The sequence below is a fragment of the Nostoc sp. DSM 114167 genome (genome assembly GCF_052692655.1).
This window is the reverse complement of record NZ_CP195116.1, coordinates 5,549,080-5,606,750: the sequence shown is the minus strand read 5'-3', so window position 1 is coordinate 5,606,750 and position 57,671 is coordinate 5,549,080. Positions and strand designations below refer to the sequence as shown.

General features: G+C 42.1%; 49 protein-coding genes (2 of these 49 only partly in view). 26 read left to right on the top strand and 23 right to left on the bottom strand.

What is annotated here, in order from left to right; translation table 11 throughout:
- The 4 genes from NSTC731_RS23885 to NSTC731_RS23870 form a co-directional block, all read right to left on the bottom strand.
- Positions 1–585, bottom strand: the 5' portion of a protein-coding gene (locus tag NSTC731_RS23885) for a M23 family metallopeptidase (protein WP_445627097.1). The gene continues 351 nt to the left of window position 1, outside the view; the window shows 585 of its 936 coding nt (coding positions 1–585); the start codon lies at positions 583–585; its stop codon lies off the left edge, out of view.
- A 522-nt stretch (positions 586–1,107) separates the two neighbouring features.
- Positions 1,108–1,806, bottom strand: coding sequence for a DevA family ABC transporter ATP-binding protein (locus NSTC731_RS23880; RefSeq protein ID WP_445627096.1), 699 nt, complete (start codon positions 1,804–1,806; stop codon positions 1,108–1,110).
- Positions 1,807–1,886: 80 nt separating this feature from the next.
- On the bottom strand, positions 1,887–3,059 hold the full coding sequence (gene devC, locus NSTC731_RS23875; RefSeq protein WP_445627095.1) for an ABC transporter permease DevC: 1,173 nt from the start codon (positions 3,057–3,059) through the stop codon (positions 1,887–1,889).
- Between the two features lie 120 nt (positions 3,060–3,179).
- Entirely contained in the window at positions 3,180–4,376 is a 1,197-nt protein-coding gene (locus NSTC731_RS23870) for an ABC exporter membrane fusion protein (protein ID WP_445632158.1), read from the bottom strand.
- A gap of 671 nt (positions 4,377–5,047) precedes the next feature.
- Between NSTC731_RS23870 and NSTC731_RS23865 the strand changes: the two genes are divergently transcribed.
- The 4 genes from NSTC731_RS23865 to NSTC731_RS23850 all read left to right on the top strand — a co-directional run bounded on the left by NSTC731_RS23865 (position 5,048) and on the right by NSTC731_RS23850 (position 10,490).
- Entirely contained in the window at positions 5,048–8,500 is a 3,453-nt protein-coding gene (locus tag NSTC731_RS23865) for a HEAT repeat domain-containing protein (RefSeq protein ID WP_445627094.1), read from the top strand.
- A 165-nt stretch (positions 8,501–8,665) separates the two neighbouring features.
- Positions 8,666–9,286 (top strand): hypothetical protein, encoded by a 621-nt coding sequence (locus NSTC731_RS23860; protein ID WP_445627093.1) that lies wholly within the window; start codon positions 8,666–8,668, stop codon positions 9,284–9,286.
- 82 nt (positions 9,287–9,368) lie between these two features.
- Entirely contained in the window at positions 9,369–10,307 is a 939-nt protein-coding gene (locus NSTC731_RS23855) for a hypothetical protein (RefSeq protein WP_445627092.1), read from the top strand.
- Between the two features lie 45 nt (positions 10,308–10,352).
- Entirely contained in the window at positions 10,353–10,490 is a 138-nt protein-coding gene (locus NSTC731_RS23850; RefSeq protein WP_445627091.1) for a hypothetical protein, read from the top strand.
- A 77-nt stretch (positions 10,491–10,567) separates the two neighbouring features.
- On the opposite strand, the gene NSTC731_RS23845 is transcribed toward NSTC731_RS23850, so the two are convergent.
- From NSTC731_RS23845 to NSTC731_RS23835, 3 genes are all read right to left on the bottom strand, one after another.
- Positions 10,568–11,272, bottom strand: coding sequence for a DevA family ABC transporter ATP-binding protein (locus NSTC731_RS23845; protein ID WP_445627090.1), 705 nt, complete (start codon positions 11,270–11,272; stop codon positions 10,568–10,570).
- An 81-nt stretch (positions 11,273–11,353) separates the two neighbouring features.
- Positions 11,354–12,526: an ABC transporter permease DevC gene (gene devC / locus NSTC731_RS23840; protein WP_445627089.1), complete on the bottom strand. Its 1,173-nt coding sequence runs from the start codon at positions 12,524–12,526 to the stop codon at positions 11,354–11,356.
- A 276-nt stretch (positions 12,527–12,802) separates the two neighbouring features.
- On the bottom strand, positions 12,803–14,113 hold the full coding sequence (locus NSTC731_RS23835; RefSeq protein WP_445627088.1) for an HlyD family efflux transporter periplasmic adaptor subunit: 1,311 nt from the start codon (positions 14,111–14,113) through the stop codon (positions 12,803–12,805).
- A gap of 272 nt (positions 14,114–14,385) precedes the next feature.
- Between NSTC731_RS23835 and NSTC731_RS23830 the strand changes: the two genes are divergently transcribed.
- Positions 14,386–15,000, top strand: coding sequence for a TetR/AcrR family transcriptional regulator (locus NSTC731_RS23830; protein WP_445627087.1), 615 nt, complete (start codon positions 14,386–14,388; stop codon positions 14,998–15,000).
- 157 nt (positions 15,001–15,157) lie between these two features.
- Here the strand turns inward: NSTC731_RS23830 and infC are convergent, their stop codons facing one another.
- A complete protein-coding gene (infC, locus tag NSTC731_RS23825) occupies positions 15,158–15,625 on the bottom strand; it encodes a translation initiation factor IF-3 (protein WP_445632157.1) in 468 nt (155 codons plus the stop codon).
- Positions 15,626–16,186: 561 nt separating this feature from the next.
- Between infC and NSTC731_RS23820 the strand changes: the two genes are divergently transcribed.
- Complete coding sequence (locus NSTC731_RS23820; protein ID WP_445627086.1) at positions 16,187–17,839, top strand: adenylate/guanylate cyclase domain-containing protein; 1,653 nt, start codon at positions 16,187–16,189, stop codon at positions 17,837–17,839.
- 213 nt (positions 17,840–18,052) lie between these two features.
- Here the strand turns inward: NSTC731_RS23820 and NSTC731_RS23815 are convergent, their stop codons facing one another.
- A complete protein-coding gene (locus NSTC731_RS23815; protein ID WP_445627085.1) occupies positions 18,053–18,682 on the bottom strand; it encodes a Uma2 family endonuclease in 630 nt (209 codons plus the stop codon).
- 226 nt (positions 18,683–18,908) lie between these two features.
- Between NSTC731_RS23815 and NSTC731_RS23810 the strand changes: the two genes are divergently transcribed.
- Both NSTC731_RS23810 and NSTC731_RS23805 read left to right on the top strand, forming a co-directional pair.
- The gene (locus NSTC731_RS23810; protein ID WP_445627084.1) at positions 18,909–20,276 is read left to right on the top strand and encodes an NAD-dependent succinate-semialdehyde dehydrogenase; all 1,368 of its coding nucleotides are present in this window, start codon (positions 18,909–18,911) and stop codon (positions 20,274–20,276) included.
- A 267-nt stretch (positions 20,277–20,543) separates the two neighbouring features.
- Positions 20,544–22,187: an acetolactate synthase large subunit gene (locus tag NSTC731_RS23805; RefSeq protein WP_445632156.1), complete on the top strand. Its 1,644-nt coding sequence runs from the start codon at positions 20,544–20,546 to the stop codon at positions 22,185–22,187.
- A 483-nt stretch (positions 22,188–22,670) separates the two neighbouring features.
- On the opposite strand, the gene NSTC731_RS23800 is transcribed toward NSTC731_RS23805, so the two are convergent.
- Complete coding sequence (locus NSTC731_RS23800; protein WP_445627083.1) at positions 22,671–23,162, bottom strand: orange carotenoid protein N-terminal domain-containing protein; 492 nt, start codon at positions 23,160–23,162, stop codon at positions 22,671–22,673.
- 622 nt (positions 23,163–23,784) lie between these two features.
- On the opposite strand from NSTC731_RS23800, the gene NSTC731_RS23795 reads away from it, so the two are divergent.
- Positions 23,785–24,162 (top strand): hypothetical protein, encoded by a 378-nt coding sequence (locus NSTC731_RS23795; protein WP_445627082.1) that lies wholly within the window; start codon positions 23,785–23,787, stop codon positions 24,160–24,162.
- A gap of 109 nt (positions 24,163–24,271) precedes the next feature.
- Here the strand turns inward: NSTC731_RS23795 and NSTC731_RS23790 are convergent, their stop codons facing one another.
- Both NSTC731_RS23790 and NSTC731_RS23785 read right to left on the bottom strand, forming a co-directional pair.
- Positions 24,272–25,720 carry an AAA-like domain-containing protein gene (locus NSTC731_RS23790; RefSeq protein WP_445627081.1) on the bottom strand — a complete coding sequence of 483 codons (1,449 nt, stop codon included), beginning with the start codon at positions 25,718–25,720 and terminating at the stop codon, positions 24,272–24,274.
- A gap of 895 nt (positions 25,721–26,615) precedes the next feature.
- Positions 26,616–26,999 carry a hypothetical protein gene (locus NSTC731_RS23785; RefSeq protein WP_445627080.1) on the bottom strand — a complete coding sequence of 128 codons (384 nt, stop codon included), beginning with the start codon at positions 26,997–26,999 and terminating at the stop codon, positions 26,616–26,618.
- A 142-nt stretch (positions 27,000–27,141) separates the two neighbouring features.
- On the opposite strand from NSTC731_RS23785, the gene NSTC731_RS23780 reads away from it, so the two are divergent.
- The 3 genes from NSTC731_RS23780 to NSTC731_RS23770 all read left to right on the top strand — a co-directional run bounded on the left by NSTC731_RS23780 (position 27,142) and on the right by NSTC731_RS23770 (position 30,735).
- Positions 27,142–27,342: a Coq4 family protein gene (locus NSTC731_RS23780; protein WP_445627079.1), complete on the top strand. Its 201-nt coding sequence runs from the start codon at positions 27,142–27,144 to the stop codon at positions 27,340–27,342.
- Between the two features lie 60 nt (positions 27,343–27,402).
- A complete protein-coding gene (locus NSTC731_RS23775) occupies positions 27,403–27,576 on the top strand; it encodes a hypothetical protein (RefSeq protein WP_445627078.1) in 174 nt (57 codons plus the stop codon).
- Between the two features lie 402 nt (positions 27,577–27,978).
- Positions 27,979–30,735, top strand: a complete 2,757-nt coding sequence (locus tag NSTC731_RS23770; protein ID WP_445627077.1) for a zinc-dependent metalloprotease — start codon at positions 27,979–27,981, stop codon at positions 30,733–30,735.
- Between the two features lie 236 nt (positions 30,736–30,971).
- On the opposite strand, the gene NSTC731_RS23765 is transcribed toward NSTC731_RS23770, so the two are convergent.
- From NSTC731_RS23765 to NSTC731_RS23755, 3 genes are all read right to left on the bottom strand, one after another.
- Positions 30,972–31,859 (bottom strand): alpha/beta fold hydrolase, encoded by an 888-nt coding sequence (locus tag NSTC731_RS23765; RefSeq protein WP_445627076.1) that lies wholly within the window; start codon positions 31,857–31,859, stop codon positions 30,972–30,974.
- Positions 31,860–32,055: 196 nt separating this feature from the next.
- Positions 32,056–32,565, bottom strand: coding sequence for a HugZ family pyridoxamine 5'-phosphate oxidase (locus NSTC731_RS23760; RefSeq protein ID WP_445627075.1), 510 nt, complete (start codon positions 32,563–32,565; stop codon positions 32,056–32,058).
- Between the two features lie 163 nt (positions 32,566–32,728).
- Positions 32,729–33,385 carry a DUF3386 domain-containing protein gene (locus NSTC731_RS23755; RefSeq protein ID WP_322671359.1) on the bottom strand — a complete coding sequence of 219 codons (657 nt, stop codon included), beginning with the start codon at positions 33,383–33,385 and terminating at the stop codon, positions 32,729–32,731.
- Between the two features lie 100 nt (positions 33,386–33,485).
- Between NSTC731_RS23755 and NSTC731_RS23750 the strand changes: the two genes are divergently transcribed.
- On the top strand, positions 33,486–34,157 hold the full coding sequence (locus tag NSTC731_RS23750) for a LuxR C-terminal-related transcriptional regulator (protein ID WP_322694953.1): 672 nt from the start codon (positions 33,486–33,488) through the stop codon (positions 34,155–34,157).
- A gap of 231 nt (positions 34,158–34,388) precedes the next feature.
- On the opposite strand, the gene NSTC731_RS23745 is transcribed toward NSTC731_RS23750, so the two are convergent.
- The 4 genes from NSTC731_RS23745 to NSTC731_RS23730 form a co-directional block, all read right to left on the bottom strand.
- The gene (locus NSTC731_RS23745) at positions 34,389–35,039 is read right to left on the bottom strand and encodes a sigma-70 family RNA polymerase sigma factor (RefSeq protein WP_445627074.1); all 651 of its coding nucleotides are present in this window, start codon (positions 35,037–35,039) and stop codon (positions 34,389–34,391) included.
- A 475-nt stretch (positions 35,040–35,514) separates the two neighbouring features.
- Positions 35,515–36,891: a DUF2330 domain-containing protein gene (locus NSTC731_RS23740; protein WP_445627073.1), complete on the bottom strand. Its 1,377-nt coding sequence runs from the start codon at positions 36,889–36,891 to the stop codon at positions 35,515–35,517.
- Between the two features lie 12 nt (positions 36,892–36,903).
- Positions 36,904–37,824: an RnfABCDGE type electron transport complex subunit D gene (locus NSTC731_RS23735; protein ID WP_445627072.1), complete on the bottom strand. Its 921-nt coding sequence runs from the start codon at positions 37,822–37,824 to the stop codon at positions 36,904–36,906.
- Positions 37,825–38,056: 232 nt separating this feature from the next.
- Positions 38,057–39,913, bottom strand: a complete 1,857-nt coding sequence (locus NSTC731_RS23730; protein WP_445627071.1) for a hypothetical protein — start codon at positions 39,911–39,913, stop codon at positions 38,057–38,059.
- A 531-nt stretch (positions 39,914–40,444) separates the two neighbouring features.
- Between NSTC731_RS23730 and NSTC731_RS23725 the strand changes: the two genes are divergently transcribed.
- Positions 40,445–41,122, top strand: coding sequence for a polysaccharide deacetylase family protein (locus NSTC731_RS23725; protein WP_445627070.1), 678 nt, complete (start codon positions 40,445–40,447; stop codon positions 41,120–41,122).
- An 86-nt stretch (positions 41,123–41,208) separates the two neighbouring features.
- Here the strand turns inward: NSTC731_RS23725 and NSTC731_RS23720 are convergent, their stop codons facing one another.
- Complete coding sequence (locus NSTC731_RS23720) at positions 41,209–41,640, bottom strand: DUF6006 family protein (protein ID WP_445627069.1); 432 nt, start codon at positions 41,638–41,640, stop codon at positions 41,209–41,211.
- 662 nt (positions 41,641–42,302) lie between these two features.
- Complete coding sequence (locus tag NSTC731_RS23715; RefSeq protein WP_445627068.1) at positions 42,303–43,280, bottom strand: carbohydrate kinase family protein; 978 nt, start codon at positions 43,278–43,280, stop codon at positions 42,303–42,305.
- 363 nt (positions 43,281–43,643) lie between these two features.
- On the opposite strand from NSTC731_RS23715, the gene pedR reads away from it, so the two are divergent.
- The 5 genes from pedR to NSTC731_RS23690 all read left to right on the top strand — a co-directional run bounded on the left by pedR (position 43,644) and on the right by NSTC731_RS23690 (position 49,118).
- Positions 43,644–43,907 carry a photosynthetic electron transport-dependent transcriptional regulator PedR gene (gene pedR / locus NSTC731_RS23710; protein WP_292870113.1) on the top strand — a complete coding sequence of 88 codons (264 nt, stop codon included), beginning with the start codon at positions 43,644–43,646 and terminating at the stop codon, positions 43,905–43,907.
- 551 nt (positions 43,908–44,458) lie between these two features.
- A complete protein-coding gene (locus NSTC731_RS23705; protein ID WP_445627067.1) occupies positions 44,459–45,160 on the top strand; it encodes a DUF6391 domain-containing protein in 702 nt (233 codons plus the stop codon).
- A 168-nt stretch (positions 45,161–45,328) separates the two neighbouring features.
- On the top strand, positions 45,329–46,324 hold the full coding sequence (locus NSTC731_RS23700) for a glycosyltransferase (RefSeq protein ID WP_445627066.1): 996 nt from the start codon (positions 45,329–45,331) through the stop codon (positions 46,322–46,324).
- 78 nt (positions 46,325–46,402) lie between these two features.
- Positions 46,403–47,464, top strand: coding sequence for a dTDP-glucose 4,6-dehydratase (gene rfbB / locus NSTC731_RS23695; protein ID WP_445627065.1), 1,062 nt, complete (start codon positions 46,403–46,405; stop codon positions 47,462–47,464).
- A 460-nt stretch (positions 47,465–47,924) separates the two neighbouring features.
- On the top strand, positions 47,925–49,118 hold the full coding sequence (locus NSTC731_RS23690) for a serine/threonine protein kinase (protein WP_445627064.1): 1,194 nt from the start codon (positions 47,925–47,927) through the stop codon (positions 49,116–49,118).
- A 129-nt stretch (positions 49,119–49,247) separates the two neighbouring features.
- On the opposite strand, the gene msrA is transcribed toward NSTC731_RS23690, so the two are convergent.
- Both msrA and NSTC731_RS23680 read right to left on the bottom strand, forming a co-directional pair.
- A complete protein-coding gene (gene msrA / locus NSTC731_RS23685) occupies positions 49,248–49,916 on the bottom strand; it encodes a peptide-methionine (S)-S-oxide reductase MsrA (protein WP_445627063.1) in 669 nt (222 codons plus the stop codon).
- A 119-nt stretch (positions 49,917–50,035) separates the two neighbouring features.
- Positions 50,036–51,493 carry a hypothetical protein gene (locus tag NSTC731_RS23680; protein ID WP_445627062.1) on the bottom strand — a complete coding sequence of 486 codons (1,458 nt, stop codon included), beginning with the start codon at positions 51,491–51,493 and terminating at the stop codon, positions 50,036–50,038.
- A gap of 130 nt (positions 51,494–51,623) precedes the next feature.
- Here NSTC731_RS23680 and NSTC731_RS23675 point away from each other — a divergent pair, with 130 nt between their 5' ends.
- The 7 genes from NSTC731_RS23675 to NSTC731_RS23645 form a co-directional block, all read left to right on the top strand.
- Positions 51,624–52,061: a YidH family protein gene (locus NSTC731_RS23675; RefSeq protein ID WP_445627061.1), complete on the top strand. Its 438-nt coding sequence runs from the start codon at positions 51,624–51,626 to the stop codon at positions 52,059–52,061.
- 500 nt (positions 52,062–52,561) lie between these two features.
- Complete coding sequence (locus tag NSTC731_RS23670) at positions 52,562–53,440, top strand: STAS domain-containing protein (RefSeq protein ID WP_445627060.1); 879 nt, start codon at positions 52,562–52,564, stop codon at positions 53,438–53,440.
- Between the two features lie 13 nt (positions 53,441–53,453).
- Positions 53,454–53,867, top strand: a complete 414-nt coding sequence (locus NSTC731_RS23665) for an STAS domain-containing protein (RefSeq protein ID WP_445627059.1) — start codon at positions 53,454–53,456, stop codon at positions 53,865–53,867.
- Positions 53,806–54,252, top strand: a complete 447-nt coding sequence (locus NSTC731_RS23660) for an anti-sigma regulatory factor (RefSeq protein WP_445627058.1) — start codon at positions 53,806–53,808, stop codon at positions 54,250–54,252. The genes NSTC731_RS23665 and NSTC731_RS23660 overlap by 62 nt, the downstream gene beginning before the upstream one ends.
- A gap of 1 nt (position 54,253) precedes the next feature.
- Positions 54,254–55,261, top strand: a complete 1,008-nt coding sequence (locus NSTC731_RS23655) for an ATP-binding SpoIIE family protein phosphatase (protein WP_445627057.1) — start codon at positions 54,254–54,256, stop codon at positions 55,259–55,261.
- A gap of 93 nt (positions 55,262–55,354) precedes the next feature.
- Positions 55,355–57,544, top strand: coding sequence for an ATP-binding protein (locus NSTC731_RS23650; RefSeq protein WP_445627056.1), 2,190 nt, complete (start codon positions 55,355–55,357; stop codon positions 57,542–57,544).
- A 10-nt stretch (positions 57,545–57,554) separates the two neighbouring features.
- Positions 57,555–57,671: the beginning of a hybrid sensor histidine kinase/response regulator gene (locus NSTC731_RS23645; RefSeq protein ID WP_445627055.1), read on the top strand. It continues 1,857 nt past the right edge of the window; the window shows 117 of its 1,974 coding nt (coding positions 1–117); the start codon lies at positions 57,555–57,557; its stop codon lies beyond the right edge, outside the window.

Here is a 57,671-nt window from a genome sequence, read left to right as displayed (position 1 = left end):
ATAGTAGCGACGTACACCATAGTTTGTACTCATCCGCCCTGCATTTGGCTTCAGGAATACTCCATTCCAATACTTTTCTGGTGTTTGTAGCGCTTTCAAAGCTGCCACACGCTTGAGTTCATACTCTGTGGCATCCACTCCAGCTTTACCAGGTGGCAAAGTAATACGTTGTACGGGGAATTTGCGATTAAGCACATTCACTGCCAAGTTTTGCACTTGACCATCCCCTGCAACTCGGAGTGTTCTAGTTCCAGCTTTTTCTAGTGGAGTTGTGGGAACAAAAGCCCGATACTGATTGGGTGCAATTTCAAAGGCTGGGTATGTATTTTTACCAGTGGCTACTGTTGGATTTTTACCATTCTCTGGATTATTTAGATTAATCTCCACCGAGAGTGTATCCCCTAATTTAGGATTAGTTGGAATCACCTTTACTTGCAAAGCATCTACAGGTAATGCCAAGGCGATCGGGAGAACAGCAAATATTCCCTTTAACACATTTTTTGCACGGCAATTGGCTGTCAAAATTTTGACATCAAAACCAAGCAACTTTTTGTTTGAACTACTAGCGCTATTCTCAATAATCATAGAATTACAAAAACCCTTGCTTGTATTGGAAAATAGATTAGCTTATTATCGCTAGTATTTCCTGTTTGAAGCCGATGTTGTTGACAACCATAAATTTTCGGAAATTCTTCAGGTATTTATGGATTGCAAGGGCGAATCATTTTATCTGTAATTTTAGGAAATTGGTCTTGACTCTAATAACCAAGGTGTATGACATTGGCAATGAGCATAAAATTTAACTGTGATTACATAAATAATACTTGAAGGAAATCTCGGAATCAACTGGACACTTTTTCAACTGGACACTAATATCACATTCTTAGGTTGAAATTGGTATGGGGAAATTACTTAAACTAGGCGAGTAAGTCAGTGAAGATAAATTAAACTATATACATACCATTCGGAAATATTTTGAAACTTACTGAGAATAGCGCTTTAGTTGCCAAAAAACTATGATATTAAGGCAAACATGTGAGTCTGCCACGCCATACTTCAGATTTACTTTATAAATCAACTCTGAATGATGGAATACGCTAATTAACTTTAGGCTGATAGTATTACTTTTGACTTGAGTATGCCATCTTCCATCTGAACTATGCGATCGGCAATATCTAGGATACGGTTGTCATGAGTAACCATCAAGATGCTACAGCCTTGTTCTTTTGCCAGTTTTTGCATAAGATTGACTACATCTCGTCCTGATTGACTGTCAAGGGCAGCGGTGGGTTCATCCGCGAGGATTATTTGAGGATGACTGACTAAAGCACGAGCGATCGCTACTCGTTGTTTTTGTCCCCCAGACAGTCGATCGGGATAGTAATGCAAATGATTTCGCAATCCTACTTGCTCTAACATTTGGGCTGACCTAGCTCGCATCTTTTTTAACCCAAGATGTTTGTGCAATTCTAAAGCCATTTTGACGTTTTGAAGTGCCGTTAAACTACCATGCAAGTTATGTCCTTGGAAAATATAACCGTTATGGCGTCGTGCTTTTACTAGTTCTTCAGCACTAGCACCACAAAGTTCTCGTCCCAACACCTGCAAACTACCAGATTGGGCAGAACGCAATCCACCCACTAAGGTCAGTAAGGTAGTCTTTCCAGAACCAGAAGGCCCAGTCATGATAATAATTTCGCCAGCATTAATCTCTAAGTTGATATTATATAAAACTTGCTTGCGGAGTGAGCTGTGACCAAAGTGGTGGTCAAGATTTTTAATAGAGATGACGGGTTTGCTAGTCATAAATAGCTCGATTACTCATGATGATTGTCATTTATCCTTAGTCATTAGTTCTTTTGAGTAACAAATGACCAATGAAAAATTTAAAACATATCAGCGGGGTCGGTGGCTTGGAGTTTACGGGTGGCGATCGCACCGGAAATTGTACACATAATGATGGTCAGTACTAATACCTGTAATGTCCGAATCGCGGTCATGTACATGGGCAAATTTGTCGCACTGCGAGTCAGTTGATAAAGCACTAAGGACACTCCTAATCCGGGAAAGAAGCCCAATGCTGCTAAGATCAACGATTCTTCAAGCACCACACCTAGTAGGTAGTAATTGCGATATCCCATTGCTTTAAAGGTGGCGTATTCTCGAACGTGGGCATTAACATCGTTAGAGAGGACTTGATAGACGATGATCGTGCCTACCACAAATCCCATTGAGACACCTAGACTGAAAATAAACCCAATTGGGGAATTTGTTCTCCAAAAGTCATTTTCAAATTCAATAAATTCGGCGTGGGTTAATACTCTGACATCATCTCTGAGGTAGGCTTTGAGCATTGCTGCTACTTTGTTCGGGTCATAGCCTGGTTTTAGAAGAATCAAACCTAGACTGACACTGCTGGACTGTCGCCCAGAAAATAGCCGCAAAAAGTTTTGATCGCTGGTAATCAGGTTGCCATCAAAGCCAAAGGAAGCCCCGACTTGGAATAAGCCACTAATGGTAATTGTGCGCCGTTCTATTTCAGTAGTCAGGGTTTTACCTCGATCAATTTGAGCGATCGCTTTTTGATAATCTCCTCTTGCACCGCGATCGAACAAGACGGTATCCGGCATTTTGATCGCTTGTAATTGCTGGTTAACATCGGGTAAGTCAAAAGCTGGCTTGTCTGGGTTAAAGCCGATAACTAACACTCCAGTCTCACGGTGTGTTTGGGGATTCTTCCAGATTGTATTGTTGAAATACATCGGTTCTGCCGACTTCACCCCTGGTATATCCATTGCTTGGTAAAGTCGCCGCCGAGAAAATATAGACAAGCTTGCTAAGTTACGGGCTTGGGGACTGGTTAAAACAATGTCTGCTTGCAAACTGCGATGTAGTCTAGTGTTACTGTCATACAGCGCAGTTTGAAAACCTAGCTGCATGAACATGAGAAGATCCGCAAAGGCAATGCCTGATAATGCCACTAAAAGACGACTTTTTTCATGATTCAGTTGTAGCCATCCTAGAGGGGTTCGCCGTCGCAGTTGTTTGATCAATCCCATTATAAGAAGTGGGGAGTGGGGAGTGGGGAGATGAGGGAGCAGGGGAGCAGAGGAGCAGAGGGGCAGGGGAGAATAAGAAATAATGACAAATGACAAATGACAAATGACAAATGACAAATTTCACAATTCAATTACTGCCTTAACTTGCATATTGGTTAAGGTGGCGGCTTTTTGGCTGGAAGTTTCATCTAGTCGGATGTGGACTTCTACTACTCTGTTGTCGATATTGCTGACGGGATCTGTGTTAATGACATTCTGTCGTCGCACTTGCAAGCCTTTGCGATCTACGATTCCCTGCAATTCAATCGGGAGGTTATCACCAAAAATTCGCACTTGCTGTCCTGAATGCACTTTGCCGATATCGCTTTCGTAGACTTCGGCGATGACATACATCTGGCTGGTTTGTCCAATATCTGCAATGCCATCATTTGATACTAATTCTCCAGGATGGGTATGGATCTCAAATACCTGTCCATTTTGGGGCGATCGCACTACAGCCTGTTCAAGATTAACTTTTGCTAGATTCATGGCTGCTATGGCACGATTGACTTCTGCTTGGGCTGATTCTACATCCACTCCGCGCACTTCGGCAATTTCATCAAGTGTTGCTGTAGCTTGTTTAACTTGTTGCTGACTAGTTGATTGGGTACGATTTAATTGTGCTTGGGCTTCTTGCAAGCTTTTTTGGGCGGTTTCCAAGTTTAAACGCTTACTATCTCTTTGAGAGGCGGAAATTGCGCCTTGTTGATATAGTTGCTGATAGCGTTCGTCTTCTGCTTGGGCGTTACGCACTTGGGCTTGGAATCGCTCAATTGTTGCGGCTTGGGCATTAATATCACCTTGGCGTTCGGCTTCTAGACGAGCGATCGCAGCTTTTTGGGCAACAATTTCACCGCGTTTAGCACCTGCTTGGGTGCGGTTTAGGTTTGCCTGGGCTACTTTTACTTGTTCTTGCGCCTCTTTGAATGCTGCTTGGAGGCGATCGCGACTGTTTAAAATTGCGATCGCTTGTCCTGCTTTTACCCTATCCCCTTCCTTTACCAACAACTTTTCTACCCGACTTCCTTCCGCAGACACCGCAGCAGAGAGTTTAATTACCTTTCCCTGTGGTTCGAGTCGCCCTAAAGCTGTTACCGTTTTTAACTGTGGCAATTGTGTTGCTGGCACTTGTGCCTCTTGATTGGCATAATTTTGCCCACGTTTTACTATATAAAAACTTATGCCGCCAACCAATAAAGATATAGTTATACCTATAGCAACGGATGGACGCAGAATAGACTTAGGGAACGTTCTGTACCCTAGCTTTGAGTTTCGCACCATAGATTACCTCTTAACTAGTGGCGCAGAAAAAAGAATAGATTAGGCTTTTCTCCGTACTTGTTTGCTAATTCCTACTTCTTGAGTCAGTGATTGTTGATTTATCACTTCCAAGTCCATAAAATAATTTGGAAATTGTTGAGATTTTACTTAGATAAAGTGATTTATCTGGCTAGGATAACAACGATTATCTCTAGCGAATTAGAGGTTTATGTTTTTAGCAAACTACTTTTATTTTATGAAAGTACTCAGGTATAGTAAACGGTTTTAAATTTACGGGTTGTAACAGCGCCAACAATCATAATCAAATTAAGTAAATAAAAAAAATATTTGGTGTGATTAAGAGCGGTGGAAATTTATATCAAATTTTGATCATAATAGCGTTTACTAATCGTATTAGGTACATCATATTCTCCTCTTCACTTGCAGGCTAGGATTTTTGTATCTCATAAAGCACAAGAATCCCTATAATTCCATTCAAAGGTTAAAACGAAACATTAACCAAACTGCATTGGGACACCTGTAGCTTGCAATTGTCACAAATCAAATAGGATTACTGTATTAAGTCTGTTTGCTATTGGGAATTATAAAGATAGGGATACAAAATCACAATAGTTTTGACGTATTCCTTGATATAGTATAAATGTACTAACAAGTTTAGTTGTACAGCCATGCAACCTCTTCAACCAGTTAGCGGATCGGATTTGCAAAGATTTTTGTCAGCACCAGAGGAGTTATTGCAACAGTCAGTAGCGTTGCAATTAGCCGTTGCTAGTTTCCATCAAACACCGCGTAGTCTTTTAGAGATTCTAGTTAATAGTCCTGATGAGCAGGTAGCAGAAGCAGCAAGTTTACACGTAAATTTGGCAGGAGAAATAACAGACGGCTGGCAGCAAGCAGTTGATGAAATCCTGCAACAGCGTCAGCTAGGGCAAAACGACCGATTGGCGGTGGAATTACTCAAAATCGGGACTGTACCTCCTTGCTTTCTCAGCGAATGGGTTCCATCTGAGCGACTAATTCAAGGGTTGCGAAATCCTCAAATGCCCTTGCGTTATCGGTTGCAATTATTACAACGACTGTCACAGGAACCAACTTTAGAACCAAGGTTACAGGTAGCAGAGTCGCCAGAAACGCCGTCAGCAGTGTTGGAACAGTTGGCGGGTGATTTAGAATTACCAGTCCGGTTGGCGGTGAAATTTAATCCCAGTTGTCCACCACCATTAATTGAACTCGTGGAAGGACAGTATGCCGTTGCATCTGACTGGAATACTGATAGCGAACAATTAGCGATGTTGGGGCAGAGTCGCTGGGCGTGGGTGCGGTTGGCTGTGGCGCAAAATCCCTCAGCGACAGCAGAGACGCTGATGCAGTTGGCTGGGGATGCGGTGGACAAAATTCAGTTAGCGGTAGCGAAGAATCCAGAAACACCGACAGAGACACTGATGCAGTTGGCTGGAAATGCAGTATATGCAATTCAGTTAGCGGTAGCGAAGAATCCTTTCACTCCAACAGAAGCACTCAATTTGCTTGCAAACCATACTGATAACGAAATTCAAACGGCTCTAGCAAAACATCCGAAGACTTCAGAGCAAGCATTATTAAAACTATATCCCAAACACAAACGTACAATTATTACTCAAAGGAAAAATTTACCCCTAAGTATTATAGAGCAACTGGTACGCGATCGCAGTGAAAAAAATTTTTACTATTACGTTAATTCGGTAATCAATCAGCCAAACATATCAGGAGAAATTCTCGAACTTTTAGCAAATGATTCATTAGAGTCAATGCGAATTAATATTGCTAAACATCCACAAGTATTAGGAACTACACTCAAACAATTGGCTCAAGATTCAAGCTTTCAAGTACGGGAAGCAGTTCTCAGCAATCCGAAAACACCGAAAGCTATCAAAAAGCGTGTATTAGCAACAAAGTCAACTGACCATGTTTATCATATTTCATCAGGATCTAGACCACAAGATAAACAGCAAAGCTTAGAGCAACAAAGCCAAGATCCAAAAACATCACCTAACACCTTGGCAGAACTGGCAAAATCATCAGATAGCATCATCCGTTGTTATGTAGCGAAAAATCCCTCAATCCCCGCGGAAGTTTTAATTGAGCTAGTGAAAGATAGTGACATACAAGTACGGAGATGCGCGTTGATAAATATCAACTTACCTTACTTAGATGAACATCAACAAATGCTGATAGCAAAAGAATACAAACAAATGATTTTGGGATATTACCGTTTGCTTCTAGCTCAATCAGAAGCAGAAGAAACTGCAAAAGCAAATGAACTAATAGCACGTCGTCCCGATAGTCATCATGCTTTAACGCAGGTTGTGCAAAAGGGAGATCAAAAAGCTAAATTGACCGCAGCACGTAGTAATAAAACTCCGATTCAAGTCTTGGAACAACTGGCAAAAGATGCAGATGAAACCGTGCGTCAAGTTGTTTTACAAAATGCCAATTTACCACTCCAAAGTTTGCTAGAACTGGCGCGAGATAAAAGCTTGAATGTGCGTTTATGGCTTCTCCATAAATCATCTCATAATAAAACATCAACCCCTATTCAACTATTAGAAATATTGGCGCAAGATGAATCTGAGCAAGTCAGAGCCAAAGTTGCAGAACATCCCGATTCAAATGTTGAAATTTTGACGCGGTTAGCCAACGATACCAGCCGTGAAGTAAAAGCAAAACTAACTGCTAACCCCAATACTCCTGTCACAATTCTCACTCGCTTAGGCTTAGAAGAAAATCTCGTAAATCAACGTAACCCTAATACCCCAGGAATTGTACTTGCTCAGGCCGTTAAAAGCATGAGTAGCAAAAATCTTGCTGATTTTATTAAACATCCTGTCAAAGGTTCACAAATGCCTGTGGAAACTTTGTCACAGTTAGCAAGTCACACTGATAGTTCAGTGCGTTATCGAGTCGCATCTCACCCTAATACACCAGCCACCGTTTTAAGACAGTTAGCTAGAGACTCTTATGTAGCTACAGTTCGTGCTGTCGCCAGTAATGCTAATACATTTCCTGAAACTTTAGAAATGCTAGCTAGTAACCCAGATTTTACAACTCGTTTGGAAGTTGTTCGCAATCCCAACACACCGCCTCGCGCACTTGCTCAAATTGTTCTGAGTACCCAAAATTCAGGAAATACGCCAAATCAAACAGTGGATATGCTCAAAAGTGTATTTCCGGGCGATCATAATGATGTGCTGCATTCAATAGCTGGTAATCCTCGCACACCTATTGAGGCACTGGAGATTTTAGCAAGAAGAGAATTTATTGGTGCAACACCCGATCCTCGCTCGTTTATTCCACCTACAACTGATGATAGTATAGTGCGATCGCTTGCGTACAATCCCAGCTTAACACCGCAATTGCTGGGTATTCTTGTCCAAGATCCTTGTGTAGAAGTGCGTGTTTGTTTAGTTCGCCATCCCAATTTGACAGAGGCGTTGTGGTTACAGTTAGCAGAAGATACGGAAATATCCGTGCGTGAAGCTGTTGCGGCTACAATCAATGCACCTGTAAGTGTTTTGGAATTACTGGCGCGAGATGAACAAGTAGAGGTGCGAATCAAAGTAGCGACTAATCCCAATACACCAATTACTGTTTTACAACTTCTCGCAGGTGACGAAAACTCTAGTGTCCGCACTGCTGCGGCTAGCAATTCTAACCTACCTGAAACAATACTGACACAACTGGCAAACGATGAAAAAGTCGAAGTCCGCCGCGCAGTTGCTCAAAATCCCAACACCCCTGCACCCATCCGCGAAAGCCTCCGCGATTTGATTGTCCAACCCACCACCCACCAAACTAGTCCCACCTTGCGCGGACTCAACCGCCTCTACAACCCCAGCACTGATGATTTAGTCAGCATACTTGCAGAATACGCAAGTTCAGAAAATGCCTTTGTGCGGTTTGTCACACTCCTCCATCCGCTAACTCCCCATGAAGTACTGACTCAAGCAGCGCAGTCTGCATCCTGGCTGGAACGCTACGCCGTTGCTGATAATTCTGGAACTCCAAGCGTTTTACGCCAGCAACTTGCTGAAGATAGCAACCGGATTGTCCGCGCAGCCGCTAGAGTTAATACTAATTCGTAATTCGTATACTTCGACTCCCTTCGACTACGCTCAGGGCAAGTCGCTCAGTACAAGTTCGTAATTCGTAATTAATATTTGTCAGACTTAGTGGGGGTTTTAGAGTTTGAATTTGTTGCTGGATTTTAGAGAATTGGTATAACTTGTGAATAATGGAGGATGTTGCAGATGGCATACAGTGATTTCACACTCGCCAAAGTTCGAGAGACTTTTCAGCTTGTAATTGATGAAAAGCGCAATCTATTCAAAGATGTGTCGCCTATTCAACCTTCAGCCACCTTAACAACGCTCTTAGAAGAATATACTCAACTAGCAACTGCCATCAACACAGAAAAAGCCCGTTCAGAATTACTAATTATGCCAGCTCTTACGGAAGTTAGACGGCAGTTAAATTATCAAATTTCTCTGTTTTCCGGTACAGATTTCGATGTAGATAGTAGTAAAGGATTGAATGGATTTTGTGATTTCATTCTCTGTGGTTCTGAAGAACAGTTTTACATTAAAGCGCCTGTAATTACAATTATTGAGGCGAAAAACGAAAATATCAAAGGTGGTTTAGGACAATGTATTGCCACTATGATAGCTGCCCAATTATTCAATCAAAATATTCAACAAGAAGTTAAGACAATCTATGGAGTTGTCACTAGTGGAACTAACTGGCGATTTTTAATGTTGGAAGGACTAACAGCATACATTGACATAGTTGAATACTACATTAATGATGTTGACAAAATTCTTGGTATTCTGTTACAACCATTTCAAACTGCTTTACTACAACCATTTTCCTAAATTAGTCATTCTCTTAACATAGAGACTAATTGCAAATATTAACATATCCGTCAATAAAAAATTAAATTATACCTATTTAACTATGCAGCCAGAAACAGAGCAAATTCTAGGAACATTAGAAGTTATTATTGAGCCTAATTCAAACTTTAATTTACCCGGACATGAAGACGGTGGATATATTTCTCCATTTGTTTGGGAAGTCTCTGAATATGGGGAATTTGATATACTAAAATTGAGTCTTATTAAAGACTGGTTACAATTGACAGATGTTGAAAAAACAATTTTAGGCTGGCAATCAATGGAGTATTTGAGAATTTTTAATAATTTTTGTTTTAAAAAAGATGAGGAGAATAATAGGTCAAATAAAATCAAAGCGTTATTTAAAATACTGAGTGAAAAATTGCAAGAATTAAAATCTTTCGATTTAAAAGTTTCCTGTTACCTCCTACCCAATACTTCAATCGGTATTATTGTTGGTAAAACAATAGATAATGATTGGATTTGTGTCTGTCCTACCATTTATAAAGAAACAGAAATTTCTCAACAGCAAATTTTTCGCTCTAAGCAGCTTCAATCAATTAGCGCTAAACCATTGAGTGAAAATACATTAACTTTAGTTTCAGAAATCAAAGCAATTACTTCAGAATTAGGAACAATTCATTTAGAAGGCGATTTTGGTGGTGGTTATTACTATAGCTATAAACACCAAATTGTCTATGCTGCTGCTGAGACTAAAGAGGGGGCTATTGAAATGGCTTTACAGGCTTCGGGAATGCTGGAAATAAGTAAATTCCATAAATTTTACCCTGATAAACAATATTTTCAAGATGAGATGAGTGGCTCAGAAACCAAGTACTTAAAATATCAGCAAATAAATAAATTTTTAGCTTATTGTTTTCCAGAAGTAATGATGTATAGATTCAGCTTTTGGACTCAGGAAAATATATACGTAATCGGTAAAGTTTTAGGTGGAGATTGGGTAGGGCTTTATCTAGAAAGTGAATTTGTTTATAATCCCTAAGAAGATGTTCATGATGCCTAAAATAGCCGTAAACTCAACCAGTTTATGAACCAGTGCTTGCATAACCGCACCGACTACAGTATCAGTTTTTGGGATGTTGGCTATACCTACGAAGTCGGACAAACTCCAGCAGGAGATTGGCTAGGGGTGCGATCGCAAGGCGAATTTGAATACAATCCTTAGAAAGAGTAGCAAAAACCGTTCCAAAATCTCTTTACTTCACAAATTTGATTTGTGAGAATTGCTCAAAAAGAATCTGCTTAAGATGCTGCAACAACAGCACGGTCATTTACTAACTTGCCATCTTCCATGTAGACGATGCGATCGGCAATATCTAGAATGCGGTTGTCATGAGTTACCAAGAGAATAGTACAGTCCTGTTCTTTAGCTAGTGTTTGCATCAAGTTGACCACATCTCGTCCCGATTTACTGTCAAGGGCGGCGGTGGGTTCATCTGCTAAGACAATTTTAGGACGACCGACCAACGCACGAGCGATCGCAACTCTTTGTTTTTGTCCCCCAGATAAATCATCAGGATAATAATTCAGGCGCTCTCCTAATCCTACCTCCTCTAACATTAGGGCTGACCGAGTTTTCATTTCTGCTAACGAAATATTCTTATGCACTTCCAAGCCCATTCTGACGTTCTGGAGTGCTGTTAGGCTACCATGCAAGTTGTGCGCTTGGAAAATATAACCGTTACTACGTCGCGCTTGGGTAAGTTGGGCTTTGTTCGCGCCACACAGTTCTTGTTCTAATATCTGCAAACTGCCAGATTGGGCAGAACGCAAGCCGCCGACTAAAGTGAGAAGTGTGGTTTTCCCAGAACCAGAAGGCCCAGTCATAATAATAATTTCGCCGGCATTAATATCTAGGTTGATATCAAAGAGAACTTGCTTGCGAAGTTGACCATGACCAAAATAGTGGTCGAGATTTTTAACAGAGATGACGGGTTTGCTAGTCATAAATAGCTTGATTACTCGTGATGATTGTCATTTATCCTTTTGAGTAACAAATGACAAATGACTAATGACAAAGGACTAATTTTAAAACATATCTGCGGGGTCAGCAGACTGTAATTTACGGGTGGCGATCGCACCAGAAATTACACACATAATCATCGTCAGCGTTAATACCGTCAAGGCCCGTGCTACAGTCATGTAAACTGGCAAATTGGTGGCATTACGAGTTAAATGATAAAGTCCTAAAGGTGCGATCGCTCCAGGAATAAAGCCCAAAACTGCCAAAATTATCGCCTCTTCAAACACCACACTTAATAAGTAGAGATTGTTATATCCCATTGCTTTGAAAGTGGCGTATTCTTTTATATGAGAATTCACATCTGTAGAAAGAACTTGATAGACGATAATCACGCCCACCAAAAACCCCATTGCTACACCCAGGCTGAATATAAACCCGATCGCTGTATTTGTTTTCCAGTAATTTATTTCAAATTCAAGAAATTCTGCTTTGGTTAAAACTTTAACATCCTTATCTAAATGAGATTCTAAAGCTGCTTTCATCTGTTTTGGGTCATAGCCTGGTTGCAGCTGCACTAAACCGAGACTGACACTGCTTGCTTCTTGTCTGGGAAATAGTCGCAGAAAGTTCTGATCGCTGGTAATTAAAGTACCATCGGCTATGAAGGAAGCCCCGACTGAAAATAAGCCGCTAACGGTAATTGTCCGCCTTTCTATTTCAGTTGTGACAGTTTTACCTTGTTCAATTTTGGCGATCGCTTCATTATAATCTCCTCTAGAGGCGCGATCGAACAGAACGGTATCTGGTAGCTTAATAGCATCTATCTGGCGATTCACATCCGCTAAGTTTAACACTTGGCGATCGGGATTGAACCCCATAACTAATATTGTCGTCTTCTGATGTGTTTGGGGATTTTTCCAATCAACAATGTTGACATACATTCCTTCTGCCGACTTTACACCTGGTATATCCATTGCTTGATACAACCGCCGCCGCGTAAAGCTAGACATATATGCTAGGTTACGTGCTTGGGGGCTGATGACAAACATATCAGCCTGCATACTCCGATGCAGCATTGTGTTACTTTCAAACAGGGCATTCTGAAACCCTAGCTGCATGAACATTAGAACATCGGCAAAGGCAATACCTGACAATGCCACCAAAAGACGGCCTTTTTCATGACTCAGTTGCAGCCATCCTAAAGGCGTTCGCCGCCGCAGTTGTTCGATTAATTTCATAATAGGGAGTGGGGAGTGGGGAGTGGGGAGTGGGGAGTGGGGAGATGAGGGAGCATACTTCGACTGCGCTCAGTAACCGGGGGAGCAGAGGAGAATAACTACTGACAAATGACAAATACAACTCTTGGAGAGGCTGCACTTCGACTACGCTCAGTGACCACGCCAACGGCTTCGCGGTAGTTGAATCTCGACTTCGCTCGATTACCGCGCAGTCGAAACTCAGTACAAGTGACAAATACTTCGACTACGCTCAGTACAAATGACAAATGACAAATTTCACAATTCAATTACCGCCTTGACTTGCAAATTAGTGAAGCTAGAAGCATTTTGGCTAGATAGTTTATTCAGTTGTACGTGGACTTCCACGACTCTGGCATCAATATTGCTTGAGGGATCGGCGTTGATCAGATTTTGCCGCTTTACTTGCATACCAATCCAATCGACTCTTCCCTCTAATTCATTGCGGAGGGAATCACTACTTACCCGCACATCCTGTCCTGGACGAACTTTTTTGATATCACTTTGGTAGACTTCTACTACTGCATACATCTGGTCGGTTTGGCCTAGAGCCACAATTCCTTCATTACCAACAGTCTCTCCGGCTCGTGTATTAATCTCCAAAATTCGACCGGCTTTAGGAGCCACAACGTATGCCTGTGCTAGTTCTGCTCTAATTTTCTCCACGGTGGCTTGAGCGCTGTCTACCTCTGCTTGTGCATTTGCTATATCTGTGGGACGGACTTCAGCAGTTTGATTCAAGTTAGCTTTTGCTTCGTTAATCTGCTGTTGCAAGCTGGCGAGGGTTTGTTGCTGGTTGGCTTTGGCTTCGTTAAGTTGCTGTTGTAGAGTTGCGACAGTTCTTGTCTGGGTGGCTTGGCTTTCAATTAACGCTTGAGTGGAAGTTTCGGCGTTTAAGCGTCTGCTATCAACTTCCTGGCTAGAAATTGCTCCTGCTTTGTATAAAGTTTCGTAGCGCTGCACGTCAGCTTGAGCATTACGTTTCTCGGCTGCTACGCGAGCCACTGTTGCTTGCAAGCTGCGTTGTTGCCCAAGGAGTTCTGCTTCTAGACGATTAATTGTGGCTTGCTGAGTTTTAATATTTCCTTGTAGTTCTACTTGCACGCGATTTACCGTAGCTTGGCGCGCTCCAATTTCTCCCTGTTTGGCTCCAGCTTTTACCTGGTTAAGGCGGGTTTTGGCAACTTGAACTTGTTTTTGTGCTTCACCCAAAGTAGCTTGCAGGCGATCGCGGTTGTCCATAATCGCAACTACCTGCCCAGCTTTGACGCCATCGCCTTCTTTCACCAATAGTTGCTCTACCCGATTTCCTTCACCAGTTGAAGAAGGCGCTGACAGTTTTATTACCTCTCCCTTGGGTTCTAACCGCCCTAATGCTGTGACTGTTTTTACCACGGGCTGAACTGCTACTGGGGCTTTTTGCTTTTCATTAGCTGTAGCCTGAAGCTTCATCACCGCATAAACACTGATTCCACCTATTGCTAGAGATGCAATTATTGCAAGTAGAACAGGCGATCGCACAAGATTCTGAGAAGACCCTAAACTCTCTGCATTCCTGTTTTCCCTCATGCTATTCCCCCCTTACCACCAGTAGCAACTTGTACTAAACTGTCCAGTTCAATTTATGCTAAACTAAACTGACTAGTTTAGTCAATAGGATATAACTAAACTTGTCAATCAATTTGCAAAGGCATTATGCAGCGAAATGCTATTCCTACCCCCTGCCCCCTGCTCCCTGCTCCCTGCCCCCTTCAACGAAGGGTATATTTATTTTCGCCATTTTGTACTGGGGCATTTTACTGCATCTATTAATATTGTTGATAAGAGAGGATAGTTAATAAATGGTACGCATCAAAACTGACGAAGTAGATCGAGATAATTCCGTTGATAAAGTAGAGCAAATTCTGCAAGGGGCAATGCAAGAATTCCTTCAACATGGCTATGCTGGTACGAGCATGGATCGGGTAGCGGTAGCAGCTGGTGTTTCTAAAGCGACAGTCTACAGCCACTTTCAAGATAAAGAAGGACTTTTTAAAGTACTGTTAGAGCAACTTACAAGCAAAAAGAACAGCTCTATTTTTGGCACAGAACCAATTGAGGGAGAACCAGCTGTCATACTGCACCAGGTAGCAACCAAAGCATTAGATCAGATGCTTAACGACAAAGAACATAGTGCATTTATGCGAGTCTTAATCGGGGAATCTGGGCGTTTTCCTGAGTTAGCTCAAATTTGTATTCGGGTGATGATTAAGCCAGTAGCCGAAACTCTCACTCACTACTTGGCGGCTCCAGAATTAAAGATACCTGACCCAGAGGCGACAGCGAGAATTCTCTTAGGAGCATTAGTGCATTTTCATATTACTCAAAATGTGATGCATGGACAGGATATTATACCAATGGAAAGCGATCGCCTGATTGATGCTTTGACACACCTAATCACTAAATGCGCCGATTGATTGGGTTATATCCTGGCGCGTGGCGCTTGTTTGGTCGGAAATTCAAATTCACCTTGAGTAATTGACTGTTTTTTCCATAGAAGCTACAGTACTATGTTAGGCTTTTTTCGTTCCTTACAAGCTGCCACAAATACATCCTCTAGCGATCGCCAGATAACTAGGCAGGAATGACTTGAATAACTAGGGCACGTTTATCCAGCGACTGGATTTTACCTACTTTACTAAGATCGTTTGCAATTCGGTCTAGCATCTCTCCTGCTTTGTCACGATATTGATGTTCTCGGCCTCGTAAACGAATGGCAAATTTGACAGAATCGCCTTTACTCAACCACTGACTTGCTTGTTCGATGCGTAAATTATAATCAGCCACACCCACGTTTAGACCGAATCGAACTTCCTTTACCGTGGGTCTAGCACTTTGGCTCTGACGTTTTTTCTTTTGATACTGAAGCTTCCCATAGTTGAGAATCTTGGCGATTGGAGCGTCTTTACCTTGAGAGACTACAACTAAGTCAAGCTCTAAGCTTTCAGCTAGCTGTAACGCCTCATTGGTGTCGATCAGACCACGATTGTTATTCTCATGATCAATCAAGAAGACGCTAGGTGATTTGATTTGTGAATTAATCAGTTGCTTTTGGATTGCGATAATGAATTTCTCCCATTAGTTCAATACTTTGCTTTACAAGCAGGTAATGCCAATTTAACACAACACTGAATCAGAGCAACTTTAAACAACACAATAGACGGCAATCTGATAGAATGAGGGACTGCGGCACTGGCTCTGAGTCTTTGCGCTACTGCCCATACAGCTTTTCAATGATTTTTATCCGTCCGCCTAAGACTGACGCCATCATTGGCGCCAGGCCGATGTTATTTTTGGAGTCTTATGTCTTATTTCCGATCTTGGCTTGTCCAATGAAATTATCCGTGCTGTTACCGAACAAGGGTACACGGAACCCACACTAATCCAGATGCGCCGTTCTACTAAACGCGATCGCTAACATTCATTAGCTGTTCAATAGATTGATTTTTCACGGATTCTGGAAAAGATTCAATGTAATCTCTGTCATATACAGTTGTCGGAATGCAGTTAACAGTGTCATAAACAAAAGGTGAAGGTTAATCTGTAGGGTATAACTTACCTTAGAGTTGCTTGACCTCTAGCTTCGATGGATCTATCACACTCATGACTGAACTGACGCTACGCCTACAAGAGGGAGATACCGAAACCACGATCGCAGTTGACCAAGATGTATTTACAATTGGTCGTTTGCCGGAATGTAACTTGTACTTACCTTTTGGTGGAGTATCCCGCAACCATGCTCGCCTGGTAAAAACGGCTGACGGTGTGTGGACTATTGAGGATTTGGGCAGCAAAAACGGGACGCAAGTCAATAAATATCTGGTTAACTATCCCCAAGAGTTACATCACGGTGATATCGTTTGGCTGGGCAATGTTAGCCTGGTAGTGCTGCTCACAACCCCTGTTTCTCAACTGACACCTGAGTATCCCGGAATTTCGGACATTAATGAGCAAAGAACAATCCTTCATAATGTTGAACAATTACAACAGCAATGGATTGCAGCTGAGAGCAAAGATGGCAACATCAATAATAAAGACAAAACTATTGCCCGTCTCAAAGATTTAGTCGATATAGCAAAAAATCTTTGTGCAGCCGCATCTATAGAAGAGATTTTTTCTCAGGTGCAGCAAGTAGTTTTTCGTTACCTTGATAGTATCGATCGCTTGGCATTATTAATTGATGTCAATGGTGGCGGTCATTTGGAATTAATGAATGCTGCGACTAGAAATGTTTCCCAACAGAAAAATCTTCCTTCTGATGGTAGTTGGATTAGTCGTAGTATCTGTCAAAAGGTATTTGAAGAAAAAGTCGTCATTCAAACTGGTGATACTCATCAGGATGAAAGGTTTGCTAGCGAACAGAGTATTTTAGTCAAAGGCATTCGTAGCGCGATGGCAGTGCCTTTATGGGATGAAAATAAAGTTGTGGGCGTACTGTATGCCGATGCCAATTTTTCTTCTTACCATTGGGCAAATGAAGGTGAAGAAGAATTGAGTTTTTTCTCAGCTTTAGCAAATCTTGTAGCTTCTAGCGTACAGCGTTGGTTATTAGTAGAAAAACTCAAAACTGAAGAGATGATTCGTCACCGACTAGAACGCTATCATTCTCCAGCAGTTGTACAGCAGTTGATCTCTGTAGGCGGATTACCGGGTGGTCGTTTAGCTCCCGCCGAGAGCGAAATCAGCATTTTGTTTGCTGATTTAGTTGGCTTTACGGCAATTTCTGAAAGATTAACACCAACAGCGATCGCTCAACTATTAAATAATTTATTTGAAGAAATGCTAAAAGAAGTGTTTAGTTGCGGCGGCACTTTAGATAAATATATTGGCGATTGTATTATGGCATTTTTTGGCGCTCCAGAACCGCAAGCAGATCATGCCGAGCGCGCTGTTACTGCTGCCAAGGGAATGCTCACTCGTCTCGAACATTTGAATGCCAATGGTTTTTGGCTCGAACCCCTGCAATTACGGATTGCGATCAATAGCGGTAAAGCAGTGGTGGGAGATGTTGGTAGTTCCCAAAGGGTAGATTATACGGCATTAGGCGCAACAATTAATCTTGCTGCTCGGATGGAAGCAGTTTGTCCTCCTAGCGAATGCGTGATTAGTGAAGCCACCCATAAAATGCTTTCACAATCCTCAGACTTCCAAGAAATGGGAGATTATCGTTTCAAAGGTATTGAGCGATTAGTTAAGGTTTATCAGACAAAATTGCAGCCAGTGCCAACAATCATTACTCCAATCATGAATCTTTAGGGATTGGGCATAATGAGAATAGGAAAAAATCACTAATTATGAATTATGTTAGGGGCTTCCAAATAAAAAATATCTAATACCAATTTTAAATTTGTTCTATCTAGCTTTCTTAATTTTGAATACTTCGACTACGCTCAGTACAAGTTTTGAATTTTGAATTGCTATGCATAGCTGTGACAGCCTCTCTCTTACGAAAGGTTGAATAGCCTGATGCTAAATTTCGCTGACCGTGCCAGCGCGAAAAATTTGCTCTGCGGTCAAATTCAACTCTGGAAATGTTGGCGACTCGATGCGGTCATCTCCTCGAAACTTACTAACGCGATACTCACCTTCTTCTAAACAGCAAACTAAAACAGTAGGTTGTTTGGGCTTGCCAATAAATTCTCTACCACCCAATGCAGCATAATCGACAATCCAGTATTCAGGAATTCCCATTTCTTCATAATCAGCGTATTTTTTCAGATAATCATCACGCCAATTGGTACTTACTACCTCAATGACTAAAGGAATTGATGCTGCTTGAGTAACAGTTGATTCTTTTTTCCACCGAGGTTCATTAACTAAATTAGGCTGATTTAGTATCAGGATATCTGGGCAATAAGCAGATTCGTTCTCAACTGGTTTGACGAATACTGTTTTGGGGAAAAAATAACGAAGATTTAAGCGACTATATTCTAAAGTGATTTTTGTGGCTAAAAATCCAATCACCTCTTCATGGTCGCCTGTTGGTTGCGGCATCTCTACTACTACCCCATCATATAGTTCGTAACGTTTCCCTGTGTTATCTGGATATTTAACAACGAACTCATCGAATGTAACTACTTTGCGTAAGACTTGAGTCATGGCTTGATTCCTCAATTGTGCAAATTATAGCAACTTTACTTCGATTGAATTAATCAATATTAATACTTATTGTTTGGTATATTTTATTTCAAAAATAATTGCAAAATTGTAATATTCAGCAACTAATTCTGGGTTATAAGACTAGAATTTGGGTGGTAGCTTCCAGAATTGATCTGTGTAACACTAGGAAGCCTACCGAAGCTATTTTTTAACGGGAGGTCAGGTAATGGCGATCGCCACCATTAATCCCGCCACTGGGGAAACGCTCAAAACCTTTGAAGCACTCAATGATGCAGAAATTGCCGCTAAACTCGATTTAGCCGATCGGACTTTTGAACAGTATCGTCAGACTAGTTTCTCTCAACGATCGCAGTGGCTAGAAAAAGCTGCCGACATTTTAGAGCAGGACAAAGCAGAATTTGCTAAATTGATGACTCTAGAAATGGGTAAACCATTGAAAGCGGCGATCGCAGAAGCCGAAAAATGCGCCCTTGTCTGTCGCTACTATGCCGAACACGCCCCTGATTTCTTGGCTGATGTCAGTGTAAAAACTGATGCTAGTCAGAGTTTTGTACGTTATCAACCAATAGGTGCAATTCTCGCGGTGATGCCGTGGAATTTCCCTTTCTGGCAAGTGTTCCGCTTTGCAGCACCGGCACTCATGGCGGGGAATGTCGGCTTACTCAAACACGCTTCTAATGTGCCGCAGTGCGCCTTGGCAATTGAAGATATTATCCGACGGGCAGATTTTCCTGAAGGTGCGTTTCAAACTCTATTAATAGGCGCTGCCAAAGTTGCCGATTTGATGGCTGATGACCGCGTAAAAGCTGCTACCTTGACCGGAAGCGAACCAGCAGGCGCATCCCTCGCCGTCGCTGCCGGCAAACAAATTAAAAAAACAGTTTTGGAATTAGGAGGAAGTGACCCATTTATTGTGTTAGAAAGTGCTGACTTAGAGACAGCAGTTGTCACAGCTACTACAGCGCGAATGTTAAATAACGGGCAATCATGTATTGCAGCGAAACGTTTTATTGTCGCAGATGCGATCGCAGACAAATTTGAAAAATTACTTTTAGAAAAATTTGAGGCGCTGAAAGTAGGCGATCCTATGCAACCAGATACCGATTTAGGCCCATTGGCAACTCCTGGTATTCTCCAGGATTTAGACCAACAAGTGCAACGTGCTATTAGCAGCGGTGGTAAAGTCCTCACCGGTGGACATCCTTTATCAGATCGTCCTGGAAACTTTTATCCGCCAACGATTATCATAGATATCCCCACCGACACACCAATTGCCAAAGAAGAATTCTTTGGCCCGGTAGCCTTGTTATTCCGGGTTCCAGATATTGATGCAGCCATTAAACTCGCTAATGACTCACCCTTTGGCTTAGGTGCAAGTGCTTGGACAACCAATAAACAAGAAAGCGATCGCTTAGTTGAAGAAATCGAAGCAGGTAGCGTGTTTATCAACAGTATGGTCAAATCCGATCCTCGGTTGCCCTTTGGTGGCATCAAGCGTTCTGGATATGGCAGAGAATTGAGTATCCAAGGTATACATGAGTTTGTCAATGTTAAAACCGTGTGGGTTAAATGATTAGTCATTGGTCATTGGTCACTTGTACTGAGCGAAGCCGTTGGCGCAGCCTCTCGTAGAGAAGTATTGGTCATTGGTCATTGGTCATTGGTCACTTGTACTGAGCGAAGCCGTTGGCGCAGCCTCTCGTAGAGAAGTATTGGTCATTGGTCTTTAAGGATTAGTCAAAGAACAAATGACAAATGACAAATGACAAAGGACAAAGAACAAATGACAAATGACAAAGAACAAAAGTCTTATTCGTTAATAGAGTTGTCGGAAAATAAAATGAATACAGCAGAGTTATTGGTGCAGTGCTTAGAAAATGAAGGAGTGGAATACATTTTTGGACTTCCTGGTGAAGAAAATCTTCACGTTTTGGAAGCGCTAAAACATTCTTCAATTAAATTTATTACGACTCGTCACGAACAGGGTGCAGCATTCATGGCTGATGTCTATGGACGCTTAACTGGAAAAGCTGGAGTGTGTCTTTCTACTCTTGGCCCTGGGGCAACCAATTTAATGACTGGGGTAGCGGATGCTAATCTTGATGGTGCGCCCTTAGTGGCGATTACCGGTCAAGTGGGAACAGATAGAATGCATATTGAATCCCATCAATATTTAGATTTGGTGGCAATGTTTGCACCTGTTACCAAGTGGAATAAGCAGATTGTACGACCGAGTATTACACCAGAAGTAGTCCGGAAAGCATTTAAGCGATCGCAATCTGAAAAACCCGGTGCAGTTCACATTGATTTGCCAGAAAATATTGCTGCTATGCCCGTCGAAGGCAAACCTTTGCGTAAGGATAATAGCGAAAAAACTTATGCATCTTTTGCTAGCATTCGGGCAGCAGCTGCCGCAATTTGCCAAGCAGTTAACCCATTAATCTTAGTCGGAAATGGAGCAATTCGCGCTCATGCCAGTGATGCCGTAACGCAATTTGCTACTTTGTTGAATATACCTGTTGCCAATACTTTCATGGGTAAAGGCGTGATTCCCTACACACATCAACTAGCTTTGTGGTCAGTGGGATTACAGCAAAGAGACTTCATTACCTGTGCCTTTGATAACACAGATTTAGTAATTGCGATCGGCTATGATTTGATTGAATTTTCTCCGAAGAAATGGAATCGTAATGGTGAAATTCCGATTGTGCATATTGGGGTAAATCCGGCAGAAATTGATAGTAGTTATATTCCCAATGCCGAAGTTGTGGGAGATATTTCCGATTCCCTCTATGAAATTTTAAAATTAGCAGATAGACAAGGGAAACCCGATCCCTTTGCTATTAGTTTAAGGCCAGAGATTCGGGCTGATTACGAACAGTATGCCCATGATGACGGATTTCCGATCAAGCCGCAAAAGTTAATTTATGACTTACGCCAAGTGATGGGGCCTGATGATATCGTCATCTCTGATGTTGGCGCACATAAAATGTGGATGGCTCGTCATTATCATTGCCATAGTCCCAATACTTGCATAATTTCCAATGGCTTCGCAGCTATGGGTATTGCCATTCCTGGCGCTTTAGCAGCAAAACTGGTTCATCCTAAACGCAAAGTCGTTGCTGTCACAGGTGATGGCGGCTTTATGATGAATTCTCAAGAATTAGAAACAGCCTTGCGTGTCGGTACGCCCTTTGTCACGATAATTTTCAATGATGGTGGCTATGGGTTAATTGAGTGGAAGCAAGAAAATCAATTTGGCAAAGGAAACTCATCTTTTGTGCATTTTAGTAATCCTGATTTTGTCAAATTAGCCGAAAGCATGGGTTTAAAAGGCTATCGAGTTGAATCGGCTTTAGATTTGATTCCCACTTTGAAAGAAGCCCTCGCTCAAGATGTACCCGCCGTGATAGATTGTCCCGTAGATTATCGGGAGAATCACCGCTTCAGTCAAAAAGCCGGCGAGTTGACTTGTGCGTTGTAAAAATTAGAGACGCGATTAATCGCATCTGTACAAGAGTTAGGAGTTATTTATTCCTAACTCCTGATTAATTTCTACTTCTTTAGTGTTTTGATAGGGTGCGTTAGTACTTGGTGTAACGCACCACTTGACTTCACTTTATCCTTTACGGGAGTTATTCACTTTGAAGATCCCTTTGAGCCTACTGTACCTATAAAGGATTGGGAAGTCTTGCAACGATCTAAATTGTTATTGCGATCGCACCTCAGTCAAGCCAAGCAATCCACTTTTCTAAAATAATATGTAATTGCGATCGCCCAGCGTCTTGTAGAGAAGAGGAACAACGAAGCAATTCCAGTCGCAAGCGAATTTGAATGCGATCGCACCAAGGTAAAGCATAGTAATCTTAGCTTTTGCAATTTGATGGCGATCGCATTCAATAGTAAGTTTATACTTGATAACCCGCAATTTGGGTTACATAGATACCCTTAAGCATCCTCAAAAATTCTAAATTTCAGCTCCTGCTTTTGCTTCAGTACCCATTGGCGCAACATAATCACGGAAAATAGTAATCTGCTGCTCAAAGTCTAATCCTTGAATTTTGCCAAACAAAGCTTTAGCTTCAGAAGGAAGTTGATAATCATCAGGTACAGGAATGATAGTGCCATTATCCATCCCTTGAGATAATCGATACCAAAACAGGAGTTTTGTGGTATCACCCAAAGAGCCATACTCACGAGAAATTTGGGTATCCACTTTATTAATCAAATCACGCTGAACTTGTAATTGTTGTTCGTGAGATAATTCCTTAACTTGATTAAATAAACCTTCGGCTATTTCTGGAGAAACAGTACTGGCTCCAGGAGCAGCTGGAGTAATTGAACTCCCCATTTCTTTATAGATAAACCAAAACAAAGCAAGTTGTTGATCTACATTTAAGTTTTGCCAAGCTTGAACGTGTTCGCGAATAGTTGGATCGTTGGTTTGTGTATATGTCATGATTAACTTCAATTGCAATTACTTATTTATTCTTAAGTAATGTTACCAAATGTACAGTTGGAGTTTTACCCTACTGAAGACAGATGTCTTCAAATCATAAAGAAGATCGTTAAAAGCCACAATAATGCTTGACAAGTGCCAAATGAAAGAGTTAGCAATTAAAAGTCTGTTACCAAATTGAATGATTTTTAAAAGCTATTTCCCTGGATAGATGTTATTTTAATTATAATTGTGCAAACCCAGTGATAGCGAGTTTGCGAACATTATTAGTAATTACTGAAAAGGGGAAAAGGTTAAAGGGAAAAGAAAAATTCCATTCCTTTACCCTTTCCCCTTTGCCCATTCCCCTCTTCTTCATAAATGAAGAATCGTTAATCTCTACTTTTGCGGATTGCGTTGGCGTAGCCCGCCGCAGGCATCGCTCTCGATCATTCAGTTTTTCATTATTTTCTTAACTGTCTTCTTAACTGTCTTAACTGTCATTGCATTTTTTTGAAGATAGCTGGAAAATACAAACGTGATATTCAGAAGCACAGAAAGAACCCATCTTTAAAAACAGTTATTTGCTTGCTAATAATGCAATTATATCAATCAATTATATTATTTTGGAGAAGAAAAAATTGTGAATTCATTTAACGAAAGACAAAGTTACATACTAACACAAGGTCAAGGCATTTATCTGTCTGGCAATCCCGTTCAAACTGAAAATTTTTCTATTCAAAAGACCCTACGCAATGGTGGAAAAATCCGTTTCAAAATTCGTTATTCTGCTGAACTACAGGGTTTCTGTCTGCTAGAAATTTTTCTAATGAGAACACAAAATGGAACACTAACTGCTAGCATGACTATCCCTAATAGTGGTTCGACAGCTAGTTTTCAAGAACAAGAGCAAGAATTTAGTATTTGGGAGCCAGAAGATTATTACTTCTTTTTCAAAATGTCTTCCAATAATGGAAAATTTTATATCGATGATTATCAGCTTTATTGGTCAAACAATTAATTATTTTTCATTGAAAACCTTGTTTCTAATCCCTAGAGGAGCGCTAAATAGGGGATTAAAAGGAGCCATTACGGTAAATTTCAAAAAAAGAGTCTGTGATAGTTTTTTCTTAAGCACGTTTTTGCAATGATTTATATTCCAATTCAGCAACACCTAGTTGTTTTTTAAAGTAAGCACGGTAGAGTTCACAACGCGGTAGGATGCGATCGCTTTCATAAGCGATCAAACCCAAGCTTTCGAGTTTATGAGCGTCAATGGGATTGAGAGAAATGCTTTGCTTTGTGGCTACAACTTCAACATACGCCTTTACTAAACTAGGATTTTCTTGTAAAATTGTCCAGTGTCGCCATAGATGATAGCGATAAATACCGCCGTTAGCGATCGCATCTTCTATCAGCTCTTCTAAGGTCATTCTTTGACAGCATAGATAATATAAAGCAATCCGAATCAGTGCTGGATGTCCCCCTACAAGAGACATCAGTTGCTTAACTTCGTTATCATAAGTCCAATCTAAACCATGTCGTAGAGCTAAGTATTTTACTTGGTGGGCAGTAAATTCTGGCAGACGGATCGGTAGCCCAATATTAAATGGAGAACGGTTGATATCCAGCGAGACATATACTTCTGTGGAGTAAACTACCACTAGTCTGAGTTTCTGTAAGTTGGGATCTTGTCGTGCTTCTTCATACCAAGAGCGCAACAAACCAAAGAACTCTGGAGCAATTTCTGGATATTCAAAAAAGCGGTCAACCTCATTTAACACTAAAACTACTGGATTTTTGCACTGCTTGAGCAAATAAGATTGCAAATATAAACTGCAACTCAACTTACAACCTATTTCCTCATCCCATTTTTCATCTAGCTTTGGGTCAATGCCTAATTCTGTTGCAATTTGCCAACAAAGAGAACGCAAAAGTTTATTTAGGTCTGTCAGACAGTTGGAATCGATTTGGTTGCAATTCACATTCACCGAGCGATAACTTTGCATCTTGGCAAAGGCTAACAGCCGCAGCACAAGAGAACTTTTTCCCATTTCTCTTGGTGCTCGAATCCGGATCACACAGCCTGGTTGAATAACTTCTCGATAAACAAGTTCTTCTATGGGGGGACGATCGACATAGAAGGGGGAATCTATAGGTACTGGCCCATCTGGGTATGACCAAAGATTTTCGAGCGGGTTATGGTCTTGAGTCGTAAGAGAATCTAAGGATAAAGACGGAAATAATTTTTGTTCTCTTGTATCTAAACTCATTGAGAGAGTTTGAGAACCTTCACTACGATCCGGCTCACTCAAGATTCCATAGTCTTCGCTGCGTAATTCTAGGTTAAAGGCGCTAAAGCACAATTTCAAGGTTTTTTGATCCACGCCTGTATTCAATGACCATAATCGGTTTAGAGTTTTGGTAGATACCTTCATGCGATCGCCTAAATCTTCTAGAGTGAAGCGATGTCCATTGTTTTCTACCTTTTCCATAGCCAGAATTGCCCCTTGTAAACGCTTTAGCCCAGCGATCGTTAAGATAAGTCCCCGCTTTCGCGTGCTTTTAGATTGCTTCATATCACTAATTATTAATCTTAGCTATTTCCTCATTGTTTCATCTTTTTGAACAGTTATCTAACAGTTACTTACCCATTATATAAATACTATCAAAATAGTAAAAAAATATACATCGACTATTTATAATAGTTAAATAGATGGGTATAAATAAACACAACTATATTAATTGTCATTTTTCTGTTCTACAGAAAGACGCTGACGCTTCTTTCTCAAGTCTCTTTGACTACAACAAACGACAAACTCAATAGTTGACTTTATTTCTACCAATGTACTCAGTATTACGGAAAAATATTTTTTCCCTGGTATTAATCTAAATTTTACAGTGCAGACACAGCCCAATACTTGTCGGGTTTTGAGGAAAAGGGGAAGGGGAAAGGGGAAAGGGGAAAGGGGAAAGGGGAAAGAAAAAACCTTTAACCTAAACCCAGTAACCTTTTCCCAAAACCCAATTCCTAGTTAAAAATAGACTTCTTGCATAAGTCGGGAAAAGGGGAAGGTGGGGTCCCCTCTGGGGATAAGGGGCGAGGGGAAGGGGAAAAGGTACTGCAAAAGTCCCTTTCCCCTTTAACCTTTTCCCTTTTCCCCAAGAGTGCAAAAAGCACAAATGCCAAGAGGTCTAATGCACAAAGCCAGCAGTATTGAGACACAGCCAATAAGGTGAAGACGATATAACGCGCAGTAGGGGCATACATCTAGCTGTACGCCCCTACTAAAAACCTATATTTAATGCAATTGACGAAACGCTACAATCTATCAGCAGCAAGGGTGAACGCCTTAACTAAATATTAGAAGAGTTGCTTGGTTAGATACCAGCCTTCTTAATATTACTCGTTTATTGGCGAAAAGTTATTAGTACTTACTGCAAAGTCAAAATTGTAACGCTTCAGTGTCAAACTTAGTTAAGGATATTTTTGCCTGTTCGTGCAGCACTATCACCTACATCATTAGCAGTTTCTTGAGCACCTTCTACGTACCCTGAACCAAATTCTTTAAAGGCTTCTGCTGACTCTCCTGCAATCTTCTGAAGTCTTTCACCAGGAGAATTTTTCGTTTCACGAGCTTCTTTATTCCACTGCCCTATTGTTTTCGGTCTTTGAGCATCATTTTGCTCTACCTGTTCGCGAACTCTTTCCTTTAAGCCTGTGTTATTGTTCTCAGGAGCAACATTCGTTGTCAGTACTAGAAAACCAACTAGCACAACAGCGAAAAAGCGTTTTACTTGAAGTCCTTTAAGTAAAGAACCGATCTCACTCATGGTTCTGTAAATCAAGTTTATCATGCGAATTAGCTTCTTTCTTAAGTACAAGTAAAGACTAACTATAAAAATATAATTATCCTTCTAACAAAAGGCATATTTTAATTATAAAAAAGAAATACTTTTTAAATTACAACCAGTAGCGGGATATTATCCCGTAATTGATTTGAACCAATTAAGTCAATATCCTCAAGGCTGCTTTGGACGAAAATATGCCAATCAGATGCGGATAAATCAACTAAAACCATTAAATATCAGCCCAGAACTAGAAGACATAGCCAAACGCAATCTATTTGCTCTGCGATATTTAGTCACTCACGATATTTTTCATGTATTGCTTGATTTTGATACCACCTACGCAGGATAAATTGGTGTACTTGTTGCTGCTACACAAAACTACAGTAAATCACTTCAAATCGGTTTGTGGTTGGCTAGATTGCTCTATCCCATCTTGGCTTTCCAACAAACCAAAGCAATTTTCGCCAACCTAGCAAAAGGGCGAGAACTAGGTAAAAAAGCTGATTTTATGTTGGGCTACCGCTTTGAAGATTGTTGGGAAGAACCAATTTACTATGTGAGGAAACGTTTGGGATTAGTATAAATTTACCTAATTCATCTGAAAAGAGCATTTTATTGGTAAATAACAGCTTTTTTAGAAGTTTCACTCTTTGTTCATAAATCATACTTGAGTTTTCTTCGGTTCCCAAATGTAGCACTAAATACATTTTTAATGCTACATTTGGTTTTTAATACAGATAAAGATAAAAAACATGTATCTATAGTTAGATAAATTACCTATCTTAAGGTATAGATGCTTAATAGATTATTCCTAAAGAGCTACTAATAACAATCATTAGTCAGACAATTTTTAGGCTAGAGACAAAGTTTTGTCTAACTGAGTGGATTTATACCGTAATTCCTCGATATTTGAAAGGTTTACAGACGAAAAACTACTCAAAATTTTTTCTCCAAACGAGAACTGCTTCAGGTGGAAAGCCAAAGGATGAAATACTGGATAAGGAAATTAGCAGTCTGTATAGTAGTACTGTATAGCTTGTTGCTATCAAATGATTATGCAGGAGCAGAAGCAACCCAACTTTCAAATACTTCTAATATTGATGTGCAGCAATTAAACGCACTGCCAGTAGTTGAAAACGTAGCAAGTGCTGACAATAATATTGCTGAAATTAAAAAGGAGGATTTTTGCCGATTTAATGGGATTGTTAATCGAATAGATAAACTAGAGGGATTCTTTACACTTTATTGCAACGAGGATTCGGGAAAAGTTTTTTTAGAACTTAAACCAGAGCAGCTAAATAAAGATTACTTAGCTATAGTGACATTGGAATCAGGAATTGGGGAAAGTGGGATTTATAGTGGATTACCTCTTTCTGATTTTATATTTTATTTCCAAAAAGTAAATAATAAATTGCATTTTGTTGTGCGTAATTTAAAATTCCGTACAGATAGTATACCAGAACAGCGATCGCTTGCTCGCTCATTTAGCGATTCAGTTCTTTATTCACTCGAAATAGCTACTATCGATCCAAAAAGTAAAAATATTCTGCTCGACCTGAATGGACTGCTAATGCAGGATTTACCTGGATTAACTCCTATATTAAAATATTCTTTACAAGCTGATTACCGCTTAGATGTACGCAAATCATATTTTGGTGATGTTAACAGCTTCCCAGAAAACGTAGAGATTGATTCGATTTACGGTTTTTCATCACTAGAAGGCTCAAATTTAATCACTGTACCCGATAGTAGGGCACTCACTCTAAAGGTACACTACAGTTTTTCTCAACTGAGAGAAAACAATGGTTATATTCCCAGACTTGCTGATGACAGAGTTGGATATTTTACTACTGCTTTTCAAGATTTCTCTAATAATAATGCTCGCGAATCATTTATACGTTATATTAATCGCTGGCATCTAGAACCATCCAATCCTGATGCTCCCTTATCTCCACCTAAAAAACCAATTGTGTATTGGATTGAAAATGCTGTACCACTAGAATACCGCGATGCGATTCGTGAAGGTGTTTTGATGTGGAACAAAGCATTTGAAAAAGCTGGATTTCAAAATGCCATTGAAGTACAGCAAATGCCAGATGATGCTAATTGGCAACCAGCAGATGTACATTACAACACCATTCGCTGGTTCAATTCTTTAGATGCAGGTTTTGCCAAAGGGCCGATGCGCGTCAACCCATTCACCGGAGAAATATTGGATGCAGATATCATTGTAGATGCCAATATGGTGCGCTTAGTTCAGCAAGAATATCACGCACTGATGGAGGCAAATTCGTCACCGAATACAAACTCATGTCAAGAAAAAACAGAAAGACGTAAAGACGCGGGGAAATTCCTGGATAAATTTGCGTCATCTTCCTCTGCTCGCTTTTTCTCCTCAGAGTCTTGCTATGGTATGGAATCTTCAAATCAAGCATCTATGGGGGCGCTGGCGTTGTCAATGTTGCCAAACACTACATCTAGTAGTGAAACGATGAAGGAGTATGTGCATCAATATTTGCGTTCTCTCATCGCTCACGAAGTCGGGCACACTCTGGGTTTGCGCCACAACTTTTACGGTAGCACCATGTTAGCGCCAGAAGAATTAAATAATACTGAAATCACTCGCACCAAAGGTTTAGTGGGTTCGGTGATGGATTATGTACCTGTGAACATAGCACCACAGGGAGTACAGCAAGGTGACTATTTCCCAAGAGTTATTGGGCCTTATGACGAATGGGCAATTGAGTATGGTTATAAAAGATTTCCATCAACAGCCCTTGAGGTAACTATTCCAGAATCAGAAAAAAGTTTTTTAGACCAAATAGCCCTAGCGTCGCCTCAACCAGAATTATCTTATGCAAGCGATGAAGATATCTGGGACATCAATCCTTTAGCAAATGTCTGGGATATGAGTAGTGATGTGCTACTTTATTCGCAGTGGCAAATGGATAATGCTCGTTTTATGTGGCAGCGTCTTGATAAGGGTTATCTATCGAAAGGCAAAAGCTATAGTAACCTGCGCCTTAAGTTTAATAGAGTACTTAAATATTATTTTCGGAACGCCACTTTGCTTTCTAAATACATTGGTGGACAATCGTTTCGGCGTCTCCATACCAGTAATGATGCTGCTTGGGCATTTGTACCAGTTTCACTTTTAAAACAACGCCAAGCATTGACAAAGTTGCAAGAGTATGTATTCGCAGATGATGCTTTCAGCTTTTCACCACAATTGCTCAATCAACTAGCACCATCACGTTGGGAACACTGGGGTAGTTCTGCACTTAATAATCGTCTTGATTATCCAATTCACGATCGCATTTTGGGTTTTCAAAGTATGATATTGCGATCGCTATTAGACAGCGATCGCCTGAATCGGTTACAAGATATAGAATTAAAAACTCTGCCTGGAGAAGCGCTTTCCATACCAGAACTGTTCGACACCCTGCAAACAGGCATCTGGACAGAAATTTTCGCCCCCGGAGAACCAAAGCCAATTTCTAGCATCCGGCGTTCATTACAACGGGAGCATCTAAATATTTTGTTACAGATGATCTTGGGTACTACTAATACACCTGAAGATGGTCGGACATTGGCTTGGTATAAATTGCGCCAACTCCAAAAAGCCATTGATGTCAAACTCAAACAACTTGGCGAAAGCCTTGATGTTTACACCTTAGCTCACTTAGAAGCTTCTAGCGATCGCATCACTAAAGCATTAAACGCACAATTACTTTCTAAATAGTCATTTGTCACTTGTACTGAGTTTCGACTGCGCGGTAATCGAGCGAAGTCGAGATTCAACTACCGCGAAGCCGTAAAGCCTGCGGCATAGCTACGCTTCGGGCGCAGCCTCTCCAAGAGTTGTATTTGTCATTGGTCATTAGTTCTTCTCCCCTGCTCCCTGCTCCCTGCTCCCTGCTCCCCTGCCCCCTGCCCCCTGCTCCCTGCCCCCTGCCACCCCGCTCCCCATCTCTCCACTTACCCAAGATACCGCTGCAATAAACCAATGAAAACTTCTGGTATTTCCAAATGAGGTAATATTCCGGTATCTGCGATCGCATAAAAATCTCGAATTGCTCTTGGATTTAAATTTGCCAAGCGTTGTCCTAATTTGATGTCGGTAAATTGTGCTTTTTCTCCCCAAAAAATGACGGTGGGAACTGTCAGTTGTTGGATATATAAACTCAGATCGAAGTAAAGATCGCCTCGCAAAAATGCTAAAGCAGCAAACTTGGCATTAGGTTGTTGTGCCGAGGTTAAATAAGCCTCCACCATCTCTTGAGATACTCGTTGTGACTTAGCAAAGAGAAAACTTTGTAAAAAATTTCGGACTGCAATTTCATTTTCAGCACCAAGCATATAAATAAAATTGTCCAACAGAGGCGCATTGATTACCGAAAGCGGAAGTCTGCGTCCAGCACCCTGCCCAAAATCATCAAATCCAGAGGGGGAAACCAAAAACAGTGTTTTGAATAAATTGGGTTGGACAATAGCTAGGCGAATAGCAAAAGCAGCTGTGAGAGATGAGGCTACAACCGTCACCGGCTGGCGACAAGTTTGGATGATAAACTCTGCGATCGTGCTGAGATAATCCCTAATTTTATAATCCCGCACTGGATGGGCCGACTCTCCCCAGCCGATTAAATCGGGGGCTAAAATGTGGTAATTGGAGGCAAAAGCCGGGTAAACTTTAGACCATTCATAGGCAGACGCTCCCCCACCAAAGTTATGGAGAAATAGTAGTGGAGGTAAATCTTCAGTGTCAGCAATCGTCCAAGGTGCATTCGTTTGGGTATAGTAAACCATTGCTCCCAAGAATGTATGGATGACTTTATGCCCAAAGCCAGGAGGTTGAAACTGAAGCATAAAATTAAAAAGTTTAGTTTATTTGAATTTGCCTACAGTCAAACTAATTCAGGAGTCAAAATACATCAGTCTGAATAGCTAAAGAATTAGGAGAAGATTTGATGAATCAATATATAGCAAAATTCAGAAGTCAGAATGGGCTAAACCTTAGCTATCCGCTAACAGGAGTCAGAATGGACTACGCCCCATTCATAATTTACCCTTGTTTTTTCTCGGCATCTCCTGTGATTTGAACAAGTTGATGAAGGTTATCACCACTAATATGATATGCTCCCCCAAAACCAACTACAAAACGACCTTCACTTGGGGTTAGCCGGAAAATCCGAAAGTCAGACAAGCCACGCAAAACCTCGATAATTTCACCAAACCGCCCTTGAAATTGCTCAACAATTTGATTCCACTTATCAGTTTCACGCTCTATCAAAGTTGCCGTACAATCAAAACTCAAACGACGACGGGCAAAAATTAGATTACTTTTAGCTTCATCCTCGATAAACAAGACACTAACATGAGGATTGGCATAGAGATTTTTGGTATGAATCGAAAGACCACTGACGTAAATGTAGATATTTTTAGAATCATCCATTACGAAGGGAGCATAACTAGCATTGGGTATTGCCTGTGCGCTCACAGTGCTAATAATTACACTCTCAAATGCTTCAGGAAACTTTTCGTACTCAGCTTGAATATTTTCAAGTTGACTCATAAGTAAATTACCACGCTTATTAGGAACACCTAATTAAGTATCTTAACGTGATTGAGCGATGTCTAGGATGGGCTACAGCTACGCATGGAATCCACAAAAAATAAAAGCGATCGCTCCCTTTAACTCAAGAGCGATCGCTAATTTTTGGATTACAGAATACAGCTTAAGCAGCAACAGGTTCTAACAATTTAATGTCAGAGAAAATAAATTCCTGAGTAGAAAATTGTCCTGCTGTCTCGGTGCGAATCTCCCGACGATTTAGGATGAAATAGTCGCCAACTTTTTCATACTCATCAATAAATTCGCTTCTACCGCCCTTTTGTTCCCCAGTTTTGGGGTCATGGTACACAGAGTCATAGGTATGGGACAGGTAGCCTTCCCCAGTATCGTGACTGCTGAAGGTGTCAATGGTAACGTAAGTCCCGTGGATTAGACGGTGAACATGGCAGACTTCATTATTGCGGACTTTGTATTTATCGCCCTCAGCCTTACCACCCATTAAAAGCTCAACTGCACCTGTTTCGTCAGTTTTGCCATAACTAAACGTATTGGCGCTGTGAGTGTCTTCAAAGCTGCGGCGGACGCGGTGAATTGCGATCTCCCAGGCTTGACCATGAATTGCTTTCTGGGCTGACTCATCATCTACATCCAAAACTTCGGCTTTGAGATTGGCACTGATGATAACTTTGCCTGTAAACACTTTATCATCATGCTTATAGGTAATATTTGCAGTATAACCAGGGAAATTTTTGTCCCAAGTATAGCGGTTTTCATAAGCAGCCCGGAAAAGTTCCTGAGCAGAGAGTTGTGTAACTGTCATGTGCTTCTCCTAGTCGCTACTGTAATTAGCGTTTTAGTTTCCTTGGTATTAGCATAGAAGTAATTGTTGAGGCTTGGATAGTCCCCAACTGGGTACACTTATGGCTAATTCTCTACACGCTGTATTTCATGCGATCGCTAATGTCCAGAATGAGCAAGAGTTAAGACTCGCTCTCACGGATAAAATTAGCGAGCATTTTGGCGTGCAAAATTGGGGTATTTATCTTCTTGATGAGCAGCCAACCACTGAGATTAATCTTTCAGGCATTCCAGCAGTATGCTTAGAGAGCAATCCAGTGGGACGCTATGTGGTTGAGCGTCATGCTCCCGCCCACGAACAGTTATTATTATCGCCAGGAGACTGGAAGCATTTTTGTTCGCGTTCCGACCACGAACACGTGATGACCGGGCCAATTGTTTGCGATGGTCGTCTTGTCGGAACCCTTAACTTGGCACGTGACAAGGGAAATCCTGCTTTTAATGGTAACGATTTAGCTGACTTGAGCGCTTTATGCATTCATTTGTCAGCAAAAATGGCAACCCTACGCACAAAACCCAAAATATCCAATTCCCTTTTAGTTAGTCCTTTGACAGCGCGTGAGTTAGAAATTGCCGAGTTAGTGGCACAGGGGTTAACGAATGCAGAAATTGGAGAAAAACTTTGGATTACGCAAAATTCTGTCAAACAAGCTTTAAAGAGGATGTTTCGGAAGTTGAAGGTTTCGGCGCGTGCAGAAATGGTAGCAAAGCTACAAGATATACAAGTTTCTTGAAGGAGGTAGGGCAGGAGGCAGTGCATTGGTGTCAATTTAATTCCAGCAACAACCAACCACCTAAACGCCCTCTTTGCAGTAACTATGTACTATAAAATTGCGATCGCACTGTGCCAGTTGCGTAAGTCCTCAAGATGTTAGATGAATACCTCGGCTGAAAATGGGAAGATTCATCAGTACTACTTCTGACTCAGCACTAGCTCAACCCTAGCTATTTGCTAACAGCACCGATCATAATAATCCCTCCAATTCTGCAAACTTACGCAAACGCGGTAAACATTGGCGTTGATAAAAACTGCTTAATGTCGGAATTGACAACCCAAATTCCTCAGATAAATCTTTCCAGCTAACTTCTGGTGGTAAGCGTTTGAGAATTAACACCTGACAATTCACATCTGGACGCCCTTTAATGTAAGTACCGCGCAGTTCCCCATCGGAATCTGTCTTCGCCCATATCTCCAACTCTTCCAAAATCGGAGGTGCTTGGGGGGTAGCCTGTAGGTTATCTACAGGATCGATAGTTTCACTTGTTCCACCGGATGTAGACTGACGAATTCTCAGAGGGACTGTTGTGGCCTGTTCTCGGTTCTGCTTAAGGTAAAAGTCTTGTAGTCTCCGTTTTAGGTAAGCATTCAGCCAGGTGATCACACTGCCATAATTTGGATCGTAGATTTGACCTGTCAAACCTTCACAAACATTGCGACAAAAATACAACCAAGTTTGTTGTAGTGCGTCTTGATAGTAGGGAGTAGTTTCCCTCCAGAGTCTATTTGCTGTCAAGCGAATAATTTGCGTGAGCAGCTTCTGACGCTGAGGGCTTCCAGGTAGGTGTCCACAGGCTTCTGTAACTAAGCGGCGTAGCTGTTCATCGAATTGAACCATGACAATCTTGGCGAAGAAAGCAAGAATATCTTAGTATTGCGTATAACAACACCTGAAGAATTACCTTTCGTCAAGATAAGTAGAAGGAGTGGAAAAAATCAAACTATGTTAATAAAAGTAAAGTAGGCTAAAATCCTCTTTCTTCCTGTCTCCTGCGGACGCTCTCTAAGAAACGACTTGCCCGATTTTATAAAACCTGTCTAGGTAATCATAGATAGCCAATGTGAGGAGTATTTTTTGAATTAACCTTACTAGAAAGGCAGAGGGCAGAGGGCAGCTATGCTGAAGTTCAGGAGTATCAATTAAAACTAAAGTTGCAGGGTATAAAGCTCAGTTAAAACTGATAATTATACCGAGACTGCTTGCAGCGAGGTATAAAACGTCCTTGTTTCAATCCCACTATGAGTAAGGGTGGGTTGCCTTCTGCCTTCTGCCTCCTGCCTTCTGCCTTCTGAATCCCCACTCTCCACTCTCCTTAATATAATCCCAGCCAGGATAGGACATTTTCCCACCAAGAATATCGCAGATTACCTACACTCAACTTCATTTTGTTGCGAATGTCTTGGATTTTCCAGTTGGTTAGTTTAGCTAGAGTTTGCGCCTCTTGTTCAAAACGTTTCGGTAAAGACTGCTTATATTCTCTACCAGCCTGACATTTGAGTTCCCCTTGGAACGGATGTTGCAAAACATAGCGTCCTTGAAAAGATTCACTGTTGGCAGTTTGTTGAAATATCAAATCTTCAGGGAATTTGTCGCGGGTATAGCGAACATGCAATCGAGAGATAAAGACGTTACTACTAGGAGAGGGACGACGAAAACTAGGTGGTACTGGCACATTACTTGTAGAATTATCATCTAGCCAAAATACACCTGCTTGCTTGAGTTCTTCTGGAGTCAGGGGTTCAGCAGAACAAGGATCGCAACTACCCATATCCCAAGCGTATTCTAAAAAACCAACTTTTCTGTCTTCTTTGGTGTAGACAGTTTGAAACATGGATTTGTAGAATTCACCAAATTCATCTTTGACAAATAAAGGAATGTTCGCGTCGGAGGGAATTTTGACCGTCCGATAGTTAGTGATTTCTGCTTGTCCTTGGGGCGAGAGAATGTAGACAATTAAATCCTGCTCTGTCGTAGCATTGATCATGCCCAAACGAATTGGCAGCATGAATTTAGGTGATTGATAAGAAATTTGTAGCGGACGGAGAAACTGGTAGCCAGATTGCTCGAATTTATCTAAGTTGACTTTGGCAACAAAGAATTTCATTGAGGAGCGAATATAAGGCTGAAGTAACTGTTTCGCACCTCTGGGGATTTTGTAGCCATTGCGTTTAAGCCAAGTTTCCAGTCCACCAGATTCTTTCGCACTGAGGATCAAAATGTCGTATTCGCCAACGTTAAAACGTGCTTCAACCGTCACACCCAAACTAGCATCGCCCCTTGCATTCCCCGCCTCACTTCTCGGTGCTGCTGGCGCTGGTGCTGCTGATAACTCTCTATCGTACACTGGGGCACAAGGATCTGGGTCGAAATATTCAACCAATCGCGGCGCACTAAAAGCATCTAGCCGCTCGATAATCTTCGCTTGGGTGACACGAACTTGCTCTTTTTGCAGCACCGTTGGCACTGGTACTACCATTGCAAAATCTTTGACTTCGCCTTGAAAGTCGTTTGCCATTGTCATGACAGTGCGATCGCCATCCCGTGCTATAACCACCTGAGAAGCTTTGTTATACAGTTTTGTATCAGCTTTGGCTACATAAAATCCACAAAATGCCCAAGCTGCGGGTGCAAAGCATAAAACAGCTACAATTGCTAATAATAATGGTGTTAAAAGCCGAAAAAATTTCATTATTTTATACCTCTACTTTTTTAGTGCTGAGTTAAGAGTAGAGACGCGATTAATCGCGTCTGTACAAGAGTTAGGAGTTAGGAGTTCTACTCCTACTTCCTCATCTTTCTCTTGCCAAGTAAACCTTGGGGCTAACCAGAAACCATCTAGGAGGATGCTCAACGGTGCAAGGGCAAATAGCGCCCAGAAAACTGCTGTGGAAACAAAGAAATAATTTCGCAGGATAAAAGTTAATCCAGCGATGCAAATTGCCCAAACTACACGCCCAATTCGGGAATTGGGAATCGATCGCGGATCGGTAATCATAAATAGGGCGAACAGCAGCAAAGATCCACTCATCAATCGATGCCAGTAAACATCCCAAGTCCAACCCAGCCAGAAATTGCGAATGGCTTCTAGCAAAGAGTAGGAACCTAAAAAAGCTGCTGTGGTGTCCCAGCGACCGATGCGCTGCAAAATCATGCCGCCAGTACCCAGAAATAATAGCCCATACCACCATTCTTCACCCCATTGTCCCGGCGAAACCCAAGCATCGGGGGTGAGAATCAAGGCAGATATGATGCCAAAATTGGCAGGATTGAAGAAATGCTTATCGCCGACTCGGAAGATAAATTTGCTGGCGATCGCAATTGCTGCGGCTATTGCCATTGTTGTCCAGTGGTCAGCCCGTAACAGTAAACTCAGTCCCAATGAGGTAATTAAAGCACTGCGTAAATTTAGGCTTTGTCCTTTGTTAGCTAATGACCAATAACCAATACTTCGACTACGCTCAGTACAAGTGACTAATGACAATATCCATTGAGTTGTAAAACAAGTGGCGATCGCTACCCCAATCAATTCTGGTCGCAGCGTCCAATCTCGTGTACTGATTCCCAAGACTAGGAACAAGCCGAGAAATAGTATTTGATAATCTCGTATATCTTTGAGCAACATTACCCTTTTATTCAGGGATTCCCCGTAGATTTCTCATCAATTTAGACGAGTACTAGGTAAAATAGCATTGCTGTTACAGATTTTGTTACAAAATAAAGCATTGACAGACCAAAGCGATCGCTCTGATGTTTGAACTTAAAGATAACCAAAAAAGGTAGGGATGCGATCGCATCCTTACCTTTTTCAAGTTAATTAACCGAAGTATGGAAGATATAGGATAAAAGGAAAATATTTATACCAGCACAACGTCTAGATTAACTGAGAAGCCAGAAGGCTTGTTCTCAATGGTGGCGAATTGATACCCTGCGAAGAATAAGTCACCATTAGTGCTGTTGTAGCTGAACTGGTTGTTAGAGCTAGCACCAAATGCAGACTTGGAAATCTGGATTTTGTCACCCTCTCTCCACTCGAAGTCTTTGATGATATCGATACCCTCGAATTTGCTATTGAAGACAAACTTATCTGCACCAGCACCACCTGTGAGTACGTCACTGCCATAACCACCAACGATGAAGTCATTACCCGCTCCACCACTGAGAACATTATTGGCATCATTACCAACAATCGTATCGTTGCCAGCTGTACCGATTAAATTCTCAATGCTGACTAAGGTATCGGTGAGAGGAGAATTTCCCGGAAACCTAACTACACCAGTGGAGAGATTGGCATCAATTGGACCAGAGAAGAAAGCGTAAGATGTGGTATCAGTTCCAGCACCACCATCAATGGTGTCAAAACCAAAGCCACCATCGATGAAGTCATTACCTGCTCCACCGCTAAGAACATTATTGGCATCATTACCAACAATCGTATCGTTGCCAGCTGTACCGATTAAATTCTCAATGCTGACTAAGGTATCGGTGAGAGGAGAATTTCCCGGAAACCTAACTACACCAGTGGAGAGATTGGCATCAATTGGACCAGAGAAGAAAGCGTAAGATGTGGTATCAGTTCCAGCACCACCATCAATGGTGTCAAAACCAAAGCCACCATCGATGAAGTCATTACCTGCTCCACCGCTAAGAACATTATTGGCATCATTACCAACAATCGTATCGTTGCCAGCTGTACCGATTAAATTCTCAATGCTGACTAAGGTATCGGTGAGAGGAGAATTTCCCGGAAACCTAACTACACCAGTGGAGAGATTGGCATCAATTGGACCAGAGAAGAAAGCGTAAGATGTGGTATCAGTTCCAGCACCACCATCAATGGTGTCAAAACCAAAGCCACCATCGATGAAGTCATTACCCGCTCCACCACTGAGAACATTATTGGCATCATTACCAACAATCGTATCGTTGCCAGCTGTACCGATTAAATTCTCAATGCTGACTAAGGTATCGGTGAGAGGAGAATTTCCCGGAAACCTAACTACACCAGTGGAGAGATTGGCATCAATTGGACCAGAGAAGAAAGCATAAGATGTCGTATCAGTTCCAGCACCACCATCAATGGTGTCAAAACCAAAGCCACCATCAATGAAGTCATTACCCGCTCCACCACTGAGAACATTATTGGCATCATTACCAACAATCGTATCGTTGCCAGCTGTACCGATTAAATTCTCAATGCTGACTAAGGTATCGGTGAGAGGAGAATTTCCTGGAAACCTAACTACACCAGTGGAGAGATTGGCATCAATTGGACCAGAGAAGAAAGCGTAAGATGTGGTATCAGTTCCAGCACCACCATCAATGGTGTCAAAACCAAAGCCACCATCGATGAAGTCATTACCTGCTCCACCGCTAAGAACATTATTGGCATCATTACCAACAATCGTATCGTTGCCAGCTGTACCGATTAAATTCTCAATGCTGACTAAGGTATCGGTGAGAGGAGAATTTCCCGGAAACCTAACTACACCAGTGGAGAGATTGGCATCAATTGGACCAGAGAAGAAAGCATAAGATGTCGTATCAGTTCCAGCACCACCATCAATGGTGTCAAAACCAAAGCCACCATCAATGAAGTCATCGCCATTACCACCAAATAGTTTGTCATCACCATCCAAGCCTCTGAGGGTATCGTTGTCACTACTGCCGAAGATAACATCATTGCCATTAGTTCCGGAAAAATTAATTGCCATGAGAGTTTATCCTGAATAAAGAGTAATTGTTAATATCAGGACTTACAATTTGCCAAAAAGACAATTATGTGAATAAGGCTGTAATTTTCTTTTCCACCTACTTTTATGACTGCGATATTTCCTGTCGATCTGATAACTAAAAAAATAAGTTGAGTCAGCTAGTGCTTCGCCACACAAACTTTGCGTGGTGGCAAGCTCTTGGGCAGAGGTGCAAAGGGGCAGGGGGGAAAGAACTTGTACAAATCTCTCCTCTGCTCCCCTGCACAAGCGCCGACCTCCACAAGCGCAATTTTGGGGAAAGCGAACTACTAGGCAGGAATAGATCGTGAGTGGAAACTATATTTCCAACTTGCAAATAGGAACAAGGGAAAACTTCTTAATATTAGAAGGAGGGCTAATTCATATAATTGTCTATTTATACAGCGTGTAAGTTCTAGATATAAGACTGTTAAGTGTGCGAATCACGCTTAACAGCCACATATTAAGTAATCAGTTTAGTTAGGCAAGATTACGGAAAAAAGAAAAAACTTTATGCAGCTAGCTCCCCTCTTCCCAATTTTCTACCGCATTCTCCAGCCGAGTTTTCCCAACTGCCTTTGGGCTGGAAATCCCGGTTCTAAAACGATCGCACTCACATTTGATGATGGCCCCCACCCGCAATACACACCCGAAGTCTTGGCAGTGTTAGACCGTTACAAGATTACAGCAAGTTTTTTTTGGTTGGGTGTTTGCGTCAACCGTTCACCAGCTATTGCTAAAGCCGTTAGCGATCGCGGACACTGGATCGGATTGCATGGCTACGATCATCGCTCTTTTCCCATGCTTTCCCCAAATGACCTGAAGGATAGTTTAGAAAAAACCCAAATTGCCATTTATAAAGCCTGCAACCTGCAACCTCAACAAGTGCGAGATGTCCGCCCGCCTAATGGTTTCTTTACACCTGCGACTTTAAAATTGTTTTCTCAGTGGAATTACCGCCCAGTAATGTGGAGCGTTGTGCCAGAAGACTGGGTGCGACCAGGCGTAACCACAGTGGTACAACGAATTATGCAGCAGGTCAAAAATGGTTCAATAATTGTTTTGCACGATGGTGCTTGCGGTGGAGAAGATGTTGCTGCCACAATTCAAATTCTCATTCCGCAACTGCTACAACAAGGTTATAAGTTTGTAACTGTTGATACTCTGTGGCAGCAAGTTAAGACAAACTAAAGTACTAGCTTATAAAAATGTAACGCTGGCGTGTTTAGTACTCAAACTTAGCGATCGCTTATTTACATATTTTGCATAGCAAATGTTTATCTGCGATTACGACATTGTAGTGGATAGCGCTTACCCCGCCATGTCGTCCAACCATCTGCTATTTTAGTACGACTGTTATATTTGAGATACCAGTTATCTTGTTCTGCACCTAAATAACGAATACCTAAATCCTGTTTTTGTCTGCTGGAAAAACGTTTTCCTAGAGGAACCCACGCACTACCATTATCACTAAACCGCCCGACGAGACGGACACCAGAAGTAGTAGAGCAAACATTACCACTACAACTAGTTTGTGGGTCATCAACTACTTTCCACTGCATTTTCGCTGGTCTACCGTCAATATTACAATCCCAGAGACCAAAGAACCACTCACCAGCAATTTGACTGGCTTTAACATGGCTAGATGCCAATACCAAACTTGCAGGAACAATCGCCAAGCCCAAAAGCCATTTTGTGATGTTTTTCATAATGCTTCACCAATTCCTTAAGCTAATCTATGCTTTCTATTCACTTACACTTTCTATTCACTTATAGATATCAGTATTACTATTTATGCAAATAATAAAAGTGTAAAGATTTAATATTTTTTGTGCATAGACTGCGACACCTTCGTGTTTGTACAATTGAACGAATTAATCAATTACAAACGGGTGAACTGTTATACAGCAGATTTCAAAGAAAGTGAGGTACACAACGATTCGTCTATTACGCAGGTATAAAGCTAGGACTTACGCACTGAAGCCTGAAACCCCGATCCCCCCTAACCCCCCTTAAAAAAGGGGGGAACCTCTAAAGCCCCCTTTTTAAGGGGGTTGGGGGATCTGAGTGCGTAAGTTCTGAAAGCGTGTTTTACTCTTGTTAGCGCAGCGGGGCGTAGCCCATTCTGAATTCTGCTGTATTTAACTAACGAATTTCAAAATCTATCTGACCTGAGTGCATTGCTCTTATACACTGAGGATAATTCAGAACTTCTAAAAGTAAAAATTGAATGCATTAACCTAATACCAAAACTTATCCAACTGCGTTTATTGTTTAATATGACCGCAGAATGGCATGAAGATTTTTTTACATTTTCTAGTCTGGAGTATCAGCTACTAAAGGCTGATATCCCAGTGGCTGATGCTAGTTCCTAGAGTTGATGTGTGGCGAGAAAAGCTTCGACTTCAGCAGCAGTAGGTTGAGAAGCGATCGCACCTGGTTTAATAGTAGTCAGCGCTCCAACAGCGTTGGCATAAGTGACAATGCGTTTTGCTGTTTCTGCATCCCGCAAGCTGTGGATACCATACTTACTCAGTTGGTGGATGAATCCTGCTAAAAAGCTATCTCCTGCGCCAGTTGTATCAACTACAGGAATAGAAAACGAGGGTAATTTGCCTTCGTTCTCACCTAGACAATAAGTGCAGCCGTTTTCCCCATCTGTCACCAGTACCCCCTCAATCGAAGCTAGACGGTAAGTAATAGCTCCGGGATCTGCGGTTTCAAATAGCCATTCAGCTTCTTCTTTGGAGAGTTTGAGGAAATCAACTCGCTTAAATAATTCTGGAATTTTTTGATGGGCGATGTTTGGCTCTTTCCAAAATACAGGACGCCAGTTAACATCCAGCACAATTTTTAAGTCGTAATGTTCTGCTAACTCTAAAGCGCGGTTGATTGCCTCTTCACTTTCAGGATAGGCTAATTCCAAAGTACCCAAAACCAGAAAATCTGCTTCTTGAAACAGCGAATCTGACAATTGTTTAGCTTGCAAGCGAGTATCGGCAAATTCTGCGGTATCGTACTGACCAAATCCGGCAAAGGTGCGATCGCCAGCCAGATCCCGTGTAACATAAACTTGCCGCGTTGGTGCTGTGGGATGACGTTGTACTCCCGTAGTCTCTACACCTACATCTTGTAATAGCTTGACCAGTGCATTTCCTGGTTCATCTTCGCCAACAGCTCCGATAAATCCCGCTGACATTCCCAGCTTGACTAAAGCACAGGCTACATTAGCTGGTGCCCCTCCTGGGTAAGGAGTCCAAGATTTCACTTCTTCCAGCTTTAGCCCTAATTGATCGGCTAAACAATCAAACAAAATTTCACCAAGGCACAAAACACGAGGATTGCTCATCTCATTTTCAATTTTAGATTTCGATTTGGGATTAGGAATTTACAGTATAAAATCTACAATAGTTTTTGCTAATCTGTCGCCAGTCCTTCATAGAATTAAATAGCAATTTTTACTACTTATATAGCGTGTATGTGCTTCTAATTCTCGCTTATTTTATATCAGTGCTTAGACAATATATTTATCAAAATAAGCTATATTTATTACATGAGATTTAGCGTGGTTTAGATTTTTAGCAACTTGAAATCCAAAGAAAATATTGACAATCATATTACTGCTAACACTTGAAACCCCTACCAAGAAAAGAATCTTCTAGAATTAGAAAGAGCGATTAAGTACATATACCAAGGGAGGATAGAAATAGTCATGGCTGGTGGCAAGTCTGAGACCCCCGTTAGTCTGTCAGACAGAGAACTGCAAATTATCGACTTAGTAGCCGCTGGCTTAACTAACCAAGAGATTGCAGCAAAACTGGAGATTAGCAAGCGTACAGTTGATAACCATATCAGTAATATTCTCACCAAGACTGAGACAGATAATCGAGTAGCCCTTGTCCGCTGGGCTTTACAGTGGGGCAAAGTCTGTTTGAATGATGTCAATTGCTGTACTCTGCCTAACCAGATTGAATAAACTAATTTACTAGTAGAAGCTTAATTGCTTTAGTCTAGTAAATTACAAGCCAATTTTGAGTTTTACTGATTGTTCCCCTCCTTACGCCTAAGTTTTCAGTGTGAACACTCTACCAAAAGTTCCGAGTCCTTCACTCAGCCGGAGTTTATGTAAGTGGAGCCAGCTGACCCTCGGACTCGGAAACTAAAAAGATCGGAATTCCTTCTCAAATTCAGCAGAACAGATATAGGACTGGGGATTAGGGACTGGGGACTAGGGAGAAGCATCTACAATAGACTTCTTGGCATTTGTCGGGAAAGGGGCAGGGGGAAGGTGGGGCCCCCTCTGGGGATAAGGGGCGGAGGAAAAGGTACTGCAAAAGTCCCTTTCCCCTTTAACCTTTACCCTTTTCCCTAAGAGTGCAAAAAGCACAAATGCCAAGAGGTCTAATGCCCCATGCCCCATACCCTAACAAAACAATCATCTACAAAAATTAGCAACAATTCAGTAGTGCAAGCGTTACATTTGAAAGAAATCTATGTTGCCCCATCGGCATTGGGAGTAGTGTTCCAATGAATACTTCCGCTTCTTTTCAGGGTAGCTCGTCTCCCTTTGAATTTTTTAACTTTGGTTTTACGATACCTGTATCTGAGAAAGTTCCGAGTCTTGAAGATCGATTTTCAGACTTTCCGCAACCTACACAAGATGCCGACTTACTCAGACAGTTATCGTTTATTCCAGGGTTGAAAGAAATTTTGATGCTGCGGCAGGTTCATGCTTTAGAACATGCTACGGTTTGGGTTCTTAGCGAATCAAAAAACGCCTATCCTGCTACAGGACAAGCCACTAACGTTCAACTAGATAATGAACTATTAGGCGGTTTATCTACCGATCGGGGATTTTACCTCTACGGTGAAGTAAATATTAGTGATTTGCGGCGTGCGATCGCACTTGCTCGACATCGCATCACCAGTGGAGAATGGGATTTGGCTGTACATCCCCGTTGTGGCACAAATTTGTCAGTAGCAATGCTCTTAACAGCTGGACTAGCTGTAGGTGTGCATCTGTTGCTACCATTTCGACCAATTGAGCAACTTATAGGTTTAGGATTAGCAGCGACGACAGCCGCGGAAATCGCACCTGATTTAGGTTCTATGGCACAGCGTTACCTAACAACTGCCATTCCTTTTAACCTAGCAATTGAAAATATTACTCGTACACGCGATGTTTGGGGGCGTGAGGCACATTTTGTTAAAGTAGGCTGGCAAGAATGAAAAGGGCAGAGGGGTAGAGGAGAAATCAATTCAAAATTCAAAATTCAAAATTCAAAATTCAAAACTTGTACTGAGCGTAGTCGAAGTATTCAAACATTTTAGAACTTCTGACCCCTGCCTCCTCTTTCCCAATTCCCAATGCCCAATACCCAATGCCCTAAAAAAATTATGAGAAAACTTTACTTCTTACTTCCCGGTACAGATAGCAAATTTGCCTGTGGTGGTCTTTGGGCTGAGTTAAAAGCACTTAATCTAGCTCAGAATTTCTGTAGTGCTGATGTTGTAACTTACCGTCAAAGGGAAAAAGATAAGCTTTTTATTGATGATTTGCTAAAAGAGAAAAATTTAAATGATGTAATTTTTGCGATCAGTTGGGGATTTGATATACCTCAACTCGTGGCGAAACTTAAGCAATACAATATCGTTTACCATGCACATAGTCCAGGTTATTCATTTAGGCTACCTGCAAGTATTCCAATCATAACTGTTAGCCGCTATACAATGGGATATTGGGGAGAAAAATCACCCAATTCTCTGATTTATTATTTGCCCAATCAAATCTCTGATGAGTTTCAAAATTTAGGGTTGGAACGGGATATTGATGTTTTAGTTCAAGCTCGGAAGTCTTCAGAATATTTAATTAAAGAATTGATTCCAGCGTTGCAAAAACGTTGTAAAGTATTGGTTGTTGACTCATACATAGAGGATCTACCTGGACTATTCAACCGAGCTAAGGTTTACCTCTATGATTCTGCTGAGTACTGGGCACAACAGCGCGTTAGTGAAGGATTTGGTCTACAACCAATGGAAGCTCTCGCTTGTGGCTGTCAAGTATTTTCTAGTGTCAACGGTGGACTAGCTGATTACTTAGATCCTGGATTTAATTGTTATAAAATCGCTGGATATTCCCAAGAGTATGATGTCCAACGGATTATGAAGGTGATTGAATCTTCAGTAGTTTTTAACTTATCTGAAGATTTTTTGGTTGAGCATCGGACTGAAAATATTATTAAGCGTTTCCAAGTTATTGTGGATGAGTTAAATGAGTTTTTCGATCACAAGATTCAACAGCCATCTAATATTAAGAGTTTGACGAAAATACGGATGGCGAAATTATTTGCTCAGAAGATATACGGGAAGTTGAGGAAGAAATATTTTAAGTAATGGAAACGTAGACGCGTAGAGGCTTGCCGCAGGCTACCGCTGAGACACTGAGAATACAGAGAGAAGAGAGGAAATTGAATGAATCGGCGGTTATTAGTTACTGGGGGTGCGGGGTTTATTGGGGCAAATTTTGTCCATCATTGGTGTCAGGTTTATCCAGGCGATCGCGTGGTGGTGTTGGATGCGCTTACCTACGCGGGAAATCGTCTGAATTTGGCGCCCTTTGAGGGAAAAGAGAATTTTCGGTTTGTGCAGGGAGATATTTGCGATCGCACCACCATAGACAACCTATTATCAACGGAAAATATTGATACCATCGCCCATTTTGCCGCAGAATCTCATGTCGATCGTTCGATTCTTGGGCCAGCTGCTTTTGTACAAACTAATGTGGTGGGAACTTTCACTCTGCTGGAAGCTTTTCGACAACATTGGGAAGCGAAAGCACAACCATCTGATTATCGTTTCCTGCACGTTTCTACTGATGAAGTTTACGGTAGCCTGGGTGCAGATGACCCAGCTTTTTGTGAAACCACACCCTATGCTCCCAATAGTCCCTATTCAGCTTCCAAAGCTGGTAGCGATCATTTAGTCCGTGCTTATTATCATACTTATCAACTTCCAACGATTATCACAAATTGCTCTAATAACTACGGGCCTTATCAGTTTCCTGAAAAGCTCATTCCCCTAATGTGTATCAACACTTTGATCGGGAAACCATTACCTGTTTATGGTGATGGTAAAAATGTCCGGGATTGGCTTTATGTGGGCGATCATTGCCGTGCTTTAGATGTGGTAATCAATCATGGTCAACCAGGAGAAACGTACAATATTGGTGGCAATAATGAGGTGGAAAATATTAACCTCGTCCAACTTTTATGTCAAATGATGGATGAATTAGCACCTGATTTACCAGTATATCCAGCCAAGCAGTTGATTACTTTTGTCAAAGATAGACAGGGACACGACAGGAGATATGCAATTAACGCGAACAAAATTAAAACTCAGCTTGGTTGGACGCCTTCAGTAACAATTGCTGAGGGTTTACGTTTAACAGTTGAATGGTATCTCAATCATCGTGATTGGTGGGAACCTCTGCTGTCTGAAGAATATCAAGCTTACTATCGCAAAAATTATCTGTAGAATCACCTAAAACGGGGCTAATTTTAACGAGTAACTGTCTCAAATTTTTATGGGGAACTAATTTGTCATAATGTAAGCGACCAATAATTATGCCTGGATGTCTATTTTGATTTTGAGCAAATTCTTCAATCTGACTTTTCCCGTTATCTCCTTGATTGAGCGATCGCTTACTATACCCCTAGCCCAAAGCCCTATTCTCTCATGATTTATTGTCACTAATATTAAGTTATTGAGAATAAAGTCTAGTCTGAAACTCTTGCTACTTCGTTGTTTCATGACTTTTCTACTATGATGTTTATAGTATATGCGAACAATAATTCGCACTAATGTTCTAGAGAACCTCAAAGTTGGAATCTTCAACTGCTTTCAATAAATTATCTGGCTCTCCCAGTTTTTGTAGATAATGACTATCCTTGAATATAAGGGAATCAGATCAACGTAAATTGCCAGCAGGTGTCAGATGCTGCAACCAGAACAAATATTACAAGATCGTTATCAAATCCAGCGCCAACTCGGCAACAATGGAATTCGTCAAACTTGGCAAGCATTGGATTTACAAGCCTCTGATGGCGAAAATTCGACCGTTGTGGTCAAACTTTTGGCCTTTGGCGGTACTGTACAGTGGGATGACCTAAAACTTTTTGAGAGGGAAGCACAAATCCTTAAAACAATAAATCATCCCCGCATCCCTCGATATATAGATTATTTTTGTATCGACGATCGCACACTTTGGTTTGGCTTAATCCAAGAATATATCCCTGGTGAGTCGCTTAAGGATAAACTTGCTGTTGGCAAAAGGTTTAGTGAAAAGCGAGCCAGAAAAATTGCTGTTGAGGTTTTAAATATTCTTATCTATCTACATGAATTGAATCCTGGAGTGTTGCATAGAGATATTAAACCAAGCAATTTAATCTGGGGCGAAGATAATCAGATTTATTTAGTTGATTTTGGCGCAGTTCAAGATAAAGCGGCAAGAGAAGGCGCTACTTTTACCGTTGTCGGTACTTATGGTTATGCCCCAATGGAACAATTTGGTGGTCGGGCGGTTGCGGCTTCAGACTTATATGCACTGGGAGCGACTTTGATTCATTTGCTCACTGGGACTTCTCCCTCTGATTTACCCCAGCAGGATTTGCGACTACAATTTACAGACCGAGTTAACCTCAGTCCCAGTTTTGTCAGTTGGCTACAAAAGTTGATAGAACCCGCTCCCGAACAAAGATTTACTAGTGCTAGCGTTGCGCTGAATGCCCTCAAATCGGGACTGACTGTCAAATCTCCAAATAAGAATCAGCTTTTGCCGCTAAAAGAAATAATCAACAATTCTGGGTGTGGGATCAATAATCAGAATGAAACAGTTCCAGAGGAAATTCTCGGTTGGAATTGGGGTGCTTTTCTGATGCCTTGGTTGTGGATGTGGCCGAATCAAGTGTGGTATGGTTTATTCTGTTTTGTACCTAATGCCTGGTGGATAATGGCGATCGCACTTGGTGCAAAAGGCAATGAATGGGCTTGGAAAAGTAGGCAGTGGCGCAGTATTGAACAATTCAAAGCCCATCAAAGAGGGTGGGCGATCGCTGGTATTCTACTTGGAGCGCCCATTAGTATTATGTTATGGGTGCGAGCGATCGCTTTACTCAAAGCTGTATTTTAGTGGGGTATTGGGCATTGGGTATTGGGCATGGAGAAGAGACAAGGTAGACAAGGAAGAGACTTGTTCAATTATTCCCCCTTGTCCCCTTGTCCCCTTGTCTCCCCTGCCCCTCTGCTCCCCTGCTTTCTTCTAACTACTAACTTGCGATTCAACTACACCCACGGGACAAGATACGTTTGTCCCGCCTAAACCACAATACCCGTTGGGATTTTTAGCCAGGTATTGCTGATGGTAAGCTTCAGCGTAATAGAATTCCGGCGCATCCAAGATTTCTGTGGTAATCTTGCCATAACCTGCATCGTTGAGGGCTTGTTGATAAGCTTCCCGCGATGCTTCTGCTAACTGCTTTTGATTTTCGGAATATACATAAATTCCCGAACGGTATTGAGTGCCAGTATCATTACCTTGGCGCATCCCTTGGGTGGGATTGTGGCTTTCCCAAAAGACTTTCAGCAGTTCGGCATAACTAATCACTTTGGGATCGAACACAACCAGCACCACTTCATTGTGACCGGTTCGCCCACTACATACCTCTTCATAAGTGGGGTTGGGTGTTAACCCAGCAGCATAACCGACTGCGGTGGTGTAAACTCCTTTAAGTTGCCAGAATTTGCGTTCTGCACCCCAAAAACAGCCCAAGCCAAAAATTGCCTTCTCTAATCCATCGGGAAAAGGAGGTTTTAATGGATTCTTATTGACATAATGAGCGGCGGGTACTGACATAGATTGTGCCCTTCCTGACAAAGCTTCTTCAGGTGTAGGCATAACTGCTTTTTTGCCAAATCCGAATAGTGCCATTGATTTTGACTCTGATATATATCTTTACCTTATTTACTATTGTAAAGATTCTCGCGAGCGCTTGGGATTTTCTCAGAATCTTCAATAATGTGTTAATTTTTACATAAGTGTTACTTAAATCACGCTCTTTCCTTGAGCGCCTGTTTAGCAAACCTACTAACCCTGCCTTGCGAATCATTGCTTAACCGCTCCAAAATTGAAATCGGTGTATTGATATTTGTGGCTACATTTGCCCGAATACTGTAGTCGGCATGAACTGCTAATTGTTCTACCAAATAGACGGGGGTATTGGGATGAGCAGCGATCGCGCCTAGAGCATCAATCGTATTTGCATGTTGCGTTTGGTTGATTTTTAGATAAAGCTTCTCTAGCCCATCTGAGGGTGTATTGGGGTTTTTAGCGAGATTTCTGAAAAAATCAGTGCTTACAAATTTAGCTTGATAGTCTATAAGTGCAAGCAGCATAGTAGGTGGTGTTTTCAAAGATGATGCGATCGCCCTTACTACCTCAGACTCATTCATCTGCAACAGATTTTCTAACACTTTTGGAGTAATGTCAGAACGTCTCACCAATTCAAGCGCACTTTGTTTATAGAAGATTTGATTCGATGACGAGACTCGCTGATGTTGCTTAACCAAGAACTCTGCAAAAAATTCTAGAACGGTAGAGGTTGCATTGGGATTGTTTACGGCTTTGAAGGCTACATATTGATCGAAGGGTGCATATTCATCATCCTGCGCGAGCTTTTCTAAAACCTTTGCAGGGGTTGAGGGATGGGAAGCAACCAATCGCCGGATATAGACTCGTCGATCGCTGGCTAACCGCTCTAGCAAGTCGATGGATGTTCCAGGTTTTCCCTCGATAAAATTGATGATGGCGATCGCAGTTTCGGAAACATTTGGATGGTTCTTGACTAGATCGCGAATTTCTTTCTCATTTTCTCCCGCTAGTTTTTCCAATATTGCGCTTGGTGCTTGAGGATTTCGAGCAATTGTTTTATGTAAACCTCTCCAATCTGCAAACGTATTGAGCAGGGATAAGGGTGTTTTGGGGTTCTCAGCGATCGCTATTTTGATATTCCAGCTTCCATCCTCGGCTAGTTGAAGCAATAACGATTCAGAAGTATTCAAATTTTGAGCGATCGCGGTAAAGAGTCCATCAAAATCAGATTCATCAGCATTTTCGTGATCGCAGAAAAGAGGCGGGCCTTCTACTACAAGTCGTTCCAGGATGTGAAGAGGTGTCTTTGGATTTCCAGCCACAGCACAAAGAATTTCCTTATCCTCGATTTTGGATAACTGAGCGATCGCACTTTCACTAGTTGTTGTGCTACGCGCTAAAGAGAGTCTAACGAAATGACTCTCAGGATTTTCCAGCAGCAAAAGATTGAAAATCGGGTTCGCCGTAATTGCGTCTGGAAACTCCTTACCTAATTTCAGCAACACTTCAGTAGGCGTATTCGGATTTTTAGCTACAGCCTCACGAACTTCTGGCTGAGGATGCAAAGATAGCTCCTCAAGCACCACAACCGAAGTTTCAACAGCCGAAGCTAATGCAAAATCGTTGTCATCAAGCATAGTAAAGATTTTTATAGATATAGAATGAGTTTTCCCAAAATCTAAGGACACTTTTAGATTAGACTTTTACGAAACTTCATCAATATTACGAATACTTTTAAAGAGGAACTTGGCGTCAGACAGCTACATTATGGATAAAATACCGAAAATTGACCGTCAAAGGGAACATCAAGCCAACGAACGGACATTTCTGGCTTGGTTACGCACTTCTATTGCATTGATTGGCTTTGGTTTTGCGATCGCGCGATTTGGTATATTTCTGCGCCAGTTGAATATTACTATTACTCAACAAGAACCTCCGGTAAGTCCATTATCTAGCTCGGAAAATTTGGGTATTGCTTTGGTAATTTTTGGAATTTCGACTATTGCCTTAGCTGCGTGGCGATACAACCAAGTTTTCTGGCAAATTGAAGCAGGGAACTATAGACCAAATAGGTTAATGGTTTGGATAATGGCTGGAGTTGTAATTCTTTTGGGATTTTTCTGTATTCCTTTGCTCCTATGGCGGGATAAAGTACCTTCTCGTTCTCCGCTTCCCATTCAACCACAGTCTCGAAATTTGCATTAAATACAGCAGGAGTCAACCAATTTTAGATTTTATACCAATTTTTTATGAAGCTGCATATAATTCGATCCCCCCTAGCCCCCCTTAATAAGGGGGGAACCGGAAAAACATCTATCAAAGTCCCCCTTAATAAGGGGGGAACCGGAAAAACATCTATCAAAGTCCCCCTTTTTAAGGGGGATTTAGGGGGATCAAGATATATGGAACTTCACATTAAATTGGTATTAGATTTTAGATTTTGGATTAAATGAAAATCTGGAATCTAAAATTGCCACGGTCAGAATTTAGGAGTCAAAATACACTTTTTTTTAAACGATCGCATTTTTTTGTAACTTTTTTGCCGATCCTCGATCAATATTAGCGTAGGCGTAGCCCAACCCAGGCATCGCTCTATGTCTGCTCAATTTATTGCACTTCATATCTAGCAAGCTTTTAGGCTTTTAGGCTTTTTGTAATCATCGCTTTCACCTTGGGCTGAATCGTCATACACTGATTTTGAACTAATGAAAGCGGTTGCCCTCAAAGAAACGATGAGCGAAAGTAAGATATCAGAGATATTAGAAACCTTCGAGGCAGACTTGCTGTCGGAGTGGACTCAGGAACTAGCCACTGTGAATATTCGCAGAGGCTTGATTAAAGAAGCACAGCTAAAGGAAGAGTGCCGAGAATTCCTGAGTTTGTTTCGGATTGCCGTTGGGCGGGGCAACTTTACCAATATTCAGGCAGCGCAGTGGCAGGAAATGCGGGAGATGCTCAACAGCATTTCTCGATCGCGATCGCAAAATGGTTTCACACCCTCAGAAACGGCTACATTCGTCTTTTCGTTCAAGCAACCCCTCTTCAAGCGAATGCGTCAGCAATTGAAAGACCCCATTGAGTTGGGTGAACAAATATGGCTAGCTACAAACTTACTGGATCGGCTAGGATTGCTGACAATTGAGATGTATCAAAAGACACGGGAAGAGGTGATTTTGCGGCAGCAGGAAGAGTTAATGGAACTGTCTACGCCAGTGGTGAAACTTTGGGAGGGAATTTTGGCATTGCCGATTATCGGCACTCTAGATAGTGCCCGGACTCAAATGATGATGGAATCGTTATTGCAGAAGATTGTCGAAACAGAGTCAGAAGTTGCCATCATTGATATTACCGGGGTTCCCACCGTCGATACCCTGACTGCTCAACATCTGCTCAAGACAGTTACCGCCGCCCGTCTCATGGGAGCCGATTGTATGATTAGTGGCATTCGCCCTCAAATTGCCCAAACAATCGTTTATCTCGGCATTGATTTGACAAATGTAGTCACAAAAGCAACCTTAGCCGATGCCTTTCTCACGGCGCTAAAACGGTTGGGAACGACCATTACCCGCTCTCAATCCAAATAACTGGAAGAAAGCAATGGAAAGCATTCCTATACTTAAAATGGGCAATTTTCTACTTGTGACAATCCAGGTAGATATGCACGATCGCCTCGCCATCATGCTACAGGAAGACTTGACTAACCGCATCACTCAAACCCACGCTCGCGGTGTCCTGATCGATATTTCCGGATTAGAGATTGTTGATTCCTTCATTGGTAGGGTTTTAGCCAACATTGCCAGAATGTCACGGGTGCTGGATGCTGAGACAGTTGTCGTCGGGATGCAGCCTGCTGTGGCAATTACCTTAGTGGAATTGGGGTTGTCGCTGACGGGGATTCGCACTGCTTTAAACATCGAAAAGGGGATGGCATTGTTGCGATCGTCACTCAATGGAACCACAAATCAAATCACTGCCACTAAATGGCGTGCAGATGATGATGCAGAAGACTGAAACCATCGAGATTCAATCTTCTACAGATGTAGTTTTAGTTCGGCAGTCTGTGCGCCAGATGGCCGTGGAAATAGGCTTTGGCTTAGTAGACCAAACTAAAATTGTTACCGCCGCCAGTGAGTTAGCCCGCAATACCCTAGACTACGGAGGGGGCGGCACAGTCAAACTAGAAACGCTTCAGGAAGGGCGACGACGAGGACTCCGACTGACCTTTGAAGATCGGGGGCCGGGAATTTCCGATATCGAACTGGCGCTCAAGGATGGATTCACCACGGGCAACGGGTTAGGTATGGGGCTGGGTGGTGCGAAACGACTTGCCAACGAGTTTGAGATTCAGTCTGCGGTGGGAGAAGGAACACGGATAATCATTGTACGATGGAAATAAAATGAGAGAATCTGTCACCGTCACAATTACTGAATCTAGCCAAACTGGAGAAGCCAGACGGGTAGCGATGGCTTTAGCAACTCGGCTCGGTTTTCAGGAAATAGAACGGGGCAAGGTTGGGATTGTGGCGACAGAAATTGCGAACAATTTGGTGCAGCACGCCCACGGCGGAGTTGTACTACTGCGATCGCTCAAGGAAAATTCCAAAATTGGCATTGAAATCTTAGCGCTAGATAAAGGGCGGGGAATGGTCGATGTGGATGAGTGTTTGCAAGATGGCTTTTCCACAGCCGGAACCTTGGGTAATGGTATGGGTGCAATTCGTCGCCTTTCTGGTTTCTTGGAAATTTACTCCATTCCCAACCAAGGAACAGCGCTCTTGGCTCACCTCTGGCTAAACCCAGCACCCCATCAACCTGAAAAGTTTTTAGAAATTGGAGCGATCTGTTTGCCCAAAAGAGGAGAAGATGTTTCAGGAGATACCTGGGCATCAGAAGTCGATAGTTGCCGTAACCTGTTGCTAGTAGCTGATGGTTTAGGGCATGGGCCTGCGGCGGCTTCTGCTGCTTCCGCAGCCGTAAGAATGTTTCAAGAACACATTCATCGTTCTCCGGGGGCGATCGTCGAAGCTGCCCACGCCGCCTTGCGAAGTACGCGAGGCGCAGCACTCGCCATTGCCGAAATCGACTTTGAGCAACAGTCTGTCCGCTTTGCTGGCATTGGCAACATCGCTGCCAGCATTTTCTCCTTTACTGAGCACCGCCATCTGCTATCTCACAATGGCACGGTGGGACATGAAATCCGCAAAATTCAAGAGTTTAGCTATCCCTGGTATGCCAACGGAATTTTAATTATGCATTCTGACGGATTAAGCGCTAAGTGGCAGATCGATCGCTATCCAGGCTTGATGCAAAAACATCCCAGCCTGATTGCAGGCGTGCTATACCGAGACTTTAACCGAGACCGGGATGATGTGACAGTGTTAGTCGCGAAAGGAATGGGGAGATGACTAAATAATTCGTAATTCGTAATTCGTAATTCGTAATGGGCTACGCCCCGCTACGCTAACGTAATTCGTAATTAAAGGTACAAACCTTGAAGAATGTGCAATTTTGAATTGGAGCGAAGCAACTTGACAATCCTTTTGGCGATCGCTATCCAGTACGAACAGGATGTTGTGCAAGCTCGGCAACGAACTCGTGAGATCGCCGAGCAGTTGGGCTTTGATGCTCAAGATCGGGCGCGATTGGCAACGGCAGTTTCCGAAATTGCCCGCAATGCGTTTCAATATGCCCAAGGCGGAACAGTTGAATTTTCTGTGGCGGGAGAGCCGCAGACGTTTCTGATTCAGATTCAAGATCGGGGTGAGGGCATTCCTGATTTAGCAGAGGTTTTGGCCGGACGCTACACCTCTGATACGGGAGCGGGGCTAGGCATCGTGGGTACTCGGAGATTGATGGATTTATTTGAGATTGAATCGCTGCCGAAGCAGGGAACAACGGTAACAATCGGCAAAAGGTTGTCGAAGCGCACACCTACTTTCACCGATTCGCAATTGCAGCAGATTCGAGAAACCGTAATTGGGCGATCGCCCGAAAATCCCTATCAAGAAATCCAGCAGCAAAATCAGGAATTACTCCGGGCGATGGCAGAACTACGCAAGCGTGAGGAAGAACTAAGCCAACTGAATCAGGAATTGGAAGATACCAATCGCGGTGTGGTTGCTCTCTATGCAGAACTGGATGAAAAAGCTAGCTCCCTGCAACAGGTAAATGAACTAAAAACCCGCTTTCTCTCGAACATGAGCCACGAGTTTCGCACGCCGCTCAACTCGATTTTGTCCCTCTCTCGAATGCTGCTAGCCCGGATGGATGGCGATTTAACTGTGGAGCAAGAAAAGCAGGTGACATTCATCCAAAAGGCGGCAAGCGGATTATCAGAACTGGTCAACGACTTGCTGGATTTGGCAAAGGTGGAAGCTGGAAAAATTGAAGTGCATCCCAGTTCCTTTGAAGTTAGTGAATTGTTTGCCACGCTGCGGGGGATGCTGCGCCCCTTATTAGTTCAAGGCTCCTCTGTAGCGCTGATTGTCGAGGAACCTGAAGGTATTGCGCCCCTCTTTACCGATGAGGGGAAAGTCGCTCAAATTCTGAGAAACTTTGTCTCGAATGCGCTCAAATTTACCGAGCAGGGAGAGGTGCGCCTCACCGCTGTGCAAACGGGTCACACCGTCAGCTTTTCCGTATCTGATACGGGCATCGGTATTGCTCCCGCCGATCGAGAGCGGATTTTTGAGGATTTTATGCAAATTGAGTCCTCTCTGCAAAAGCAGGTGAAGGGAACCGGTTTAGGATTGCCGTTATCGCGTAAGTTAGCGGAGTTAATTGGCGGCAGCATTTCGGTGAAAAGTCAGCCGGGTAAAGGCTCTACCTTTACAGCATTAATTCCCATCGTCTACCCAGATGCCACCGAATTGACCACCGGACTGCAACCAATTGTATCAGTTGAGACAACTCGTTTGCCGATTCTGGTGGTTGAAGATCATCCAGAAACCCTATTTATTTACGAAAAGCACCTTCAAGACTCAATCTATCAATTGATTGCTACCCGCACCTTAGCTCAGGCAAGGCTAGCCTTACAACAATTTCGACCGTCGGCGATTATGCTAGATATTCTGCTGGAGGGGCAAAATGGCTGGACGTTCTTGCGGGAAATCAAAGGAGATGAAACAACTCGCACGATCCCTGTACTCGTGATTACCATCATTGATAACGAAAAGCAAGCACTGGCGCTAGGAGCAGACGGTTTTCTAATTAAGCCGGTAGACAGATTGCCCCTGTTAAACAAACTTAATAGGCTAATTACTGAGAACAAGCCTCAAACAATCTTGTTGATTGATGATGACCCCGCTTATCGGTATCTTGTGAAACAGTTGTTAATAAATACACCGTTGAGTATTTTAGAAGCCGCGAATGGACAGGAAGGATTATATTTGGCACAACAGGAACAGCCAAACGCGATCGTCTTAGACTTGGAGATGCCAGAGATGAGTGGATTTGAGGTACTCAAGCAGCTTAAGAACAACTCCGTCACTCAGTCGATTCCGGCGATCGTCTACTCATCTGCCCAACTGGATGCAGAAGCACATAGCCGATTAGCGCAACAAAGCATAGCCATTGTTTCCAAAGAAACAGGCTCTCAAACGACGGCGATGTCTGACGACAAGCCGCTACGCATCTACGCTCAACTTCAAGATGCGCTCGTCAAAGCCGGACTTGTTCTAGAGGTTTAAGGGAAAAGTCATGTCTGAGCCACGGGTTACGATCCTGCATGTTGATGATAACGAAGCCAATCGTTACGTTGTTACCCGTATTTTGCAAAATGCAGGCTTTAGTGTCCTGGAAGCGGCAACTGGAACG

Coding starts and splice junctions, on each gene's coding strand:
- NSTC731_RS23665 (WP_445627059.1), top strand. CDS start 53,454: ATGGAAAGCATTCCTATACTTAAAATGGGCAATTTTCTACTTGTGACA.
- NSTC731_RS23855 (WP_445627092.1), top strand. CDS start 9,369: ATGCAGCCAGAAACAGAGCAAATTCTAGGAACATTAGAAGTTATTATT.
- NSTC731_RS23815 (WP_445627085.1), bottom strand. CDS start 18,682: ATGACTCAAGTCTTACGCAAAGTAGTTACATTCGATGAGTTCGTTGTT.
- NSTC731_RS23720 (WP_445627069.1), bottom strand. CDS start 41,640: ATGAAAAACATCACAAAATGGCTTTTGGGCTTGGCGATTGTTCCTGCA.
- NSTC731_RS23800 (WP_445627083.1), bottom strand. CDS start 23,162: ATGACATATACACAAACCAACGATCCAACTATTCGCGAACACGTTCAA.
- NSTC731_RS23650 (WP_445627056.1), top strand. CDS start 55,355: ATGTGCAATTTTGAATTGGAGCGAAGCAACTTGACAATCCTTTTGGCG.
- NSTC731_RS23675 (WP_445627061.1), top strand. CDS start 51,624: ATGGATAAAATACCGAAAATTGACCGTCAAAGGGAACATCAAGCCAAC.
- NSTC731_RS23655 (WP_445627057.1), top strand. CDS start 54,254: ATGAGAGAATCTGTCACCGTCACAATTACTGAATCTAGCCAAACTGGA.
- NSTC731_RS23810 (WP_445627084.1), top strand. CDS start 18,909: ATGGCGATCGCCACCATTAATCCCGCCACTGGGGAAACGCTCAAAACC.
- devC (WP_445627089.1), bottom strand. CDS start 12,526: ATGAAATTAATCGAACAACTGCGGCGGCGAACGCCTTTAGGATGGCTG.
- NSTC731_RS23755 (WP_322671359.1), bottom strand. CDS start 33,385: ATGACAGTTACACAACTCTCTGCTCAGGAACTTTTCCGGGCTGCTTAT.
- NSTC731_RS23715 (WP_445627068.1), bottom strand. CDS start 43,280: ATGAGCAATCCTCGTGTTTTGTGCCTTGGTGAAATTTTGTTTGATTGT.
- NSTC731_RS23805 (WP_445632156.1), top strand. CDS start 20,544: ATGAATACAGCAGAGTTATTGGTGCAGTGCTTAGAAAATGAAGGAGTG.
- NSTC731_RS23730 (WP_445627071.1), bottom strand. CDS start 39,913: ATGGCAATTAATTTTTCCGGAACTAATGGCAATGATGTTATCTTCGGC.
- NSTC731_RS23785 (WP_445627080.1), bottom strand. CDS start 26,999: ATGATAAACTTGATTTACAGAACCATGAGTGAGATCGGTTCTTTACTT.
- NSTC731_RS23850 (WP_445627091.1), top strand. CDS start 10,353: ATGAACCAGTGCTTGCATAACCGCACCGACTACAGTATCAGTTTTTGG.
- NSTC731_RS23725 (WP_445627070.1), top strand. CDS start 40,445: ATGCAGCTAGCTCCCCTCTTCCCAATTTTCTACCGCATTCTCCAGCCG.
- NSTC731_RS23735 (WP_445627072.1), bottom strand. CDS start 37,824: ATGTTGCTCAAAGATATACGAGATTATCAAATACTATTTCTCGGCTTG.
- msrA (WP_445627063.1), bottom strand. CDS start 49,916: ATGGCACTATTCGGATTTGGCAAAAAAGCAGTTATGCCTACACCTGAA.
- NSTC731_RS23690 (WP_445627064.1), top strand. CDS start 47,925: ATGCTGCAACCAGAACAAATATTACAAGATCGTTATCAAATCCAGCGC.
- NSTC731_RS23680 (WP_445627062.1), bottom strand. CDS start 51,493: ATGCTTGATGACAACGATTTTGCATTAGCTTCGGCTGTTGAAACTTCG.
- NSTC731_RS23700 (WP_445627066.1), top strand. CDS start 45,329: ATGAGAAAACTTTACTTCTTACTTCCCGGTACAGATAGCAAATTTGCC.
- NSTC731_RS23820 (WP_445627086.1), top strand. CDS start 16,187: ATGACTGAACTGACGCTACGCCTACAAGAGGGAGATACCGAAACCACG.
- NSTC731_RS23750 (WP_322694953.1), top strand. CDS start 33,486: ATGGCTAATTCTCTACACGCTGTATTTCATGCGATCGCTAATGTCCAG.
- devC (WP_445627095.1), bottom strand. CDS start 3,059: ATGGGATTGATCAAACAACTGCGACGGCGAACCCCTCTAGGATGGCTA.
- NSTC731_RS23790 (WP_445627081.1), bottom strand. CDS start 25,720: ATGAAGCAATCTAAAAGCACGCGAAAGCGGGGACTTATCTTAACGATC.
- NSTC731_RS23740 (WP_445627073.1), bottom strand. CDS start 36,891: ATGAAATTTTTTCGGCTTTTAACACCATTATTATTAGCAATTGTAGCT.
- NSTC731_RS23670 (WP_445627060.1), top strand. CDS start 52,562: ATGAAAGCGGTTGCCCTCAAAGAAACGATGAGCGAAAGTAAGATATCA.
- NSTC731_RS23660 (WP_445627058.1), top strand. CDS start 53,806: ATGGAACCACAAATCAAATCACTGCCACTAAATGGCGTGCAGATGATG.
- NSTC731_RS23760 (WP_445627075.1), bottom strand. CDS start 32,565: ATGAGTCAACTTGAAAATATTCAAGCTGAGTACGAAAAGTTTCCTGAA.
- NSTC731_RS23770 (WP_445627077.1), top strand. CDS start 27,979: ATGAAATACTGGATAAGGAAATTAGCAGTCTGTATAGTAGTACTGTAT.
- NSTC731_RS23880 (WP_445627096.1), bottom strand. CDS start 1,806: ATGACTAGCAAACCCGTCATCTCTATTAAAAATCTTGACCACCACTTT.
- rfbB (WP_445627065.1), top strand. CDS start 46,403: ATGAATCGGCGGTTATTAGTTACTGGGGGTGCGGGGTTTATTGGGGCA.
- NSTC731_RS23865 (WP_445627094.1), top strand. CDS start 5,048: ATGCAACCTCTTCAACCAGTTAGCGGATCGGATTTGCAAAGATTTTTG.
- NSTC731_RS23845 (WP_445627090.1), bottom strand. CDS start 11,272: ATGACTAGCAAACCCGTCATCTCTGTTAAAAATCTCGACCACTATTTT.
- NSTC731_RS23835 (WP_445627088.1), bottom strand. CDS start 14,113: ATGAGGGAAAACAGGAATGCAGAGAGTTTAGGGTCTTCTCAGAATCTT.
- pedR (WP_292870113.1), top strand. CDS start 43,644: ATGGCTGGTGGCAAGTCTGAGACCCCCGTTAGTCTGTCAGACAGAGAA.
- NSTC731_RS23765 (WP_445627076.1), bottom strand. CDS start 31,859: ATGCTTCAGTTTCAACCTCCTGGCTTTGGGCATAAAGTCATCCATACA.
- NSTC731_RS23745 (WP_445627074.1), bottom strand. CDS start 35,039: ATGGTTCAATTCGATGAACAGCTACGCCGCTTAGTTACAGAAGCCTGT.
- NSTC731_RS23705 (WP_445627067.1), top strand. CDS start 44,459: ATGAATACTTCCGCTTCTTTTCAGGGTAGCTCGTCTCCCTTTGAATTT.
- NSTC731_RS23830 (WP_445627087.1), top strand. CDS start 14,386: ATGGTACGCATCAAAACTGACGAAGTAGATCGAGATAATTCCGTTGAT.
- NSTC731_RS23860 (WP_445627093.1), top strand. CDS start 8,666: ATGGCATACAGTGATTTCACACTCGCCAAAGTTCGAGAGACTTTTCAG.